Here is a 57,671-nt window from a genome sequence, read left to right as displayed (position 1 = left end):
GGTCGCGGCGGCCGTCGGCGGACTGGTCGTCGGCCGCCTCGGCGGGGCGCCGCTCCAGGTGAGCGGCCCGGCCGCCGGGCTGACCGTCGTCACGGCCGACCTGATCCAGCTGTACGGCTGGCGCACCACCTGCGCCATCACCGTCTGCGCCGGCCTCGCCCAACTCGGCCTCTCGGCGCTCCGGGTGGCCCGCTCGGCCCTCGCCGTCAGCCCGGCGATCGTGCACGGCATGCTCGCCGGCATCGGTGTCACGATCGCGCTCTCCCAGCTCCACATCGTGCTGGGCGGCTCGCCGCAGAGCTCCGCGGTCGCCAACGTCAAGGGACTTCCCGCCCAGTTGGCGGACCTCCATCCCGGTGCGGTGTCCGTCAGCGCGTTCACGATCGTGGTGCTGCTCGCCTGGCCACGGATTCCGGGGCGCGGCGGCCGGTTCGTACGGAAGGTCCCCGCCACGCTCGCCGCGGTGGCCCTGGCGACCTCGGTGGCCGCCGTGCTCGGGGTGGGCCTCCCGCGCGTCGACCTGCCCTCGTGGAGCAACCACGCCCTGCCGGAGCTGCCTCAGGGCCCGGTGCTCGGGCTGATCGCCGCCGTCCTCACCGTCACCCTGGTCGGCAGCGTCGAATCGCTCCTCTCCGCCGTCGCCGTGGACAAGCTGGTGTCCATGCGGAAGGAGCCCGCCGTCCGGATCCCGCGCGCCCGGCTCGACCGCGAGCTGTTCGGACAGGGCTCGGGCAACATCCTCTCCGGCGCGCTCGGCGGGCTGCCCATCACGGGCGTCGCCGTGCGCAGCTCCGCCAATGTCGCGGCCGGCGCGGTGAGCCGGAATTCGACGATGCTGCACGGCCTGTGGGTCGCGGTCGCGGCGCTGCTGCTGGTGCCGGTGCTCGACCTGATCCCGCTGGCGGCGCTGGCCGCGCTGGTGATGGTCGTGGGGATCCAGATGGTCAACCTCGTCCACCTGCGGAGCGTGAAGCGGAACCGCGAGATGCTGGTGTACGCGGTGACGCTGGCCGGGGTCGTGTTCACCGGCGTCCTGGAAGGGGTGGCGATCGGGATCGCCGTCGCGGTGGCGGTCGCGATGCACCGGCTCACCAGGACGCGGATCACGGTGGCCGAGCGGAACGGAGTCCACCGGATCCGGGTCCGGGGCCAGTTGACGTTCCTGGCGGTGCCGCGGCTCAGCCGGATCCTCCAGGAGGTGCCGCACCGCGCGGACAGTGTGGTCGAGCTGGACGGGTCCTTCATGGACCACGCGGCGTACGAGGCGCTGCACGACTGGCAGACCTCGCATCTCGCGCAAGGCGGGACGGCGGAGTTCACCGGGCGGGCCGGCGGGCGGATCGCGGAGCCGACGACGGAGCTCCAGTCCTGCTGCCGTCCGTGGACGCCGTGGCGTAACCACCACTGTGGTGAACACCCGGCGGCGGAACCGGCTGTCGCCGAGGTGTCGGGCGCGAGCCCGTCGGGCGCGGTCGCCTCCCACCCGGTCTCGTTCGGAACGGCATCATCCGGTACGGACCTTTCCGGTACCGATCTGTCCGGTACGGCTTCGTCCGGTACGGGTCCCTCCGACACGGCCCCGTCCAGTACAGATCCGTCCAGTACAGATCCGTCCGACACGATCACACCCGGACCCGCGACAGCACCCGGACCCGGACCCGACCCCGCCCCCTCACCCACGGCCCCCTCCGCACCACCCCGTAACAGCACGTCGGACCTCGGCACATCAGCAGCCCCCCGCGTCACCCAGCCGCACCTCGACGGCCGGCGGCACCCCGTGGGCGGTGGGGCGAGCAGTCGTCAACTCGCCAGCGGCATCAGTTCGTTCCAGCGCAACACGGCCCCCCACGTCCGGGACGAGCTGGCGCGGCTCGCCCGCGAGGGGCAGCGGCCGTCGCAGCTGTTCCTCACCTGCGCCGACTCCCGCCTGGTCACCAGCATGATCACGTCCAGCGGTCCGGGCGACCTCTTCACCGTACGGAACGTCGGCAACCTCGTGCCGCTGCCCGGCGCCGACGGCGCGCACGGTACGGACGACTCGGTGGCGGCGGCGATCGAGTACGCCGTGGATGTCCTCCGGGTCCAGTCCATCACCGTCTGCGGGCACTCCGGATGCGGCGCGATGCAGGCCCTGTTGAACACGCCGGACGTCAACGGCGAGCCCCGTACCCCCCTCCGGCGCTGGCTGCGGCACGGACAGCCGAGCCTGGATCGGATGAAGAGCAAGCACCATTCCTGGGCCAGGATCTCCGGACGGCTGCCGGCCGACGCGATCGAACAGCTCTGCCTCACCAACGTGGTCCAGCAGTTGGCGCATCTGCGCGCCCACGACGCGGTCGCGCGCGGACTCGCCGAGGGGAGGCTGGAGTTGCACGGCATGTACTTCCACGTCGGTGAGGCGCAGGCCTACCTGCTGGCCGACGGCAGTACGACGGGGAGTTCGGGGGGCGGCTCCGAAGAGGTGTTCAACCGCGTGTCCCCCACGGCCCTGGAGGAGTCGCGCGCCTGAACCGTCCGCGCCCGCCATCCGTGAGAGTGTGTGGCCGCTGCGGTCCCGGCCCCACACAGGTCTAAACCAATTACCGGAAGGGCCTTGTCACCCGGGCATCCGCCTGATGAGCTAGGCCAGGGACACACAGGACGCCCTGGGGACGCCCGGGAGAGGGAGATGTCGTGAGCAACGAAAGCCTGGCCAATCTGCTCAAGGAGGAGCGGCGGTTCGCGCCGCCGTCCGAGCTGGTCGCGCACGCCAATGTGACGGCGGAGGCCTATGAGCAGGCCGCGGCGGACCGGCTCGGCTTCTGGGCCGAGCAGGCGAGGCGGCTCACCTGGGTCACCGAGCCGACCGAGACGCTGGACTGGTCGAACCCGCCCTTCGCGAAGTGGTTCGCCGACGGTGAACTCAACGTCGCGTACAACTGCGTGGACCGTCACGTGGAAGCCGGCAACGGCGACCGGGTCGCGATCCACTTCGAGGGCGAGCCGGGCGACAGCCGCTCGATCACCTACACGGAGCTCCAGGACGAGGTCTCCCGCGCCGCCAACGCGCTGACGGAGCTCGGCGTCCAGGCCGGCGACCGGGTCGCGATCTACCTGCCGATGATCCCCGAGGCCGCGGTCGCGATGCTCGCCTGTGCCCGGATCGGAGCAGCGCACTCCGTCGTCTTCGGCGGCTTCTCCGCCGACGCGGTCGCCTCCCGCATCCAGGACGCGGACGCCAAGCTCGTCATCACCGCCGACGGTGGCTACCGCCGCGGCAAGCCGACCGCCCTCAAGCCCGCCATCGACGAGGCGGTCACCAAGTGCCCGCAGGTCGAGCACGTGCTGGTGGTCCGCCGTACGGGGCAGGACACCGCCTTCGACAGCACCCGTGACGTCTGGTGGCACGAGATCGTCGCCCGGCAGACCGCGCACCACACCCCGCAGGCGTTCGGCGCGGAGCACCCGCTCTTCATCCTCTACACCTCCGGCACGACGGGGAAGCCGAAGGGCATCCTCCACACGTCCGGCGGCTACCTCACCCAGGCGGCCTACACCCACCACGCCGTCTTCGACCTCAAGCCCGAGTCGGACGTCTACTGGTGCACGGCCGACATCGGCTGGGTGACCGGCCACTCGTACATCGTGTACGGGCCGCTCGCCAACGGCGCCACGCAGGTCATGTACGAGGGCACCCCCGACACCCCGCACCAGGGGCGGTTCTGGGAGATCGTCCAGAAGTACGGGGTGACGATCCTCTACACCGCGCCGACCGCGATCCGTACGTTCATGAAGTGGGGCGACGACATCCCCGCCAAGTTCGACCTGAGCAGTCTGCGGGTCCTGGGCTCGGTCGGTGAGCCGATCAACCCCGAGGCGTGGATCTGGTACCGCGAGCACATCGGCGCCGGCACCACCCCGATCGTGGACACCTGGTGGCAGACCGAGACCGGCGCGATGATGATCTCGCCGCTCCCCGGGGTCACCGAGACGAAGCCGGGCTCCGCCCAGCGCGCGCTGCCCGGCATCTCCGCCACCGTGGTGGACGACGAGGCCAACGAGGTCCCCGACGGGGGCGGCGGCTACCTGGTCCTGACGGAGCCGTGGCCGTCGATGCTCCGCACGATCTGGGGCGACGACCAGCGGTTCATCGACACGTACTGGTCCCGTTTCGAGGGCAAGTACTTCGCCGGTGACGGCGCGAAGAAGGACGACGACGGCGACATCTGGCTGCTGGGCCGCGTCGACGACGTGATGCTGATCTCGGGTCACAACATCTCCACCACCGAGGTCGAGTCCGCCCTGGTCTCGCACCCCAAGATCGCGGAAGCGGCGGTCGTGGGCGCGGCCGACGAGACCACCGGCCAGGCCATCGTCGCCTTTGTCATCCTGCGCGGCACCGCGAGCGTGGACGACGGCCTCGTCGCCGAGCTGCGCAACCACGTCGGTACGGCTCTGGGCCCGATCGCCAAGCCCAAGCGGATCCTCCCGGTGGCGGAGCTGCCGAAGACCCGCTCCGGCAAGATCATGCGGCGCCTGCTGCGCGACGTGGCCGAGAACCGGACGCTCGGAGACGTCACCACGCTCACCGACTCCTCGGTCATGGACCTCATCCAGACCCAGCTGCCGTCCGCGACCAGCGAGGACTGAGCACGACCCGCGCACAGGCGGGGGCACCCGGCGTCCACCGACCCGGGTGCCCCCGCCCGCGCCTGCGTAGAGTGTGCGCGACACCGACAAATGAACAGGAAAATCCAGGTGCGCCGGGAAGTCTGGTCGGCAACGTGATCCGCCATGTCCGCCGAACCGCCCCGGAGGTACGACCCCGTGCCAGCCCCCACGGCCACCGCCACCGCCCGTAAGTTCCTCGGCCGGCTGTCGCTGCCCGAGCGGAACTACGTCGCCGACGCGCTCCGTACCGAAACCGTGGGCGGACTGCTCCTCCTCGCCGCCGCCGTAGCGGCCCTGATCTGGGCGAACACCCCGGTCAGCGCGTCGTACACCACCGTGCGGGACTTCCACCTCGGCCCCTCCGCCCTCGGCCTCCACCTCTCCGTACAGCACTGGGCGGCCGACGGACTGCTCGCCGTCTTCTTCTTCGTCGCCGGGGTCGAACTGAAGCGCGAGCTGGTCGCCGGTGAGCTGCGCGATCCCCGCGCCGCCGCCCTGCCCGTCGTCGCCGCGCTCTGCGGGATGGCGACGCCCGCCCTCGTCTACCTGATGGTCAACGTCGTCGGCGGCGGTTCGCTGGACGGCTGGGCCGTCCCCACGGCCACCGACATCGCCTTCGCCCTCGCCGTCCTGGCCGTGCTCGGCACCTCGCTGCCCGCCGCGCTCCGCGCCTTCCTCCTCACCCTCGCCGTCGTCGACGACCTCTTCGCGATCCTGATCATCGCCGTCTTCTTCACGAGCGATCTGGACTTCGCGGCGCTCGGCGGCGCGTTCGCCGGCCTCGCCGTCTTCTGGCTGCTGCTGAGGAAGGGCGTACGGGGCTGGTACGTGTACGTCCCGCTCGCCCTCGTCAACTGGGCGCTCATGTACAACAGCGGCATCCACGCCACCATCGCGGGCGTGGCGATGGGCCTCATGCTCCGCTGCGTCAGGACCGGCGACGAGGAGCAGTCCCCGGGCGAGCGGGTCGAACACCTGGTGCGCCCCCTGTCGGCGGGGTTCGCCGTCCCCGTGTTCGCCCTCTTCTCCGCGGGCGTCCTGGTGACCGGCAGCGTCCTCGGCGACGTCTTCACCCGCCCCGAGACCCTGGGTGTGGTCCTGGGGCTGGTGGCGGGCAAGGCCGTCGGCATCTTCGGCGGTACGTGGCTGGCCGCCCGCTTCACCCGGGCGCGGCTCAACGAGGATCTGGCCTGGCCGGACGTCTTCGCGGTCGCCGTCCTCGCCGGGATCGGCTTCACCGTGTCGCTCCTCATCGGCGAGCTGGCGTTCTCCGGCGACGCGGCCCTCACCGACGAGGTGAAGGCCTCCGTCCTGCTGGGCTCCCTCATCGCGGCGGTGCTCGCCGGTGTCCTGCTCAAGCTCCGCGTACGGACCTATCGCGCGCTCTGCGCGGACGAGGAGCGCGACGAGGACCAGGACGGCGTACCGGACATCTATGAACAGGACGATCCCGGGTATCACCTGCGCATGGCCGCGATCTTCGAGGCGAAGGCCGCGGAACACCGCCGTCTGGCGGAACACGCGGGGGCAGCGCGCGATGACGCCGACGGTCCGGCATGATCTGACACACGCGAGAACCAGAGCGAGAAGAGGGAGTCACCGTGAGCGACCCCGGCAGGCAAGCCGCCGACGCAGTCCGGACCGGCGTCATTGTGGGACCCGTCAGCGCCGACCGCAGCCTCGGCCAGCTGGTCGCCGAGGCGACCACCGAACTGTCAGGACTGGTGCACGACGAGATCGCGCTCGCCAAGGCGGAGATCCGGCAGGACGTCAAGCGGGGTGCGATCGGCAGCGGGGCCATCGCCGTCGCGGGGATCCTCGCCCTGTTCTCCCTGCCGGTGTTCAGCTTCGCGGCCGCGTACGGCATCCACAACTGGGGACTCGGGCTCGCCTGGTCGTTCCTGATCGTCGGCGGGGCGTTCGTGGTGCTCGCGGGCCTGCTGGCCGGGTTCGCCGTACTCAAGTTCAAGAAGATCAAGCCGCCGGAGAAGAGCATCGCCTCGTCCAAGGAGTCGGCGTCCGTTCTCCAGAACGCGAAGCCTCACCCCCGGGAGGTCGGGCAGGAGACCAAGTCTGTGGCACGCTCGTCCGCATGACCGCCCCTGATTCCGCCTCCGCCTCCGCCGTCCGCCTCGATGGTCCGTGGGTCCACCGCGATGTGGCGGCCAACGGCGCGCGCTTCCACATCGCCGAGGTGGGCGACGGGCCGCTGGTGCTGCTGCTCCACGGCTTCCCGCAGTTCTGGTGGACCTGGCGGCATCAGCTGACGGCGCTCGCGGACGCCGGGTACCGCGCGGTGGCCATGGACCTGCGCGGGGTGGGCGGCAGCGACCGTACGCCGCGGGGGTACGACCCCGCCAACCTGGCCCTCGACATCACCGGCGTCGTGCGCTCCCTCGGCGAGCCCGACGCGGCGCTCGTGGGACACGACCTGGGCGGGTACCTCGCGTGGACCGCCGCCGTGATGCGGCCCAAGCTGGTGCGCAGGCTCGCGGTGTCCTCGATGCCGCACCCGCGCCGCTGGCGCTCCTCGATGCTCTCCGACCTGTCGCAGAGCCGGGCCGGCTCGTACATCTGGGGCTTCCAGCGGCCGTGGCTGCCGGAGCGTCAGCTGGTGGCGGACGACGCGGCGTTGGTGGGGCAGCTGATCCGGGACTGGTCGGGGCCGAGCCTGCCGGACGAGGAGGCGATCGACGTCTACCGGCGGGCCATGACCATTCCGTCCACGGCGCACTGCGCGATCGAGCCGTACCGCTGGATGGTGCGGTCGATGGCGCGCCCGGACGGCATCCAGTTCAACCGGCGCATGAAGCGGCCGGTACGGGTGCCCACCCTCCAGCTGCACGGGTCGCTGGACCCGGCGATGCGTACGCGCAGCACGGCGGGGTCCGCGGAGTACGTGGAGGCGCCCTACCGGTGGCGGCTCTTCGACGGGCTCGGGCACTTCCCGCACGAGGAGGACCCGGCGGCGTTCTCCTCGGAGCTGATCAACTGGCTCAAGGACCCGGAACCGGACCGCTGAGCACGCGATCCGACACCGCCGGAAACGGCGTCTCGAACACCACCACGAACACGCGTCCTAGGAAGGGCCACTTGCCGGGCGCATAGGCCAATTGGCCCTCCCCCGCGCGGTTATCGACCTTGGGGCACGGGCACACGTCCCCGTATGGGCTGGACGCACGACTACGGTGACGCACCACGCAAGCGCCGCTCGGCCACTGTGCCGATCACCCACGAGAGGGGCGGCCCGCACGATCAGGAGCATGATCCGAGGCTCGGGATCTCCCTCATTCTCCGCCGCAGGGCCCGCTGGGTCTCGGCCCGGCTGCGCCACCCGCGCACATAGGCGCGGGCCCCGCCGCTACAGCGCGCACCCCTGGCTGTCGACTTCCTGATTGGCCGTACGGCCCTTCTCGATGTCCTCGCGGATCTCGTCGACCGTCAGGGCGTACCCCGTGTTCGCGTCGTCGAGCGACCGCGCGAAGATCACGCCGTACACCTTGCCGTCCGGTGTGAGCAGCGGGCCGCCCGAATTGCCCTGGCGCACGGTCGTGAACAGCGAGTACACCCGGCGGCTGACCTCGCCGCGGTGGTAGATGTCGGGTCCGTTGGCGTTGATACGGCCCCGGACACGCGCGGAGCGCACGTCGTACGCGCCGTTCTCCGGGAAGCCGGCCACGATCGCGTTGGCGCCGCTGCGCGCCTCGTTCCCGGTGAAGCGGAGCGGGGTCGCGGGCAGGTCCGGCACGTCCAGGACCGCGATGTCGCGCTGCCAGTCGTAGAGGACGACCTTCGCGTCGTACAGCTTGCCCTCGCCGCCTATCTGGACCGTCGGCTGGTCCACCCCGCCGACCACGTGCGCGTTGGTCATCACCCGGCGGTCGGCGAAGACGAAGCCCGAGCCTTCGAGGACCTTGCCGCAGCTCTGGGCCGTACCGACGACCTTGACGATGGACCGCTGGGCGCGGGCCGCGACGGGACTGCCCGCGAGCGCGGGGTCGGGGGGCTGGACCTCGGTGATGGGCTCGTTGGCGAAGGGGCTGAAGACCTGCGGGAAGCCGTTCTGCGCGAGGACGGACGAGAAGTCCGAGAACCAGGTGGAGGCCTGGGTGGGCATCACCCGTGAGACGCCGAGGAGCACCTTGGAGCTGCGGACCTCCTTGCCGAGCGTGGGCAGCGTCGTCCCCGCGAGGGCGGAGCCGATCAGCCAGGCGACCAGCAGCATGGCGAACACATTGACCAGCGCCCCGCCGGAGGCGTCCAGGGCGCGCGCCGGCGACCACGTGATGTAGCGGCGCAGCTTGTTGCCGAGGTGGGTCGTGAAGGCCTGGCCGATGGAGGCGCAGACGATGACGATCACGACCGCGACCACGGCGGCCGTGGTGGAGACCTCGGCGTCCTCGGTGAGGTTGTCCCAGACCACCGGGAGCAGGTAGACGGCGACGAGGCCGCCCCCGAGGAAACCGATGACCGACAGGATGCCGACCACGAAGCCCTGGCGGTAGCCGACGATCGCGAACCACACAGCGGCGAGCAGCAGCAGGATGTCCAGCACGTTCACCGTCGTTAGCCTCGCAGATTCGTCAACGGCCTGGGCAGCGGGGTCGGGCGGGGACGGCAGGCGGGGGCCGGCGCGTCCCGGGCGGGAATCAGCCTGTCACGCGCGCCAGTCCAGCGGGACCTCCTTCGAGCGGTCCCAGGGGACCTCGAAACCGGCTAGATAGAGGATGCGGTCGATCAGTCCGGCGGTGAAACCCCAGACCAGGGTGGACGCGACCAGGAAGGCCGGGCCCCGGTGACCGCTCGGGTGGAAGGCGCTCACGCGGTGGGCGGGGTCCGTGAGCTCCGCCACGGGGACGGTGAAGACGCGGGCGGTCTCGGCGGGATCGACGGCGGCGACCGGGGTGGGCCGGCGCCACCAGCCGAGCACGGGTGTCACCACGAAGCCGCTCACGGGGATGTAGAGCGCGGGCAGTACGGCGAAGAGCTGGACGCCCGACGGATCGAGACCGGTCTCCTCCTCGGCCTCCCGCAGCGCCGCCCGCAGGGGCCCGGTGGTCGCCGGGTCACCGTCCTCGGGGTCGAGCGCGCCGCCGGGGAACGACGCCTGGCCCGGATGCGAACGCAGGCTCCCGGCCCGCTCCATGAGGAGCAGCTCGGGGCCGCGCTCGCCTTCCCCGAAGAGGATGAGCACGGCCGACTGCCGTCCGCCGCCGCTCTTGGGCGGCAGGAAACGGCTCAGCTGCTCCGGCGCCACGCCCACCGCGGCGCGCGCGACGGGCATGAGCCAGTCGGGCAGCCCGTCCGTGGTCACGTCGACCCCGGCCGTCGGGTCGTCGTACATGCGGTTGTGGTACGTCCTGTCAGCGCGCGTCATCTGCACCCCTGTCGCATAACGCCTGCCGTCGGCCGGATCGTTCCGCCCTCGTCCGGCTCCGCCCGTGTGTGTCGCCGTACGGCTGTGACGCGTCGCCGCACGGCGTTCGCGTCGTGCGGCTGTGACGTCATACGGCGCGGACCCTTCATGCGCTCAACGCGCGCCGTTCTTCCGCGTGGTCGGTATCAGCGGCGCCGGTATCTGCGGCGCCCGTATCTGCGGCGCCGGTATCCGGTACGGGGAAACTCGTCGGCTCCGGCTCATTCCGCATCCGCACCGGCGCCCGTGCCCGTGCCCGCACTCGCGCCCAGCGGAGGCGCCGGCCTGCCCGGGTAGTCGGCGGGCGGGCTCAGTCGCTGCCCCGGATAGCCGCCCTTCTCGTACTTGAGGAGCTTCTCCGCCTTCTCCGGGTCCGTCTCCCCCACTCCGTACGACGGACAGAGGTGCGCGATCGGGCAGGCGCCGCACGCGGGCTTGCGCGAGTGGCAGATCCGGCGGCCGTGGAAGATCACCCGGTGCGAGAGCATCGTCCACTCGCTCTTGGGGAAGATCGCCTCGATCTCCGCCTCGACCTTCTCCGGGTCCTCCTGCTCCGTCCACTTCCAGCGGCGCACCAGCCGGCCGAAGTGGGTGTCGACCGTCAGACCCGGGACCCCGAACGCGTTGCCCAACACCACGTTCGCCGTCTTGCGGCCGACACCGGGCAGCGTCACCAGATCGGCCAGGCGGCCCGGGACCTCACCGCCGAAGTTGTCCCGGAGCGCCGTCGACAGCCCGATGAGCGACCGCGCCTTGGCCCGGAAGAAGCCCGTCGGGCGGATGATCTGCTCCAGCTCCTCGGGCACGGCCGCCGCCATGTCCTCGGGCGTCGGGTAGGCGACGAAGAGCGCGGGGGTGGTCTGGTTCACCCGCAGGTCGGTCGTCTGGGCGGAGAGGACGGTCGCGATCAGCAGCTCGAACGGGTTCCGGAAGTCCAGCTCGGGGTGGGCGTACGGATAGACATCGGCCAACTCGCGGTTTATCCGCCGGGCCCGGCGGACCATGGCCAGTCTGGATTCCGGTTCGGCCGCTTCGGCCGCCGCCGTACGGATGGGCGTACCCGCCGCGGCCGTCTCCGTCCCGGCTCCGCCCGGGGCCGCGTTCCGGGCCGCGGCCTTGCTCACGCCTCGGCCCGCCCCCTTGCCCCGTGGGGCTTTCGCGGCTTTTTTCGGTTTCTCCGAGGGCTGTTCGCCCACAGCGGAATTACGGTCGGCCGCCACTTCTCCAGCCCCCTCTGCCTGCGCTGTCACCGGCTTTTTGGACACCCGGCCAGCCTAAAGCCCTCCGCTGACATCCGCCCCGGCCCTGGCCGATCACCACCCGAATCGGCCTCCCGGGCACGGTCCGGCGCCCCTGTACGTCAAGCTTGTGACCGATCACACGGTTTCGAACACGGGGTGGCCCGGCAGACGGCGAGAGGGCCGTGAGATACGGAGCCACCCGAGAACCGACAGCACGTACGGCATTATGGGGACCCTGGTTCCGCTCTGGTTCCCTGAGCAGGTCGACAAGGAGAGAACACGTGGACGACGTTCTGCGGCGTGCCCCGCTCTTCGCGGCGCTCGATGACGAGCAGGCCGGAGAGCTCCGCGCCTCCATGAGTGAAGCGACGCTGGCCCGCGGTGATGCTCTCTTCCACGAGGGCGACCCCGGCGACCGTCTCTATGTGGTCACCGAAGGCAAGGTCAAGCTGCACCGCACTTCCCCGGACGGCCGGGAGAACATGCTGGCCGTGCTCGGCCCCGGCGAGCTGATCGGCGAGCTGTCCCTCTTCGACCCCGGCCCGCGTACGGCCACGGCGAGCGCGCTCACCGAGGTCAAGCTCCTCGGCCTCGGTCACGGCGACCTCCAGCCCTGGCTCAACGCGCGGCCCGAGGTGGCCACGGCGCTGCTGCGTGCCGTCGCGCGCCGTCTCCGTAAGACCAACGACCAGATGTCCGACCTGGTCTTCTCCGACGTCCCCGGCCGTGTGGCCCGGGCGCTCCTCGACCTGTCGCGCCGCTTCGGCGTGCAGTCGGAGGAGGGCATCCACGTGGTCCACGACCTCACGCAGGAGGAGCTGGCCCAGTTGGTCGGCGCGTCCCGCGAGACGGTCAACAAGGCGCTCGCGGACTTCGCCCAGCGCGGCTGGCTGCGGCTGGAGGCACGTGCGGTGATCCTGCTGGACGTGGAGCGCCTCGCGAAGCGGTCGCGCTGACAGTTCGGCCACCGAACCCGCCGTATCCGTAGGACGGAAACCGTCCGGGCCGCCGTACAGGCGCCCGGACGGTGGCATGTCCGGACCGAACGATCAAACGGTCAGCTGATCAGACCGTGCTCGCGCAAGTACTCCAGCTGCGCCCGTACGGACAGCTCCGCCGCCGGCCAGAGCGACCTGTCCACGGCCGCGTAGACCTGCTCCACCACCTCCGACGGCGTACGGAAGCCGTTCTCGACCGCCGTCTCGACCTGGGCCAGCCGGCTCGCGCGGTGGGCGAGGTAGAACTCGACCGCGCCCTGGGCGTCGTCCAGTACGGGACCGTGGCCCGGCAGCACCGTACGGACCCCGTCGTCCACCGTCAGCGAGCGCAGGCGGCGCAGCGAGTCGAGGTAGTCGCCGAGCCGGCCGTCCGGATGCGCGACGACCGTGGTGCCCCGGCCGAGAATCGTGTCGCCCGTCAGCACGGCCCGGTCGGCGGGCAGGTGGAAGCAGAGCGAGTCGCCGGTGTGACCGGGGGTCGGGACGACCCGTAGCTCCAGACCGCCGGTGGTGATCACGTTGCCCGCCGCCAGTCCTTCGTCGCCGAGGCGCAGCGCGGGGTCGAGGGCTCTGACGTGGGTACGGGTCAGCTGGGCGAAGCGCGCCGCGCCTTCGGCGTGGTCCGGGTGGCCGTGGGTGAGCAGGGTCAGCGCGACCCGTTTGCCGGCCTGCTCGGCGATGTCGACGACCGCCTTGAGGTGGAGGTCGTCGAGGGGGCCGGGGTCGATGACCACCGCGAGGTCGGAGTCCGGTTCGGAGACGATCCAGGTGTTGGTGCCGTCGAGGGTCATGGCGGAGGCGTTCGGCGCGAGGACGTTGACGGCGCGGGCGGTCGCGGGTCCTGAGAGCGTCCCGCCGCGCGGCTGACCGGGCAGAGCGGCGGCGTCCGTCATCGTGTCCCTCCCTCGGCCGGATCCACGCGCTTGGTGAATTCGTCGTGCCCCGGCCAGCTGAGCACCAGTTCCCCGTCCACCAGCCGCGCGGTCGCCAGTACGGGCGTCAGATCGCGGTCGGCCGCCGTGTCGAGCGCCGCGGCGGCCGTGCCGTACGACGTGAGCGCCCGCAGGGTCGAGACGGTCGGGGGCATCATCAGCAGGTCGCCCTTGTCGTACGCCTCGATCGCCGCGCCCGGCCTGATCCACACCGTACGGTCGGCCTCCGTGGACGCGTTCCTGGTGCGCTGGCCGGTCGGCAGCGCGGCCACGAAGAACCAGGTGTCGTACCGGCGCGGCTCGAACTCCGGGGTGATCCAGCGCGCCCACGCGCCGAGCAGATCGCTGCGCAGCACCAGGCCGCGGCGGTCGAGCAGGTCCGCGAAGGACAGCTCGTGGCGGACGAGCGCGGCACGGTCGGCCTCCCAGTCGTCGCCCGTGGTGTCGCCGACGACGGTCTCCGGCGTCTCGCCCGCGAGCAGGACGCCCGCCTCTTCGAACGTCTCGCGGACCGCCGCGCAGACGATCGCCTGCGCGGAGGCCGCGTCGACGCCGAGGCGGTGGGCCCAGACGTCCCGGCCGGGGCCGGCCCAGCCGACCGGCCGGTCGTCGTCGCGGGGGTCCACGCCGCCGCCGGGGTAGACGTACGCACCGGCCGCGAAGGCCATCGACGCCTGCCGGCGCAACATGTGGACCTCGGGCCCGCCGCCGGGGCCCGCCCCGGCGGATCCGAGACCCGCCGTCGCCACGCTCGCCTCTGCCGAGCCGGCCATCGCCACGCTCGCCGTCGCCGCGCTCGCCTCGGCGGGGTCGTCACGCAGCAGCATCACGGTCGCCGCGCGCCGTGGCGTCACCGCCGTAATCTCACCGGCGGCGAGGGCACGGATCCGCTCGGGCCACTCGGGCGGGTACCACTGACCATTGGGCATGGCCGGATGCTATGCGCTGAGCGGACGATGTTCGAGAGGCGTAGGGCCCGGCGGTACGGACCGGGGCCTCGCGGGAGGGCCCGCCGGACCAGGCCGGGGGGCCGGTCCCCGCCGGCCCGCCCGCTCAGTCCTCCGTCAGCTCCACCAGGATCTCGACCTCGACCGGGGCGTCCAGCGGCAGGACCGCCACGCCCACCGCGCTGCGCGCGTGCACGCCCTTGTCGCCCAGTACCTGGCCCAGCAGCTCGCTGGCGCCGTTGACGACGGCCGGCTGCCCCGTGAAGTCCGCGGCCGAGGCCACGAACCCCGTCACCTTCACCACACGCGCGATGCGGTCCAGGTCGCCGGTGACCGACTTCACGGCGGCCAGGGCGTTCAGGGCGCACGTACGCGCGAGGTCCTTCGCCTCCTCCGGCGTGACCTCCGCCCCGACCTTGCCGGTGAGCGGAAGCTTGCCCTCCACCATCGGGAGCTGGCCCGACGTGTAGACGTACAGGCCCGTCCGTACCGCGGGCCGGTACGACGCCAGCGGGGCGACGACCTCGGGGAGGGTCAGGCCCAGTCCGGCGAGGGCGGCCTCCACCGTCCCGGCGGCGGCGCTGTCCGATCCGCTCATGCGGCCCGCTCCCGCTTCAGGTAGGCGACGAGCTGCTCGGGGTTGTTCGGCCCCGGGACGACCTGGACTAGCTCCCAGCCGTCCTCGCCCCAGGTGTCCAGGATCTGCTTGGTCGCGTGCACGAGAAGGGGCACGGTCGCGTATTCCCACTTGGTCATGGGGGCGACTGTATCCGTACGGCGGACGGCGCCGTATCCGTACCCACGGGCAGCCTCGTGCGTAGCCTGCGGCCTTACTGGTTAGGCTCGAATACGTGAGCAGGCTCCAGGTCGTCAGCGGCAAGGGCGGCACCGGTAAGACGACGGTCGCCGCCGCCCTCGCGCTCGCCCTCGCGACGGAGGGCAAGCGCACCCTCCTCGTCGAGGTCGAGGGCAGGCAGGGCATCGCACAGCTCTTCGAGACGGAGGCTCTTCCGTACGAGGAACGCAAGATCGCCGTCGCCTCGGGCGGCGGGGAGGTGTACGCGCTGGCGATCGACGCCGAGCGTGCCCTCCTGGACTATCTCCAGATGTTCTACAAGCTCGGCGGCGCCGGGCGGGCGCTGAAGAAGATCGGCGCGATCGACTTCGCGACGACCATCGCCCCCGGCGTCAGGGACGTCCTGCTGACCGGCAAGGCCTGCGAGGCGGTCCGGCGCAGGGACAGGCAGGGACGTTTCGCCTACGACTACGTGGTGATGGACGCGCCGCCCACCGGGCGCATCACGCGCTTCCTGAACGTGAACGACGAGGTGGCGGGGCTGGCGAAGATCGGCCCCATACACAATCAGGCGCAGGCGGTGATGCGGGTCCTCAAGTCGCCGGGGACGGCCGTGCATCTGGTGACGCTGCTGGAGGAGATGCCGGTCCAGGAGACCGTGGACGGCATCTCCGAGCTGCGGGCCGTGGACCTGCCGGTCGGCAAGGTGATCGTGAACCAGGTACGGCCCCACCTCCTCGACGAGGCCGCCGTCCGCGCCGCGTCCGGGGACCGCCGCAAGGAGGTCGCCAGGGCGCTCGGTACGGCGGGGGTCAGCGCCCCCACGAAGCTGGTGGGCCCCCTCCTCGACCAGGCGGCGGAGCACGCGCAGCGGGTGGAGCTGGAGCGCGAGCAGCGGGCCGCCCTGGCGAAGCTGGGCCTGCCCACGTACGAACTCCCCCTGATCGGTGAGGGGATGGACCTCGCCGGTCTCTACCGGCTGGCGGGGGAGCTACGGCAACTCGGGAAGGCCTTCGCATGACCCGGACCCAGCCCACCCCCCGGTCGTCGGCGACCTCCGCCCGCACCTCCGCGCTCGACGCGGCGGCCGCCCCCCTGGAGATCGATCCCCTGCTGGACGACCCGGACACCCGCATCATCGTGTGCTGCGGCTCCGGCGGGGTCGGCAAGACGACCACCGCCGCGGCCCTCGGCGTACGGGCGGCGGAGCGCGGCCGGAAGGTGGTCGTGCTCACGATCGACCCGGCCCGCCGGCTGGCCCAGTCCATGGGCATCGACTCGCTCGACAACACCCCGCGCCAGGTGAAGGGCGTCGAGGGTCCCGGCGAACTGCACGCCATGATGCTCGACATGAAGCGGACGTTCGACGAGATCGTCGAGGCGCACGCGGACCGCGACCGGGCGCGCGCCATCCTGGACAACCCCTTCTACCAGTCCCTGTCGGCCGGATTCGCGGGCACGCAGGAGTACATGGCGATGGAGAAGCTGGGGCAGTTGCGGGCGCGTGACTCCTGGGACCTGATCGTCGTCGACACCCCGCCCTCGCGCTCCGCGCTGGACTTCCTGGACGCGCCGAAGCGGCTCGGGTCCTTCCTGGACGGGAAGTTCATCCGGTTGCTGATGGCGCCGGCCAAGGTCGGCGGCCGGGCCGGGATGAAGTTCCTGAACGTCGGCATGTCGATGATGACCGGCACGATCGGGAAGGTGCTGGGCGGCCAGTTCCTCGGTGACGTACAGATGTTCGTCACCGCGATGGACTCGATGTTCGGCGGGCTGCGCACCCGGGCGGAGGCGACGTACCGGCTCCTCCAGGCGCCCGGCACGGCCTTCCTGGTGGTCGCGGCGCCGGAGCGGGACGCGCTGCGCGAGGCGGCGTACTTCGTCCAGAGGCTGGCCGCCGAGGAGATGCCGCTGGCGGGTCTCGTACTCAACCGGGTCCATGGCAGCGGCGCGGCGCGGCTCTCGGCCGAGCGGGCCCTGGCCGCCGCGGAAAATCTTGAAGAGGGCGGCATTGTGGATCAGGAGCCCGGGAATGCTCCTTCTCGTGGCGCCGAAGCCGCGGCGGGCTCTTCTCCCCGAGCCTCCGAGGCGGTGCCCGAGCCCGAGTCCCCCGCGTCCGACTCGTCCACAACTGCGCCCGCCCCAGAGGCGGATTCCGTCACACCTTCTGTCACAAGTGTCACAACTGTGGAACAGCTGACCGCTGGTTTGCTGCGTCTGCACGCGGAACGGATGCAGGTGCTCGCGCGCGAACGGCGTACGCGCGACCGCTTCACCGCTCTGCATCCGGAAGTCGCGGTGGCCGAGGTGGCCGCCCTGCCCGGCGACGTTCATGACCTCGCCGGGCTCAGGGCCATCGGTGATCACCTCGCGGCCGGTCGTAGTACGACCTGACCTGCGAGGACGCGCTCGGCGGCGCGGCTGATCGAGCCGCCACTACCGAGCCGTACGGCCGCGCACGTGCAGGCGCACACCAGGACCGTGCGGTGCCGGCCCGCGGGGCGTACCTCTTCTGCCTGGGTACCTGGCCCGCGGGTTGGTCGTACCGTCCGCGGCTAGCCCGCGGCCGCGTACGTCTCGTACGTCTCGTCGTCCTCCAAGCCCACGGGCAGGAGGCCCGCGCTGCGCTCGTACTCCGTACGCGCGGTTTCGAGCAATCTTCGCCACGACGTGACGGTGGGACGCCTGCGCAGCAGTGCGCGGCGCTCCCGCTCGGTCATCCCGCCCCACACGCCGAATTCGACGCGGTTGTCCAGCGCGTCAGCCAGGCACTCGGTCCGCACCGGGCATCCGGTGCACACCGCCTTGGCCCTGTTCTGCGCTGCACCCTGCACGAACAATTCATCCGGATCGGTAGTGCGGCATGCTGCCTGCGCACTCCAGTCGGTTACCCAGCCCATTCCGGCGCCGTCCTCTCCCGAATCGAGGCTCCCCCACGGCGGTAGCGGCATATTCACCGCTGCCAGTTGAGGACGTTACGGAAGGCGGGCACAGCGCAACACCCCCTTCGGGCCCAATCTTGAATGGTCCGAACGGACTATGCGTGCGTGACAGATCACCCAGGGGAGTGAGCGATGGACATCACTCATGAACCCGGCAAAGTGGGGCAAGAAGGGTGAGTCACAACGGACGTTCAGGGGCAGAAGCAGTCAATACAGGCGTGGCTCCCCGCGTTTCGGGTTCACGGGAAGTTCACATCGAGGGCTTGATGCGCAACCCCACTGCTGTGACAGTTGGGTACAGCTTAGGCCAGAGCCTTGACGCGTGTCCGGCGAATGAGAACGTAGGCTGCCCCCATGCCAAAAAAGCGCTCGGGCGGGGGTCTGACCGGGACCCAGCAGGCCGCCAAATTCCTCGGTGTCAGTGTGCTCGCGGGAGCGGTGCTGGCGGGAATCGCCTTGCCGGCGTTCGGCGCGCTGGGACTCGCCGCGAAGGGAACCGTCGAGGGATTCGACGAGATCCCCGCCAATCTCAAGACGCCGCCGCTGAGCCAGCGCACCGAGATCCTGGACGCCAAGGGCGGTCAGATCGCCACGGTCTACTCGCGTGACCGCACGGTCGTGCCGCTCAAGGACATCTCCCCCTTCATGCAGAAGGCGATCGTCGCGATCGAGGACTCGCGCTTCTACGAGCACGGGGCGATCGACCTCAAGGGCGTGCTCCGCGCGGCCAATCGCAACGCGCAGTCGGGCGGGGTGTCCGAGGGCGCCTCGACGCTGACGCAGCAGTACGTGAAGAACGTGTTCGTCGAGGAGGCCGGCGACGACGCGACGAAGTTCAAGCAGGCCACGCAGCAGACGCTGGGCCGCAAGATCCAGGAGCTGAAGTACGCGATCCAGGTCGAGGAGGAGCTGGGCAAGAAGAAGATCCTTGAGAACTATCTGAACATCACCTTCTTCGGTCAGCAGGCGTACGGCGTCGAGGCCGCGTCGCAGCGGTACTTCTCCACGTCGGCGAAGAACCTGACCCTCGGCCAGGCCGCGATGCTGGCGGGCATCGTCCAGTCGCCGACGCGCTACGACCCGGTCAACGACCCGGCGGAGGCGCAGAAACGCCGTAACACCGTTCTCCAGCGGATGGCCGACGTCGGCGCCGTCTCGCAGGCGGAGGCGGACAAGGCCGGCGCCGAGCCGATCAAGCTCAAGGTCAGCAAGCCCAAGAACGGCTGCATCACCGCCGTCGACGGCGCGGGCTTCTTCTGCGACTACGTCCGCGAGGTCTTCCTCACCGACCCGGTCTTCGGCAAGACGCGCGAGGAGCGGGCCAAGGTCTGGAACCAGGGCGGCCTGACGATCCGTACGACGCTGGACCCGCAGGCGCAGAAGTCGGCGCAGGCGTCGATCAAGGACCACGTCTACAAGAGCGACCCGGTCGCGACGGCCCTGTCGATCGTCGAGCCGGGCAGCGGCAAGATCCTGGCCATGGGCCAGTCGAGGCCGTACGGCTTCGGGAAGAACGAGACGCAGATCAACCTGTCCGTGAACCAGAACATGGGTGGCGGCGCCGGTTACCAGCCGGGGTCGACGTTCAAGCCGATCGTCGCGGCGGCGGCGCTGGAGCAGGGCATTCCGGCGACGCAGCAGTTCCCGTCGCCGTACCAGATGACGTACCCGACCCCGGTCCAGACCTGCGACGGCCTGTGGAGCGACAAGGACGTCCCGGTCGAGAACGAGAACGAGTCGGAGCACGGCCCGTACGGGATGAAGGAAGCGACCGCCAAGTCGGTCAACACCTACTACGTGGAGCTGATCAGCAAGATCGGCGTGTGCCCGGTGACGGACATGGCCACCAAGATGGGCGTCAAGCGGGCCGACGGCAACCGGATCCAGCAGGTGCCCTCGATCACCCTGGGCACGCAGGAGATGTCGCCGCTGACCATGGCGTCGGCGTACGCGACGTTCGCCAGCCGCGGCATGTACTGCACGCCGATCGCGATCGAGTCGATCACCGGGCCCGGCAAGAAGCAGCTGCCCGTGCCGAAGTCCACGTGCAACCGGGCGATGTCCGAGAAGACCGCCGACACCATAAACACACTGCTCAAGGGCGTGGTGGAGGACGGTACCGGTACGGAGGCGGGCCTCGGGCCGCAGCGTCCGAGCGCGGGCAAGACCGGTACGACGGACTTCCGCTACGCGGCCTGGTTCGTGGGCTACACGCCGAACATGTCGGGTGCGGTGTGGGTCGGTGACCCGCAGCACAAGCGGAAGATGGTGGACATCACCATCGGCGGGGCGTACCAGGCGAAGGTCTTCGGTGGCCAGGTGCCGGGGCCGATCTGGAAGGACGCCATGACCGGCGCGCTGGCCGGGCACGAGGCTCCCCCGTTCACCGAGGTCGACATCCCGGATCCGCCGAAGGAGAAGCCGGCGGGCGACGCGAAGCCCGGTGACACGGCGGGCCAGACGGACGGCGGGAACGGTGACAACGGGGGGAACGGCGACAACGGTGGCAACGGCGGAGACGGCGGGAACGGCGGGCGCGGTGGCGACAACCCCTTCCCGGACTTCTCGGTGCGGCCGGGGCTGCTGAGCGGCGGGAACGGGAACGGCGGGGAAGGGAACGGCCAGGACGGCGGGGGGAACGGCCCGTAAGGGCTTCCCGCGGTTGATACGACAGGGCGCCCGGTCCGGTGACGTACGACGTCAACGGTCCGGGCGCCCTGCTGCGTACGAGGGTCACCCCCACGCTCGCTTGTACGACTCGCCTCAGCCGGCGGCGAGGTGCTGCTTGACCAGGGCGGCGACCCGGCCGCCCTCGGCGCGGCCGGCGACCTTCGGGTTCACGATCTTCATGACGGCCCCCATCGCGCGCGGCCCCTCGGCACCCGCCGCACGGGCCTCGCCGACGGCCTGGGCGACGATCCCGCCGAGCTCGTCGTCGGACAGCTGCTGGGGCAGGTACGCGTCGAGGAGCACGCCCTCCGCCTTCTCCCGCTCGGCCTGCTCCGTACGCCCGCCCTGCGTGAACGCCTCGGCGGCCTCACGGCGCTTCTTCGCCTCCCTGGCGATCACCTTCTGCACCTCGTCGTCGGAGAGCTCGCGGGCGGTCGTACCCGAGACCTCCTCCTTGGTGATGGCGGTGAGGGTCAGCCGGAGCGTGGCGGAGCGCAGCTCGTCACGGGCCCGGATGGAGGCGGTGAGGTCTTCCTTGAGCTTGGACTTGAGGCTGGTCATGGGTACAAGTGTGACAGGTACGCCACGAAACCCGCCCGGGGATTACGGGCCTCCTCCCCGCCTCCTCCCCGGGTCTCCTCCCCGGGTCGTACAAACACCAATACAACGTCTGAGACGATGGGACCATGCGCGCACGTTACGGAGTACCCCTGGGAATCGCGGCAGTCGGCGCGGCCGGAATCGCCTACGCGGCAGGTATCGAAACCCGCTCGTTCCGGTTGCGGAGGGTCACCGTCCCGGTACTGCCGCGGGGCATGCGTGATCTTCGCTTCCTCCAGGTGTCCGACATCCACATGGTGAGCGGACAGCGCAAGAAACGGCACTGGCTCCAGGCGCTCGCGGGCCTGCGCCCGGACTTCGTCGTGAACACCGGCGACAACCTGTCGGACCCGGAGGGCGTACCGGAGCTGCTGGACGCGCTGGGCCCGCTGATGGAGTTCCCCGGCGTCTACGTCTTCGGCTCGAACGACTACTACGGCCCGAAGCTCCGCAACCCGGCCCGCTACCTCTTCGAGAAGGCCCAGGGCCGCCACGGCCTCAACGGCAACGCCCCGGCTCCGGCCGCGGTGCGCAACCCGTGGGAGCCGATGCGGGACGCCTTCGACGCGGCGGGCTGGGAGGGCCTCACCAACACCCGGGGCCGGCTCAAGATCGACGGCTACGAGATCGCGTTCACGGGCCTGGACGACCCCCACATCAAGCGGGACAGGTACGAACAGGTCGCCGGCGGCCCGGACCCGGACGCGGACCTCTCGATCGGCGTCGTCCACGCCCCGTACCTCCGCAGCCTGGACGCCTTCACGGCCGACGGCTACCCCCTGATCCTGGCGGGCCACACCCACGGCGGCCAGCTGTGCATCCCCTTCTACGGCGCCCTGGTCACCAACTGCGACCTGGACACGGACCGCGTGAAGGGCCTCTCGACCCACCGCTCGGGCGGCCACACCTCGTACCTCCACGTATCAGCGGGCTGCGGCACGAACCGCTACACCCCGGTCCGCTTCGCCTGCCCCCCGGAGGCCACCCTGGTCACCCTGACCCCCCACCCCTGACAGCTCCCCGCCTCCCCAAAACCGGATTTCGTCCTAGGCCAGCGGTGGGCTAAAGTAATCGATGTCGCCGCCACACGGACGACATCGGGGTGTAGCGCAGCTTGGCAGCGCGCTTCGTTCGGGACGAAGAGGTCGTGGGTTCAAATCCCGCCACCCCGACGGTGAAACACGCAGGTGAGGGGCGGCCTTCCGAATCGGAAGACCGCCCCTCACGGCGTTCCGGGGCGGCTTTGGGAGAAAATTGGGAGAAGATCTTGATCGGGGCCTCTCTTCTTCCGCCCTCTGGCCTGGTCTTTCCCTCGCTCTGAGGAGCGCGTCGAGCGCCGCGACTGGAGAGGCGGGGCTCATTGTGCGACGTACTTCCAGGGCCTCTTCCCACTGCTCGGTGAGTGCGTCCATGAGCCGAGCGCGCATGCGCGGGGTGACGTGGGAGTAGCGGGCCTGGACGGAGCCGTCCTCATGGCCGAGGCGCTCGTCCATGAGCTTGGGCGGGGTGCCGGCCTCCTCCATGATCGTCCGGTGGGTGTGCCGGAGGCCGTGGGGCGTCAGGCCGGGCGCGATCGGCACCCAGCAGACCTGGGCGCGCTGGGCTGCGCCCCTACCCCGAGCCGGGATGCCGGGCCAGGGCTCGGCGAGCAGGGGGACGGGGTGGGCGTCGTAGGGGGCGCGGGTCGGGTAGGAGCCGGTGGTGGCCGGATGGAAGAGCCACGAGGCGAAGCCACTGCGGCGCCAGTGGGGCGCGAGTTCCCCCGAGCTAGCGTTGCGGATGTACCCCAGCTCGGCGATGGCGGCCTCCACCCTGAGCCGCCTGTCCTCCGAAACGCTATCGGGCCGGTTGAGGACGTTGGAGACGGTCCCGGCGGAGACCCCGGCCTTGCGGGCCACATCGACGACCTTCGCACCCGGCCGACGAGCTGCGCCGTTGGCGGCGCTGTAGCCGTTGAAGGCGTACCGGAGCCCGTGGCAGGCGCACGGCTCGGGCCGCTTGGCGGCGACGTGCCGGGAGAGCAGCCCGGACAGGAAGTCCGGGGTGTCGATGGTCCGGTAGGAGTCGTCCTTGGGCGGGCACCGGTGGAACTCGCCCCCGTCCAGCTCGTAGAGCTGCCACTCGACGCGGAGAGTGCCGGGCCGTATGAACTGCGCCTCCAACCCCGTACGTCAGCCGGACGGCACCTTCGTCAGCCAGGCCCACGTGTACGACACCCCGCACACCGCATACGCGTCCGCCGCCCAGGTGGCGCCGGGTGCCGTATTCCCAGGCCCCGGTCGATTGGCCGCCGATGACCGTGGCGCCCACCCCGTAAAGGACCGTAGGAAAGAACCCACCCTCCCCGCCCAGCGGGTGGCCCCGGGCGGGCGGCGGGAGACTCCGCCCGCACCCCCGAGCCCGGCACTCGCCGAGGCGGCAGCGGTGCTCCACAGGGTGACCTCGGCGGAGCCCCGCCTACGCCTCGGCGCGGCAGAGGCGATGACGCTCGCACCTCTCGTAGCACTCTGGCTGGAGCGCGGCCTCGGCTCCCGCGACCTCTCGTTCGCACTGCTGGGCGGCCTGCCCGAACGCGTCCACAGCGCGTCGGCCTTCCTGCGCGACCGCCTGACCCGCAAGCTGCCCCCGGCTGTCGAACCGGCCGTCGCATCGCCGCGGCCCCGCCAGTACGAGTGCTCGGCATGTGCGCGCCCGACGCAGCACGAGGGCACCTGCCGAACCTGCGCAGGCGCGGACACCGCACCGCCGGACGCCGTCGACGAGCGCGCCCGTACCGCTACGCGAGGCCGCGCCCTGGTCCGCGCCACCCTCAGCGACCGCCAACCCGGCCCGCTGGCCGGCGCGAGAGCCTGACCTCGTCTTTCGCGGCTGCCGCCGCTCCGCACCCGTCCCGGTCCTGACGCGCGCCCCTCCCCCGACCCACCGGGTGATGCCGCCTGCCCGCGCTGACGCGCGCGCCGCGCCACCCACCCCCATGCCTGGAGCTTCGCATGCCCACGTCCACCCCGCCCCTGCCCGACCGCCCCGCGCCGATACCGGACCGGACGCGCCACCGGCCGCTCCCTTTCGACCGCCTCGTGATCCTCCTGCTCGGCACCTGCGGATGCGTGCTGTCCTTCGACTCACTGCGCCAAGTCGCCCTGGCCACCCACGTCCGCCCCGACCTGAGCTACCTCTTCCCCATCGTGATCGACGGCTTCATCGCGTACGGCGTCCGCGCGATCCTGCTGCTCCGCGACGCTCCCCGTAGCGCCCGCCTGTACGCCTGGACCCTCTTCGGCGCCGCCACCACCGCCAGCCTGTGGGCCAACTCCCTGCACTCAGTACGCCTCAACTCCCCGGGCACCCACGTCCTCGTCCTCGGCAACCACACCGTCGCCGTCCTCTCGACGATCGCCCCGATGGCCTTGGGCGGCGCCACCCACCTCCACATCCTGGTCACCCGCCACGGCCGCACGCAGCGGCCGGAATCGGCGACAGCCGGAACGCCGAGCGTGGCACCGCCCGCTCCGGACAGCATTACGGCCGCCGAACGGACAACTTCTCGCCCGGCCGTACCTCCGGCGGCCCCGGTCGCCGAAACCTCCGGCCGGAAAGCGCCCACAAGCCGTACCGGGCCTAGCCGTTCAGGCACGCGGACCAGCACCGGTCGCCCCGGCCGCCGAGCCGACGCTTCCATCGACGAACTGGCCGCCGTCATCGCCAGCGTCCACGGCCAATCTGGCCAGATAACCCGCGGCGCCGCCCGCGAGGCGATCCAGGCAGCCGGGCTGTCCGCCGGCGACGACCGCATCGCCCAAGCTCTCGCCCAGCTCGCCCAAGACCAAACTGCGTCACCCAAGGGCTGAGCCGACGAAGGCGGTGGGGGTACACGTAGATCCGGCGCAACCAGCCCCCGAGCGCCCCTACCGCCGACCCTCCCAACGCCCCGGAGCCGCCCACAGTCACGGAGTCCGCCATGTCGAACCCCGCCAGCAACCACAACCCGGCCACCTCCACGCACCCTGTCCCCGACGGCGCACGCACGTCCCCCGACAGCCGCAACAGCCCACCGTGCGGCGGAGCAAGTTGTCCCGGGATGAGTCATCCCGGGGTTCTGCCCGCCCCAGGGGTGGCGGGCAGCTCCGACGCCGTCGCCAGGGGGCGGTCAGCGACGGCCACTCTCGGCCCAGGGGTGCCGAGTGGGACGTACGACGACGCTGTCCGCACAGAATCCGACCTGCCCGACGCCCCGACCAGCACCGTCGCCCACGCAGTAGCGCAGCACCACCGACGACGTCTCGCCGTACCGCGCCGCCATCGCGACAACCCGTGCTTCAGCGACGCCGAATGGAGCGAGATCACCAAGGCCGCCGGGCAGTGCGGCCTCATGCCCGGCGGCTTCACGGCGGCTGCAACAGTCGCGTACTCCCGGACTGAGCGACGTACCAGCATCGGCGAGGAACGCCGACGCCTCGAAGACCTGATCAACGCCAACAACGCCCTCGCCGCCATCGGCAGCCGACTCAACGGCTTCGCCCACCACCTCAATTCCGGCGGCACGCCGAACGCCGAACCGGCCAGCCTCCTGCTGGAACACGTCTCCTACGCCGTACAGCGCGCCGATACGGCCGTGCTGGCCGTTCCCCACGCCGAATCCGCACCACCGAACCGCTCCCGCGCAGCAAATCCACCCCCGGCCGCCGAAATCACCCGCCACCACCGCCTACGGATGACCGCTCCCCGCCGGAACCGCACGCACCCCTGCTTCAGCGACGGCGAATGGGCCGACCTCATAGCCGCAGCGCGCGTCTGCCACCTGAAGCCAGGCGGATACGCCGCCGTCGCCGCGCTCCTCGCCGCGCGGACCGCCGATCCCAGGGCGGCCATCGCCGACACCCGCCGCCAGCTCGAGGAACTCATGGAGTCCAATCGCCAGTTCGCCGCCGTCGGCAACAACCTCAACCAGGTCCTGGCCCACCTCCGCCCCAGCGACGCTCTGTACGCCTTGGCCCAACGCACCCTGCGGCTCATCCACATGGCCTTGGACGACGTGGATACGGCCGCCCTCCACTGGCGGTAGCCGCCGTGATACCCAAGATCACCGCAGGCACCGGCGGCACGTACGGTCTGATCACGTACCTCTACGGACCCGGCAAGGCCAACGAACACACCGACCAGCACATGGTCGCCTCCTGGAACGACTTCGCCCCCGACCCCGGTCCTACGGCCAGCCGCGAGGCGATCACGAAACTCGCCCGCCAACTCGACCTCCCGGTCAAGTCCCTCCCCCGCGAGCAGCGCCCGAAGACGACGATCTGGCACTGCTCCGTCCGCACCGCCGCCGATGACCGTCCCCTGACCGACGACGAGTGGGCCGCCGTCGCCCGCCGCGTCGTGCACGCCGCCGGCATCGCTCCCGAAGGCGATCCGAAGGCCTGCCGGTGGGTCGCCGTACGCCATGCGCCCGACCACATCCACATCGCCGCCACCCTCGTCCGCGAGGACGGCCGCACCGCCCGCCGGAACTTCGACCGGAAGGCCGTCCAGGCCGAAGCCTGAGCCATCGAGAGGGACTTCGGCCTGCGTGAACTCCACCCGGGCGACGGCACAGCAGCGAAACGCGCCACCAGCGCCGAGCTTCGCAAAGCCGATCGCCGCGGCTTGGACCGCCCCGCCCGGGACCAACTCCGCGACGCCGTCCGCCGCGCCCTGGCGGGGGCGTCCACCGAGGAGCAGTTCTTCCGCCGTCTCACCGCACAGGGCGTCCGGATCACCAAGCGTGTGGCCCCCTCCGGCGACATCACCGGCTTCAGCGTCGCCCTGCCCGGCGACCGCAACCGCGACGGCAAGCCCATCTGGTTCTCCGGCTCGAAGCTCGCCCCCGACCTGTCCCTCCCCCGCATCCGGCAGCGCCTGGCCGCCGACGCCGCGCCGCCCTCCGAAGGAACCACCGAACCAGCCCGAGCCCGTCGCACCGCAACCACAGCCGCAGCGGACGCCCTCCGATCGCTGGCCCAGGACGACAACGAATCCGCAGCCGACCAGCTCGTCGGCGTGGGCGAAGTCCTCGACGCCCTCGCGCAGACCAGCCCAGCCAATACCCGCGCCGAACTCCAAGCGGCGGCGCGCGACTTCGAACGCGCTACCCGCTCCCACATTCAGGCCGGCAACTACCACAACCAAGCTTTCCGCAGGGCCGCCCGAGATCTCGTCCAGTCCGGCCCAGCCCTCGGTAAGGGCGAGGACGGCGCGGCGGCGGCCATGCTCCTGAGCATCCTGATCACAGCCGCCGTGATGGCAGCCCACTGGCACGCCGCCCGCGACCACGCCCAGCAGGCAGCCGCCTCCCGCCAGACCGCCACCCACCTCCGCGCGGCCTACCAGGCCGCCGCGAGCGCACCCCTCACCGCGATGCGCGCCACCGGCCAGTCCCTCCCCGCCCCGGCCCAGCACCACGCGGCGGAAGTGATCCGCGCTGTCCTCCCGACAGAGGCCGCCCGCATCCAGGCCGAACCCAACTGGCCGGCCCTGGCCGCCACCCTCAAGGAAGCGGCCCAGGCCGGCCACGACCCCGTCGCCCTCCTCCACAGGGCTGTAGACAACCGCGAACTCACCACGGCCGGCTCCCTGACCGACGTCCTCCTCTGGCGCCTCCGCCACAAGGCCCACCTCCCCGCAGCCCCGACCTACGCACCCCAGCAGCGTCGCCCTACGCCGACGCCCCGCTCAGCACCGCCGACCCCTCCGCTGCCTGCACAGGCTCCCAGCCGGAGGAGGTAAAACGTCCACCTCCAGCGCACCGGTGGGTACCTCGACCAGACGGCCGTGGAGTGCGGAGCTGCCGGTACGTGGGCCCACCGAGCTGAAGGCCCTGGTCATGCCCGGCATCGATGGCCTGTGCCTCTGGCCTCCCGGTACAAACCACAGTGCGCTCAGCCCACAAGCCGCCGACAATCCCCTCATGGACCCGATCGACGCCGCGCACTCCGTTGTCGAAGAACACCACCCCGACGCACGAGCCGCCTTCCTCGGCGGCAGCGTCATCACGGACCGCCGTACGGCGACCTCCGACCTGGACATCGTGGTCCTGCTGCACGGCGCTCCGGCGCCCTACCGGCTGAGCCTCCACGAAGACGACTGGCCGGTGGAACTGCTGGTGCACACCGAGGAGTCCTGGCACACCTTCGTCGAACGCGAGGTACGCAACCGTAGGTCCCCTCTCATGAGGATGTGCGCGAACGGCGTCCTGCTCTTCGACCGGGACGGAGTGGGCGCGCGCATCAGCGCCCAGGCGAAGTCGCTGGCCGCAGCCGGGCCGGCCCCGGTGTCCGTCAAGGAGATCGACGACGGCCGTTACGCCCTCACCGATCTCCTCGACGATCTCGCAGGCTGTACTGACCAGGGCGAACGCCTCTTCATCTGCATCGAACTCGCCCGCCGTACGGCCGAACTCTCCCTGGCTCTCAACTCCGCCTGGAACGGCGGCGGCAAGTGGCTGGCCCGCTGTCTCGACGCCGCAGCCCCCGGCATGAGCGCGCGTCTGCACAACGGCGTCCGGCAGGCCCTCGCGGGCCGAGCGTCGCCGCTGGTTGCTGCAGTGGACGAGGTGCTGGACCAAGCGGGAGGCCGATTGTGGGTGGGCTACCGACGCAGCGGTACCCCGTAAACGGCGAAGCGCCCGCTCACACCTGCGCTCCCAGGACCGCCTCCCCGATATACGTCGGCTCCCGGCCGAGCCACCACCAACGTCTCTGCGAACCGATTTTCAGTACGGAGAGCCGCCGTGTTTCGCCGACTGCACGCCCCGCAGACCGTAGTAGGCCCGCAGCGCGGCCTGGCTGCCGGAGCCGGTCGCGGCCATGATGCGCTGGAAGCGGGCGGAGCGCAGATCTCCGGCGGTGATGACGCGCGGGTGTTGGCGATCCGGCGGGCAGTAGCCGGACGTGTCGCGGATGAGGGCGCCAGGCGGTGGCACCGGGGCGCTGCCCAGGTTCATGTACACAGTGTCGACCGTCCAGGAACCGGGCTGGTCTTCTCGGTCGACCCACTCCACTGTTAACGCCGAACCGCCGTCCTCACTCACCGATAGGCGGGCGACCGGCAGCAGCGTGACCCGGGCATCACCGCGCACTTCGTCGACCTTGTAGTCGTCCTCCGGCGGATAGGCAACCAGGACAGTGGCGCCGAGTGCCGGGTGGGCGCGGAGGAACGTGCCGAGGGGGCGGTCGGCGCCGACCACGAGGAGGGAACCGACCACCTCTCCCGGGACCTTGGCGCCCCAGAGGGTCGGCGGGTCCGTGCCCGCTGCCACCGTGAGCCACGGGGCGACCGAGACTGGAACCGGGCCGACCCCGGTCGCGACGACCGCGTAAGAGCCGCTTATGGTGCGGCCGGTGTCCATCGTGACCGTCACGTGGTCGTCGTAGGCACGGACCTCGGTCACCCGCGCACCGAGGTCGACCTCGCACAACTCGGCGCGAGCGACGTCCTCCGCAATGGCAGCGGCGAGTTCCGGCCCGCTGGCACGGCCGCCCACGACGTTGTTGATGGCGGCGATGTGCTGGAGCTTGGCGCACAGGGCGTCCGGCTCGATCAGGACCGACCGCACGCCGACGCTGGCGGCCATCACCGCCGCAGCGCAGCCGGCCGGGCCTCCTCCGACGATGACCAGGTCCGTGATCGCTGTCATGGGGCTATTCCAGCACCGGGACTTCGAGCCTCGGGGCGAGTTGAGCCAACAGGTCCTCGGTGGTGATCAGTTGGCGTGGTCCGATGAGGCGGCGGGCGACCGTGAGGCCGGCATCGTGGACAGTGGGCCCCGCGTCGCTGGCGGAGGCGTCGGTGAGGACCCAAGGCGTGTAGCCCCGCTCGAAGGCATCTACCGCGGACTTCAGAACGCAGCTCTCGGTCGCGATGCCGCAGAAGACGAGATCGGTCCAGCCCGCGTCGCCAAGCAGGGCGACCGCCTCGTCGGTGAACAGGGTGTAGCCGACCTTGTCGAGCACGGCACAAGCGGACGCAGCCTGGTCCGCCAGCTCCGGAACGATGTCCGTCTCCGGTGGGCTCTGCAACCGGCTCCAGCCGAAGAACCGCTCGAAGGAGCTCTCGGGATAGTTTCGATAGCGGGTGAAGACGACGGGACGGCTGGCGGTGGACCATCGTGAAACGAGGCTGGAGATCACAGGAACGACGTGTCGGCTGTTGTGGTTGGTGAAGCCGTTCTGCACGTCGACAACGATCAGGGCCGCGCTGTCGATGTCCACCGCGGCATCCGTAACCTCCATGGCGTTGTTCTCCCGTCGTCAGCCCACACTGTCCCGGAGAGCGTCCTGCGCGGCACGCAGTCGTTCCGCGAGTCCGCTCGTCTTCGCATCCTGACGCAGGAGCCACCTTCCTCGACGGAGGCGTCATCACGGATCGCCACGCGACAACCTCTGGCCTGGATGTCGTGGTCCTCCTGCACCACACTCTGGCGACCTACTGGGCGAGCGTTTACAAGCAAGGCTGGCCAGTGAAGCGGCGGGTGCACACCATGAAGCAGGCCGGAGGCCGACTGCGGATCAGCTAACGCCACGTCGGCATCCAAAGGATGACCAAACACCCTCACAGCCTCGCCCTCAGCAGCCCGATCAGCCACCCCGAGTGCGACGGTGTCTGGCACCGTGGCGCTTCCCCGGAGGGCTCGTGACCGGCGCTCGTCCATCCGGATCATCGGCGGCAAGAATCGCTTGCCATACCCGCTCCTGCAGTTCCCGGATGCAAGGTCCGCACGCGTACATCGGAGCTTGCGCTCCTGCCACCATGGCAGGGCCTATCCACAGCACTCGGGTCCGCTGCTGGCCGCAGAACAGCCAGCAACAACCGTCGGTCCACTGGTTGCCGTCGTCGGTGGTCGCCGGTTCTGGCGGCCCGCCTCGCGCGAACGCCGCTATCCCGGGTATCGCGACATGAGGCAGCGGGACGTCCGTCACCGATTCCTCACCTCCAACTTCACTGTCCTGACGTATCCGCAGCGAGCACCGCTCCATCGTTGCCGTCGGCGAAGAGAAGGGTGGGCTCGGCGAGGATGTCCCGTCCTGCCTTGCTCTTGTAGATCCCGTCGACGCTGCCGAACCGGGCTTCGCTGTAGTCGAGGCCCAGAAAGCCGGCGGCCTCCCGGACGGGCTGCTCGTCGGGGCCCTCGATCTCCAGGATGGTGGGCAGGCCGGCCCAGGTGTCGAAGTCGAAGGCGATGCCGCCAAGTTGCCATTCCTCGCGGAAGTTCTCCTGGTAGCGGACCTCGCGCAGGCCGAGGCTGCTAAGGATCTCTGCCATCGCCTGGAGGTCGCCGACCTCGGTCTCGATCTCGATCGTGCCATGGATGGACGTGGCGTCGGTGACCTGCTTGAGGGTGAGCGTGGTGCGCGTTCCTTCATCGCGCAGCCGCACCCACTGCGTGTCGTCGAGAACGTCGCTCTCGAAGATCTTCCATGTGAGCAACGTCGGCGGGAGCACCTGGATGGCGCCCAGGTCCGCAAGCTTGGTCTGGAGTCCGATCACGTCGACGGACAGGAACTTCGCCTCGTACTCGTGCTTCATTACCGCCTTCTTGCCGGGTGGACGAAAAAGGGCGCCGACAGTTTGGACGTTGCCATTGAGTCAACCGACGAGTTCCCGGCCCAAGGCGGCCGAGAGGGCGCGTTGGTGGACCAGGCCGACGCGCACCAGACGAGCCTCCGGCGTCACGCAGTCGACGATGGCGAGGTGGTTGGCAACCGGGCAGACGCCGCCGTCCAGGACGACGGACACCGGGACGTCGGTGAGCTTGAGGAAGTCCTGGACCTCGTCGATGGTGATCGACGGTCCCGGCGCGTCCACGTGTGCGTCTCCGGAGACGTTGACCGTGGTCGCGGCGACGGGGACGGCGGCGGCGGCTGCGAGCCTTCCCAGGGCGTCGGAAGACCGGGTGACGAGGGCCGGGGCGCCGACCGCCGTGTACCGAGCGCTGGTCTGCTCGTCACGCCACGGCAGGAGGAGTGCGAGGTCGCCGGGCCAGAATGCCTCCATGAGCTTTCGGGCTTCGTGGTGGACGACGAAGTGCCGCTCGCAGTGTTCTGCGGAGGGGGACACGAGGACCAGGGACTTCGTGAGAGGACGCTGTTTCGCGTCGAAGATACTGCGGCAGGCCGCTTCGTTGGTGGCGTCCGCGCAGATCATGTACCAGCGTCGGGTGGGCACGATGACCAGCCCACCCTCTTCGACGGCGCGGGCGGCTTCGTTGAGTTGGTCTAAGGAGATCGATCGCACGGGACTTCCGTTTCTGACGTCGGAGTGTGAGGTCGGCCCGGACCTGTCTGGCCCTTCCGGGGCATGGCTCCCGTGCCGAGGCAGGAGCCATCGCCGACGACGGTCGGCGGGCGGGTGATGCGGCTATGCCGTCCGCTGCTACAGCAGTGCCGACAGGGGCGGGTAGTCGAGCCACGGGTTCTGCAGGGCTTGGATCCTGCGCTCGGCGTGGTGGATGTGCGAGACGCGGAAGTAGGCCATGACGCGGGGCTCGGTCCCGGTGTTGCGGCCCACGGCGTGCGGCACGAGGTGGTGCATCAGCAGCAGGTCCCCGGGGTGGCCCAGCAACGGGGTTCCGCCCTGGGCGTCGATCACCGGCGGAACCTGGTCCGTGATGCCGGAGGTCCACTCGTCGCGGAACCACCGCGACATCTCCAGGTGAGCGCCGGGCTGGACGTGCAGCGCACCGCCTCGGGGGTCCGCGACGTCAGACAGCACCACGCCCACGAGCAGGGAGAACGTCCGGAGTTCCTCCGGATCCAGGTGGGGGCAGGCGACGCCGTCGACGTGCATCGGTTTGACCGGTTGGGCCGCCGGGAGAAGCTGCTCCGGAAGGCGGATCTGGACCTGGACCGTGGTGACCGGCTGGATGTCTCCGCAGAGTCCAGCGGCGATCTGCGCCGCTCCTGAGCCGGTGAAGAGGGCGAGCAGGTCGGGATGGCTGCCCAGCTCGGGAGCGAAGGTGCGCTGGGTGTACTGGTCGATGAGGGCCTCGTCCATCGCCTCCCGACACCATTCATCGATGAGCGCTCGGGCGCGGGTGACGAGTGCGGGGTCCACGGCGTCGCGCTTGATGATCAGGCCGTCGCGCAGGAAGTCGTGTTTGTCGTCGACGGTGAGGGCCATGGGCAAACTCCTAAAAGGCTCGGCCCTCTACGGGCGGTAGGTGGTGAGCTGTTCGAGCACATCAGCTGCGGCATCAAGGGCTCCGGCCAGAACGGACCGGCCGTGGTGGGCGGAGGCAGAACGCGGGTCGCCGCCGATCACACCGTGGGCGGCGACAGTGGCGTCGCCCGAGGACCACGGCCAGGTCAACCCGCGATCGAACACGATCCGCCGGGTTGTTTCCGGGCCTTGGGAGCCGAGGGAACCGTCAGTCGGTAGGCGGTCGAGGTGGACGTCCTCCGGTGCCAGAGCCAGCATCAGCGAGGTCTCGCGCACCCCCGCGTGAACTTCCGGGACCCGCCCTTCCGTGCGGACGGGCGACAGAGCGCTCGGGTGGATCACGCACACCTCCACCCCGTACGCGAGGCGCAGCTCGTGCACTGCGGCCTCCAGAATTCCGCGGTTGCCACCGTGGCCGTTGACGATCACGAGATGCCCCGCGGCGGTGGCCCGCGTGTACTCGCGGACCACCTCGTCCAGCAGGTACAGGAACGTCGCCGCCCGGAGCGTCATCGTGCCGGGCGCCCAGGCGTGCTCCGGTGAGAGCCCGTACGGCATGACGGGCAGAGCCCAGAGGTCGTGGCGTTCGCCGTAGCGCTCGACGAGGAGCTCGGTGAACGCCTCGGCTATCACCGTGTCCGTGTTGAGCGGCAGATGCGGTCCGTGCTGTTCGCACGAGCCGATCGGCAGGCACAGCACCGACGTCTTCGTGAGCGCGCTGGTGACATCCGGAGCTGCCAGCCGACCGTAGCGCCGACGGCTGGCGGCAGTGGGGATGGCGGTCACTCCTGGGGCCTCCGGCCGATGCGGATGAGGAACTCATTGTCCTCGGGGAAGGTGTCGTCGCCGCTGTGCTCGGCAAGGGCCGCCTTCACCGAGGTCTCGAACTCCCCGAGGCGGTCGCCGAAGAGGTGCGGTGCCGCGAACGTCGTGGAGTACAGGTAGCCGAGCACGCTGTCGGCGGTCCAGGTGCGGTGGACCGGTACCCGGATCTCCTCGACCTCGCAGAACGGCGACTCGGCCATGATCTCGCTGTACGGGCGGTCGTGGTGATTGAAGGTACCGGCGCCCGCCCTGCGCTCCTCGCCCAAAAACTCCTGGACTACGGCACGTACATCCCGCTTCCAGGAGCTGTCCGCGGCCCAGAAGCTGTTGTCTCCGAAGATGGCCACGGCTCCGTGCGGGGTGACCTGTTGGTCGAGGAGTCGGAGGACGGCGGCCTGGTCGAGCCAATGGAAGGCCCGGCAGATCGTGACGAGGTCGGCCCGCCATCCCGCTGGGGGAACGAAGTCCTCGGCTGTCGTCTCGATCAGCGTGAGCTCGCTTCCGGACGGCAGGGCGGGGCGGAGCGCGGACTCTGCCGCGGCGAGCATCTCCGCGTCGTTGTCGATGGCGATGATGTCGTCGAACCGGCCGAGCAGGGACTCGGCAACAAGCCCCGTACCGGTGCCGACATCGAGCAGCCGGCGCGGACGGGCCTGCGGGGCAGCCTGGTCGAGGACGACTGCGACCTCCTCGGGGATACCCGGGCGGTACTGGCGGTAGAAGCCGACGGTGCCGGTGAACAAGGTCATGAATCGCTCCGTGTGAGGTGGTGCCGGACGTGGGTAACGGCGTCAACAAGATCGTGGGCGACCCGTACGCGCTGTTCAACGAGGAGGCGCGGGTCGGGAATGGTCCGGCCGTGGGAGATCCAGACCGCCCTCGCCCCTGCGGTTGTGGCTCCCTGGATGTCGCATTCCCAGTCGTCTCCGACGTGGACGATGCGCGACAACTCCACCCCGCACTCCTCGGCGACCGTCTGGAACGCACGGTCGTCGGGCTTGGCGTAGCCGGTACGGCAGGAGGGGAAGTGCGCGCCCACCCACGGCGAGAGCAGATCGAGGAGGCGCTCCGGATCGGCTTCGGTGCACGTCACGTTCGACAGTGTCACGACGGACGCCATGTCGCTCAGCGCCTGCAGGGCCTCGACCGTCCCGGGGAACAGCACCAGAGGGGCAACAGGCAGGTCGCGGGGGAAGTCGGACGGCTCGATGCGGAGCGCCAGGCAGACCCTGTCGACCACGGCCTCGGTGATCTCGGGCACGGTGTGGAGGACGTCGCGCATGACCCTGCGGGCTTCCTTGGGACCGAGGGGCGAGGCAGCCGCCAGCCGGGCCGCGAGCCCGGGTCCTTGCGCGCTTCCGAGCGTGCCCCCGATGTCCAGGCTGATCAACGCTTGCGCCCTTGTCATCACGCCGCCTCGGGGTGGTAAGACGGCAGGGCGGAGACGATGGCCTCGATGCGCGCTGCCCGGATGGCGTCGGTTGTGGCTTCACCGAGGAACGTCAGCGCATAGCGCAGTTCGGCCGGGTCGAGCGCCGCCACGTCGCGTGCGCGTTCTTGGGCCGCGTCGGTGAGGTCGACGGGAATTCTGCGTTGGCGTGCCCCGTGCGGCAGGTGCAGGACACCGGTCCAACGCGAGGCCAAGGCGGAGACCGCTTCCGTGGGGCGCAGGACGGTGACGTCGTCCAAGCTGATGATCCGCACGGGGACGGACTTGGAGCCGAGTTCGAGTCGGCCGGTGAGGAAGGTGTCGTGTCCTTCGACGTGCTGTTCCAGGACGAGCAGCAGGCCATGCTCGTCCTGGCGGGTTGTTCCGGTGACGGGGAGCGTTTCGTTGGTGGAAGTCACTGCGGTCTCCGGGGCTCGGTGCCTAGGCCGGCGGATGCGGGTGAGGGGAAAGCGCCGTGTGCGGGCGTCCAGGGCTCCTTGTAGAGCTGCTGGCGGCGTGGCTCCCACTGGCGCCGGTACTCAACCGCCGGGACTACGTCCGGGAACGCCGCCGCGAGGTGAATGCCGGGTACCAGGGAACGGCCGTGTGGGTAGAGGGAAATGCTTGCCTCCCGCGCCGCAGAAACGATTTCGACAGCACGGGTAAGCCCGCCGCAGCCCACGACGTCGATCGTGAGGGCAGCAGGCCGGATCTCGCCGAGGAGACGCGGCAGGTCCTCCTCGGGCATGAGCCTCTCCCCGACCGCCAGGGGAAGGCCGGTGGCGGCGAGACGTCTGTAGACCGGCAGATCGTGCTCAGGCAACGGGTCCTCCAGCCAGAAGAGCGCTGAGGCGTCCACCTGGGCAGCGAACGCGGTGCTCAGTTCGGGGTTCCATGTGCCGACCGCGTCGACGGCGAAGCCAGTGCCGAGATGCTGGGCGGCCCGCTGTACGGCGCCCACGAGGTCACGGGCTTCAGAGGCGATGGTCGGTCCCGGCCGCCGGCGCAGGCCCCACTTGGTGAACGCCCAGCCTTCCTCAGCCACTTGCACGAGCGCATCAGGCGTTTCCGAACTGGTGAGGTCCGCCCGGAGCCATGAAGCGTAGGCCGGGACCTGGGTGCGAGCGCGCGGCTGTGCCAGCAGTTCAGCCACCGGTTTACCCAGCAGGCGTCCGTGCAGATCCCAAAACGCGCAGTCCACGGCGCCTACGGCCCATTGTTCGGGCCACCCGCGACGGTCACCGCCGACCGCCCTGCACAGCCGCCGTACAAGGCCCCGGTGATCGGTGACGGGGGTACCGGCCACGGCTGCGGCGATGGCCTCGACGGTCCGACCCACCTCCGTGCTGACAGGGCCGTACCAGCCGACGTCGCCGCCGCCCCGCGCTGCCACGAAGACGGTGTCGTCACCAGGGCAGGTTGCTTCTGCCGTCTGGACAACCTCGATCTTGACCAGGGCGGGCTCCGTCATCACGCCACCTCCCGCTTCCGGTCCACCAACCGGCGGGCCGCGCACATCAGGCCAGCCGGGTCGAGACCGAGCGCATGGGCCAGCGCCGCTTGCGGCGCTGGCTGGGGTGGCTCACGCCAGCCGACGACCTCGATGGGACGCCCGAGCCTTCCGCCCAGCAGCCCCCACACCGCGGCCGGGTGGCCGAGGGTGACCACGAGCACGGGTGCGTGCCGGCCGAGGTAGCGGTCGAGTTCGGACTCGGCCAGCCCACGCGGCCAGACGGCCGGATCACCGAGGACCGTGAGATCGAGGACGCTCACGACGCGGACCCGGCACCCGAGCTTCTCCCGGATGACGGGCACCGAAGCGGTGGCGACCTCGGCGGGGAGATCCCCGGCGACCACGACCGTCAGGCCGGGCTCTCCACCGTCGCTGAGGTGCGGCCAGATGGCCAGGCCGCGCCTCTGCTCCTCGCTGATCGTGGCGGTGGGGTGGTTCACGGTGGCGTGCTTCCCGGCGATCAGGACGTTGACGCGTCCGACGGAACCCAGCGATTCGTCCGACGCGACGGCTGCCCGTCGCGGATCCGCCGGCGTCAGTATGCGCACCGCTGGGTCGCCAGTGGCGAGGAGCATCGTGGCCAGGGAGGGATCGCCGTGGGTGTACACGTTGTGCCAGCCGTACGAGGTGAGCAGCAGGTTGAGGCTGGGGGACGGCTTGCCCACGGCGAGGCGCCGGTGCTTGAGATGCCCGACGATGCCTGCGGCGAGGAGGGGCGAGAACGCCTCGTACGAGATCAGAACGCCTCGCCGGCCGCTGGCCGTCCATCCGGACAGCCAGCCCAGGAGAACTTCTTCGGCCAGCACTTCGGACACCCAGGGTTCGTCCTGCAGCTCCGCAAGATGGTTCGAGGCGAGTTCGTCGGGGCTGAAGACCCGGAGGTCTCCGACTGCGGCGTGGCCACGCAGAACCTTGGCGATGGCGTGCCCGAACCGGTCGCTGTCGGGATTCCTTGTGTGGAACGGACTGGGCCAGGGCGTCTTTGCAGGCCGAGCAGCCAAGTGCCATCTGGCCGCGCCCAGCGCATCGGCGACGTCGCCTACGGGTTGCCCGCTGCCGTCGAACAGCTCGGCAGGCCGGTAGGCGGCCAGCCACTCCTCCAGCTGCTTCCGCTGGAATTCGTCGTACCGGGCGCCGCTCAACGGTGTCTTGTGGGCGTGCGCTGTGCCCAGCACACGTTGGCCCCCCACGATCTCCGGACCGCTCCACCCCTTCACGCATCGGAGGAACACTGCTGCCCGGTCGCCGCCAGCGGACTCCTCTAGCGCCTCCGCAAGCGCCGTACGGAAGGCGCGGTGTTCGTCGTCCGAAGCTGCCCCGACATCGACCACGCGGCCACGCCAGCCCAGCCCAGCCGCGTACGCGCGGAGCTGCGCGTCGTCCATAGCGCCGAGCAGCGATCGGTCACCCATCCTGAAGCCGTTGACGTGCACGATGGGCACCACAGCGCTGTTCCGCAGCGCGCGGGCCGCGAGCCAGGAAGCAGCAGTCGTAGGGGTCTCGCATTCGCCGTCGCCGATGACGGGAACCACGACCCGGCCCGGAACGTCGGCGGCCAAGCCGTGGCTGAACGCCATTACGCCGCCGAGACAACCGCCCGGAGCAGCGCCCGCCGCCAGGAGCGGATGGACCTCGGAGCCGAGTCCGTCGGTCTCGGGGAAGTCTCGCGCGAGCCGAGCAAGCCCCTGAGCGTCACGGGAGTACTGGGTACGAAGCATGGCAAGCTCGCCGGTCAGCCACGCAAACGCCAGCTGGACGACGCCCGCGTGGCCCGCGCCCAATACAGGTACGACCGCGCGACCGGGCGGTGCTTCCCCTGCCGCAAGCACGGTGTGCGCGAGGGCCCACGTGGTGCCGGGAACGGTGCCCCAATGGCCCGACGGCCGCGACTTGACGTGCCCGGCCTCAAGCGGCTCGGCCAGCAGGACGTTGTCGTTCAGGTGGAGAAGCACCACCGAGACGTAGGTGGCGGCCCGCCACAGCGCGTTGGCCTGACTCGTCACGGGGCCACCAGGCTCTCGTCGCCGAAGGTGAAGTACCAGAGAGGCCGGTAGCACTCCCACGCCTTCGGACGCAGGCCGGTGGGCCCGGCGATCTGCTCGATCTCCTGCCTGGCTCGCAGGTAGTAGTCCAGGGTGTCCGAACCGTCCGCCCGGAGCCCGGCCATGATCGCGTTGTGGGCCTGGTACACCTGGAAGTTCGGGAACTCCGTGGTGAAGGGCATCAGTTCACTGACGCCCCTACGCAGCTCTTCCAGAGTGTCGAGACCGACGACGTAGGTGAACGAGGTCCCGTGGCCCGCCTGCATTGCCCGCTGGAGAACGCGCGGCATTTCGTCGGCGGTCAGGATCGCTTTGCTGGCCTTCAGCAGCAGATCCCGTCGGCTGAAGCACTCCGCTGTGAGCCGCAGCACGAACGGCGCCACGTGCTCGGCCAACTCCTCGAACGCCTGCCTGCTGCTGATCACCGAGGTGAGGAACCCGATCCGGGCACCCACTCCGTGCACATCGAGCACCTCGCGGAGGCCGAGCAGGTGGTCGACAGCTGCACGCTCCCGCTCGAAGCAACCGGTCGATACGGTGACCTCGACGAGCTCGCGCAGGTTGCGACGAGGGTGCTGTTCGGTCATCGCGGCCAGCAGCTCGCTGAGCTGGCGCTCCTCCGCCAGTCGGGGATCAGCCGCGGCCTCCAGCGTGTTGGGGCAGAACGCGCAACCGACACAGCGGCTGCGGGCGTTGGGATTGAGGGTCGCCGCACGCCCGTCGTCCCGGAAGTACCCGCCGACCGCCTCGTCGGCGGCCACTCGCTCGACGGTGCCGATCGGGATGCCGGCCAGAGACAGCTCGTCGCCCCGTAACGAAAAGGGGGATGTCTGCGCGTTCAGCGGAACGATCACCATCCATGGAACGTGCGGACGGGAGGCGAGGCGTATGGACACGCGTGCCCTGTGCCTGCCGTGCGCGGAAGCGATCCCGAACAGGTTGATCGCGATGAGCAGGGCGTCCTCCACGGGGACGTAGTGCTCGTCTGCCAATTGCCGAACCGTGGAAAGTGTGAGCGGCGCCGACGTCTTGCTCAAGGATGTGGTCATGGACCCTCCGAGGGGGCTTGAATCGGGGTCTGCCAAGTCCGACGGTGTGCCCGTCCCGTAACTGGCTGTTGGGACTGCCCGTCTCACGACGTACTCGTCACAAGCTCGGCCCAGACGGTCTTGCCTCCTGGCGTCTCTCGCTCGACGCCCCACCGCCCGCAGAGCGCCTCGACCAGGAGCAGCCCGCGGCCCGTCTCCGTCGAGGAACCCGGCGCCTTCTGGCGGGGGAGGGAGGAGCCGGTGTCCGCGACTTCGATCCTGAGCCGCTGGTATCCCGGCTTGAGGCGCACGTCGAAGCAGTCGCAGGCGTCGGCCTGAGAGTGCAGCACGGCGTTGGCAGTGAGCTCGGACGCAACAAGCTCGGCGTCATCGATGAACTGCATCTCGTATCCCCATACGTCGGCGACTCTCCGCACCAGGGCGCGGATGGCGGGTACGGAGCTGGGCGAGTTCAGGAACGTCATCTGCAGGACCACGCAGCCGCCGTCAACGTCGAGTAACCCGTTCTCGGGAACACCCCGCTCCCCTGCCGGGCTGTCCCGCTCCGACCCGTAGAGAGGCACGCGCGGACCGTCCACGGCAGCGGGAACGGCGGGAGGAACGCGCCTCATCTGCTGTCTTGATCGGTCCATCAACCACGCCTCCCTCGTCTGGAACAGCCTGTGCCGACGACTGCTTGATGCCACGTCAGAACGCTAGGAGGATGAACCGCGAGGAACCCGGAAAATTCTTCCGGGGTCCATGAACCGGGCGACGCCAGGCTGGAAGCATGCAGGAGATGACCCACAGTTTGAGCATCGGCGAACGTGTCGCCTGGTACCGGCGGCGGCGAGGCATGCCGCAGGAGGTGCTCGCCGGATTGGCCGGTCGGACTGCCGACTGGCTCAGCAAGGTGGAGAACAACCGCATCGATCTCGACCGGCTGTCGGTGATCAAGGTTCTGGCGGACGCTCTCGACGTGCAACTCGGCGATCTCCTCGCTGAGCCGTCGCTGTTGGACTGGGCCGGCAACAGCCAGGCCGGCACGGTGCCTCGCTTACGCGAAGCCCTCATGGACTACAAGCGCATGTCGCCCCTGCTTGCGGTCGACAAGCCACATGACCTCCCTGACCTTGAGATCCTGCGTGCCGAGGTCGGGTCAGCATGGTCGGCCTACCAGGATGCCAAGTACACCCGGGCTACCCGGCTGATCCCGGACATCCTGGCCGACGCGCAACGGGCAGTGCGTGGATATGAGGGAGACGCCAAGCTACAAGCGAAAGCGCTGCTGGCGATGGCGTACCAGGGCGCGGCAATGGTGCTGACGAAGATCGGCGAGGCGGATCTGGCCTGGATGGCAGCCGATCGAGGCTTGGGGGCGGCGCAGGAGTCGGGGAACCCCGATGTCACCGGCTCGCTCTTCCGGTCCGTCGCCCACTGCCTCCTCTCCAACGGTCGGCTCGCTGCTGCCCGCGACCTCGTCACCGACTCCGCCGGCTACCTGGAGGGAGGACTCTCCGACGCCTCCCCAACCTACGTGTCGGTCTACGGCACCCTCTTCCTCGTCGGGGCCGTGGCCGCGGCCCGCCTCGACGACCGGGCCACCGTCCGCGCGTTTCTTGCCGAGGCCGACAGCGCGGCGCAGCGCCTCGGCCAGGACGCCAACCACATGTGGACGGCCTTCGGCCCCACCAATGTGGCCATCCACCGTATCTCCACCGCGATGGAACTCGGCGACGTCCAGGTCGCCGCCGACCAGGGGCCCCGGGTGGACTCCTCCACCCTTCCCCTGGAGCGTCGCGTCCGCCACACCCTCGAAGTCGCCCGAGCCTACAGCACCGACGAGGCCCTGGCCCTCGTCCTGGACGCCGAGGAACTCGCCCCCGAGCAAGTCCGCTACCACTTCATCTCCCGCCACCTGGTGACCGCCTGGGTCCGACAGCAGAAGGGCAAGCCGAGCCACCAACTCGCGGGCGTCGCCCAGCGGCTCCGCATCGTGGGGTGACGGGCGCAGCGACTACAGTCGTCGTCATGAGCGAGCCCCAGGCCCAAGAGGAAGTAGCCCAGCCCCGCACCGCTGCCGGCGTGCTCATCTTCGACGAGGCGGGTCGCGTCCTCCTGGTCAATCCGACCTACAAGCACGGCTGGGAGATCCCGGGCGGCTACCTCCACCCCGGGGAGACCCCCAGCGAGGGAGCCGCCCGCGAGCTCAAGGAGGAGCTGGGCCTCACCACCCCCATCGGCCGCCTCCTCGTCGCCGACTGGGCACCCCACCCGAGCGAGGGCGACAAACTCCTCTTTGTTTTTGACGGCGGCCTCATCACCGATGCAGATCGAGACCAGATCACCGCGGATGGCGTGGAGATCGGCGAGCATGCCTTCCACGACGAGGACCAGATCGACACCATCCTGATCCCCCGCCTCGCCCGTCGAGTCCATGCAGCCTTCGCAGCGAAAGCGGACGGAAAGACCGTCTACCTCGAGCACGGCAGCATCAGCGGATCATGACGTTCGCTGCTCTGCAATCGAGCGAGCTCAAGCCCTCCCCCGGTCCGGGTGCCATGATCGTCGAAACTCGGCACCAGGACACGTTCGTATCGATGTTCAGCCAGCGTCCTTGATCACTGCGGCGCCGAGCCTATGCCGCGAGGGTGATGGGCTTGGCCGTCTGCTCCAGGTCCTTGAAGATGACCTTGAGGCGTTCGAGCTCGTCACCCGTGAACAGGTCGTCCGGACCGCCGGGCGCAAGGTCAGCGAACGAGTCGTCGTAGAGGTCTCCCAAGCTGAGGATTCCGCGCCGCACAACCGTGTCGATTATCAGCGTCAGGAAGTCGATCTGGCGGGAGCCGAGCTGCTTGCCAGCGCAGAAGGTCTCGAACGCCTTCTGTGCGGCCTGCCGGTCCAGCCCGCATAGCCCGCGCACGAACAGACCGAGACCTCCGGAGGAGCGCACGTCGTCCAGGTCTTCGGGCGAGGCGACAGCCTCCGCGAGGAAAACCTCCTCCAGACTTGCAAGATCGAGCTCGGTGATCTGCTCGTTGAGGCGCAGTTTGCGCACCACCGGCTGATCTTCGTGGCGAAGGAGATAGGCCCGCGCCTTCTGCTTGAAGCGCTGCTCGTCCGTACCTTGAGGCATGCCCTGGATCTCCGCCTCACTGATGTCGCCAAACTCGTCGACGAAGTCGGTGTAGACGATGTTTCGCTTGACCGCGGGGTCGGTGAGCCGAGCGAGCTGGCGCAAACGGCACCGCATATCCTCCAGCATCGGGAGCGTCACGTCGTTCCACCACTCCTCGCCGGACACCGCTTCCAGAAGTTCCGCCTGCTCGCCGACCGCCGGGATGTTGGTCTTGGTGACCAGGTTGGACGCGATGTCCTGGATCTTCGCGCGCAGTTTGGCGAACTCCTTACCGCCTTCCAGCGCGGCGAGCTGGAGGCCGTACGCCATCAGGTCGAACCGCTTGGCCTCCTCGCCCGTCTCTTCGTCGGGACGGAACTCGCTGGGGAGACCAAGCAGGTGGTCACGGATCTCGGTGTCCGCAGCATCGTCCACCCGGTGCCAGCTGCCGAACTCACCGAAGACCTCGATCTCCCTACGGTGCGGGCGTACCAGGAAGTTGTCCAGGTTCATACCGGTGACAGTCCGATGCAGCCGGTGAGCCAGCGCCCAGCGGATCTCGGCCTCGGTACTGATCGCATCGGGACCAGCATCGCGTGCAGGATCGGGCTGCTGCCGCTTGTCCAGGACCCGGACCAGGTCAAGCTGGCGCCGCAGGAGCTGCTCGGTGAGGGTGGCGGCCCTGCGCCCCTCTGACCGGTCGAGTTGGCTGTTGAAGAAGTCGATGTTGCCGCAGAAGTCGAAGACGTAGAAGTTCTGCTTGTTGTGCGCGGGGTTGGTGGTATCGGGACCATAGAGGGCCGGACGCAGGCGGGTACCGCGACCGATCATCTGCCAGAATTTGGTCCTGGAGAAGACCGGCTTGGCGAAGACCAGGTTGACCACCTCGGGCACGTCGATACCGGTGTCGAGCATGTCGACGGAGATGGCAATGTCGGGAGCGTTCGGCGGGTTCTTCGGGTTGGAGAAGCTGTCAATGAGGGACTGTGCGTAGGTCTCCTTGTACGTGATCACGCGCGCTGTATGGCCGGCGCCCTTCGGGTAATTGGCGTTGTACCGGGCCTCGATGTAGCGGGCGTGTTCGGTGTTTTTGGCGAAGATGATCGTCTTGCCGAGCCGGTCGCCGCCCTCGACACGGTGACCACGCGTCATGAGCGTCTCCAGCATCTTGTCCACGGTGTTGTCGTTGAAGAGGTACGTGTTCATCTCGTCACGGCTCACCGCGTCCGGGATGTCACCGTCCTCGGTCCACTCCATGGCGTCCCACTCGGCCTTCTCCTCGTCCGAGAGGTCGGCGTAACGAATGCCGTGCTCCATGAACTTCAGCGGCACCTTCACCGCCTTGGGCAGGACGAGATAGTGCTCGGCGGCCGCTTCCTGGAGGTCGTACGAGTCGGTCGGGACCCCGTCCTCCATGGCGAACAGCTTGTACGTGTTGTGGTCGATCTCGTCCTTGGGCGTGGCGGTCAGGCCGAGCAGCAGCGAGTCGAAGTAGCGGAACAGCTCGCCGTACTTCGCGTACACGGAGCGGTGTGCCTCGTCGATCACGATCAGGTCGAAGTAGCCGGGACCGAAGCGGCGACGGCCCGCGCCCTCGATGACATCAATCTGCTTCATCATCGTCTGGTACGTGGAGAGGTAGACACGGGCCGCCGCACCCTTGTCGTCGAGGAGGCTGGCTACCGGGGTGTTCGGCAGGTTCTCCTTGAACGCCTTCATCGCCTGGGTGACCAGTGCCTGCCGGTCGGCGAGGAACAGCACCCGCTGCGCCCACCCCGCCTTCATCAACTGGTCCACGAGGGCCACGGTGGTACGGGTCTTGCCGGTGCCGGTCGCCATGACGAGCAGCGCTTGCCGCCCCCGGTCCCGCTCGAAGGTCTCGCCCACACGCTTGATCGCACGAAGCTGGTAGGGACGGCCAGCGATCTTCTCGTTCACCGGTGTGGTCATCAGGGAGAGACGCCCGGCACGCTGCCGGATGTGCCAGTGCAGCTCGTCCCTCGTGAAGAACCCCTGCACCTGGTGGGGCGGGTAGCCAAGCCCGTCGTCCCAGAGGTAGGTCTCGTATCCGTTGGTGTAGAAGATCACCGGGCGGCGGTTGAACTGGCTTTCGAGCGCGTCTGCATACAGCTTCGCCTGCTGCTGCCCGTCCCGGGCGTCACGCCGGGTCCGCTTGGCCTCGATCACGGCGAGAGGCTTGCCGTCGTCGCCCCAAAGCACGTAGTCGACATAGCCCCTGCCGCTCTTGGTGGGCATACCGGAGGCGATCGCGTACTCCGTGTCCTTACCGGGCGTGAGGAGATCCCAGCCCGCTTCTTTGAGGAGCAGGTCTATGAACGCGTCGCGGGTCGCCTGCTCGTCGTAGTCGTGGGTGTCCTGCACAGCCTGGTTGGCGGCCTTCGCGGCGGCGATCTGTGCCCTGAGCTCTTCGAGTTGGCGAGCCAGGTCCGCGTTCTGAGCGCGCTCGGCCGCGAGCTGCTCGGCCTGCTGCTTGAAGCGGGCCTCGTCCTGCGCGTCCTTGGCCTTAAGCTCGGCTTGCCTTAGAGCGCGCGCCTGAGGGGAGAGCGGACGCGGCACGACGCTGGTGTCGAATTCCAGGCCGGCGGGGGGCAGTGCGGCGGGCCGGAGAGTATAGGTCCGGGCGAACCAGTAGAGGGAGTGGAACAGCTCCCTGACGCTTGCCTCAGCGATGGATTTCGGGACGGGGGCGGCCTTGTGCACGGCATTGTTCCCATGCCGACGGATGAGGTCCATCTTGGCGTTGACCCTCGGCCCCACGAGCTGCCGAAAGGTCGGCTCGTGGAGCATCGCCGCGAGGTCCTTCTTGTAGGGCTGACTGAGGCTGCTGTCCTTGTCGTACATCCAGCGGGCCGCGATCTCGATGGCGCGGCGGGAGTAGAAGCAGGCGGCTCGGGGGTCGTGGTGGATCAGCCGCTCAGCGCGCGTCGCTTCGTCGCAGAGGGCGGGCCATTCGGCACGGAGGAAGGCGAAGTTGCCGCCTGCGGCACCGGCGATGCTGCCGGAGGCGGCGCGATCACGGGCGTGCTTGTTCTGCTCGGCTTGCCCCTGATCATCGCTGTGCTGCTCGTTACCCATGCCGATGTCCCTCCCCTGTTGCGCCGGCCTGTCATACGTTCCCTGGACGTCCCAGCCCGTACGAGGCCAACGCATCTTGCCCGTCTCCTACGGCAGAACCCCCTGGGCCGAGCCCCCCTGCCCGGCTGTGGCGGTGGCGTGGTGCAGTCGGTGCTGAGCACCAGGTACGGCGGGGGCTGCTTACGCCGCGTCGCCGGTCGCTTCATGATTCCAGAGCATACCGGTGAAGGCACGCTGTTCCAGAGAGGTGAAGAGTTCGTCAAGGGCTGCTAGGTGGGTGCGGTTGGCGCCCTTGGACGCTTCAATAGCCTTTACGCGTTCCGAAAATACTCGGATCAGATCCTCGCCCGGGTAAGGAATTTCCAGACCGCGAAGGACGGCAAGATTGATATTTTTCTGCGCAGACTCAGAGGCGGAAGCCTCCAGCGTCTCCTGAAGGAACGACAGCCAGGCTCGAATGTATTCAACTTTCGCCGGACTTGCGGTAAATCCAACCACACTGTCAGGAAAACATGCATCAAATGTGAGAATGCCCGCCTTGGCAATATTTGCCGCAATAGTGATGCACAAGGTTCCTGCGGGCCAAATCCTGCTTTGATTCAGACCGATGTCAGAATAGGTGGAGGTAAAACTGGTGATATATCCACCGGAACCGGCAACGTCTCCTGTCTGAATCAGAGGGAACTCTCCACCCAGCAAGGCTGGATCATTCCGAGGGCGATGCTTGGAGACGCCTCGATCAAGGGTTCCCATTTTCCCCAGTTTCCGCCGCGGCCAGCCTCTCGAATTAACGATAGGATCACCGAACATGTCAACGAAGACGGACTGGGCGAGGTCGTCGAGGAGGGCAATGGCCTCGCGAAGCATGGCACGGAGCGCGTCCAGATGGTCAAGGGCAGCGGCGATGCGCTTCTGCTCCGCAAGCGGCGGCAACGGGACCATGAGGCGTCGCAAGTAGGCTTCAGGAACCCGCCTCTGACCGCCGCTGCCAGTCATCCGAAGCTCACCCTCGATACGGATCCAATGTTGTCGAAGGAATCTCAGCAAGTATCGCGCGTCCGCGTCTTGTTTAGGTCGAACAACATGGAATTCCGTAGAACCTGCACCGATTTCGTGCTCAAGCTGCGCCTGCGCGATCTTGCCGTTCTGGAAACATGGCGCGATTTTCGCGACAAGAACATCGCCGGCATAGAAAGGCGTGTAACCGTTGCGCACTTCACCGTACCGCCGCGTTACACCAGGAGTCGTAGTTCCGAGCTCAGAAACATCTGCCATACCCAGAAACGACACCTCAGTTTCAGGATCGATGGCCTTTTTATATGAAGGATTAATCTCAGCAATCTCACCCAACGGCAGGGATGTGAAACTCATGCGAACATCCCTTTCAGCTCCGCCGTGCCCTTGGCGATTTCTTCGTTGAGTTGCTCCAAATCAGCCAGGATCTCCGCCGGCGTCCGCGTCACGATCTCTTCGTGGACAATCTCCTTGTAGCAGTTCAGGGAGAGGTCGTAGCCCTGGACTGCGATGTCCGCCTTGGGTACGCAGAAGCTCTGCTCGGTCCGCGCCCGGTTTCTCTCCGTGCCGGCCCGTTCCTGCCAGCGGGCCAGGATGTCGGGGAGGTTGTTCTTCAGGAGCTCGTCCATCGCCAGCGGGTCGCCCTGCGGGCGGACACCCAAGCGCGCCTCCGGAAGCAGCGGGTTACGCTTGTCGTCCAAGCTCAGGCCGTCCGCCTGCACGTCGTAGAACCAAACGTGGTCAGTGCCACCCGAATCTGTCTTTGTGAAGAACAGGATCGCAGTCGAGACACCGGCGTACGGTTTGAACACTCCGCTCGGTAGCTTGACTACGGCCTGGACTTGCTGCTCCTCCACCAGAATACGGCGCAACTCCTTGTGCGCCTTCGTCGAGCCGAAGAGCACGCCATCGGGGACGATGACAGCGGCCCGACCACCGGGCTTCAGGAGCCGCAAAAACAATGCCAGGAACAGCAGTTCCGTCTTCTTGGCCTTGACGATGCGCAGGAGGTCTACGGCCGTGGACTCGTAGTCCAGGCTTCCCGCGAAGGGCGGATTCGCGAGGATCAGGGAGTAACGCTCAGCCTCGCCCGCTGCACTCTCCGCGAGCGAGTCGCGATGCCGGATGTCAGGGTTCTCAATGCCATGCAGCAGCATGTTCATCGAACCGATGCGCAGCATCGTGTTGTCGAAGTCGAAGCCGTGGAACATCGACTCGTTGAAGTGCTTGCGCTGCTCAACCCCCAGCAGCGCGTCGCGATGCACCCGCTGCACGTATGACGCCGCCTGCACCAGGAATCCGGCCGTGCCGCACGCCGGATCGCAGATCTCGTCGCGAGGTCCAGGCTGGGTCATCTCGACCATCAGGTCGATGATATGCCGCGGCGTGCGGAACTGGCCGTTTTGCCCCGACGTGGCGATCTTCGCGAGCAGGTACTCGTAGATGTCGCCCTTGGTGTCGCTGGTGTCCATCGAGATGCCGTCGAGGAGGTCGACGACCTTCGCCAGCAGGTTCGGCCCGGGAATCGTGAACCGGGCGTCCTTCATGTGGTGGGAGTACGTCGATTCGTCACCGCCCATGCGGCGCAGGTACGGGAAGACGCCATCGGCGACAAGCCCGTACATGATCTCGGGGTCCCTGACCTTGAAGTTCTGCCAGCGTAGGTCCTGCTGGTCATCCGAGAAGAAGGGGTCCGGGTCAGGCTTGCCCGTTGCTGTCGCCTTGCGGTCCTTACGGGTCTGGATCTCGTCCAACCGCTTGACGAAGAGCAGGTACGTGATCTGCTCCATCACCTCCAACGGGTTGGAGATGCCGCCGGACCAGAACGCGTCCCAGACACGCCCCACCTTACTCTTCAGTTCGCCGGTAATCACACCGTGGATCCTACGACCATGGAGCCCCCCAGAAGGCCACGTTGCGGTCTCCGATACGGCCCCGGCCGTTCAGACACCGACGTCCGCGCGCCCCATCGCGCCCGGACCGCCGCGCAGACGCGTCACCACCGCAAAGCCAGCCAGGGCTGATGCCAAGAACAGGCCGCACGGCCGGACTCCGCTCCAGCTCGGGCGGCAGCGAGGATGACTTTGGGGGCATGCCGCCGTCCCAGGTGTCCGTCATTTCCGCCTGCACGGGCACTACGGCCGGTCGAGCCACGGGCACAGTTCAAGATCTTCCGCGGACCGGCCGGGCGCACGCCCAGGTCTCGGTGCGCTTGGACGACGTTCTCGGCTTCGATGCCGGGGCTGGCTGAAACCCTCCCGCCGGTCAACCGAGTGTGACGCCCGTCTTGACCACTCGTCGCTGCCTTGGCAGGATCCCATTCAGCAAGCAAAACATCGCGCATATGGCTGCGCAGACCCTGTGGCCGTCCCTTCGGGGGCGGCCACAGACGTGTTTACGGAGGTTCGGTGCATCTTTGCTACATCGACGAGGCGGGCAACGGGCAAACACTTGATCCTGTGCGGCCGGACGCCCCTCCAGTCCTCGTCGTCGGCGGATTCACCGTGCCTCGGAACCACATCAGGTCCCTCACCTGGGCCTTCCTCGACGTCAAGAAGCATTACCGGCCGCAGCTACGGAACGCGGACCAGCTCTCGGACGTGATCCAGCACGAGATCAAGGGCGCGGACGTTCGCAAGAACCTCCGCGCCGGCAACCACGGCTGGCGGCGTGCGGCCATGGAGTTGATCGCTTCACTCCTCGACATGCTGGAGGCTCACGAAGCGCGCATCCTCGCTCGTGTGTGGATCAAGGAAGAGGGGCTGGCGTTCGACGAGTCCGGGGTCTACCCGGCCTCCGTCGCCGCGCTGAACGAGACCTTCCAGGCTCAGCTCGCCCATGAGCACTCGCGCGGCATGATGGTGCTCGACAGCCGTACAAAGGTGAAGAACGCCCCCAACGTCCACTGCGTGACCACCCGCAAGTACCGCACGGGTGGGGACAGCCTGCGCGGGGTCATCGAGTCCCCGGTCTTCGGGCACAGCGACACTCACACGCTTCTCCAAGTCGCTGATTTGCTGGTGTCCTCCCTCCTGTTTCCGATCGCGTGTCATGCATACCTGAGCGACGTGACGTGGAACGTGCACTGCGACGACGCTTATCGGCCGCTGCGAGAGCAGTTCGGTCAACGGCTGAAGAAGCTGCAGTTCCGTTACCAGGACGCCGGAGGGAAGTGGCGGGGTGGGATCGTGGTGTCCGACCGACGGACGCAGCAGCCGTCGAATCTGATGTTCGGCCCTCGCAAGACCTCCGCCCTTTCTTCGGCCTCCATCCCCGGCCAGCAGGGCATGCGGTACGACGACACGCTGCCGGGAGCAGGAGCAACCGACGGTCTGCCGTCGTCGACCTGACCGAGGCGAGTGAAAGAAGACAAGGAGACGGGGTGGCAGCCGCATCAGCTGCCACCCCTGCGAGGCAAGCGCAGCATTGCTGCAGGAAGAGCCCACTTCTCTGGGAGAATATTGGGAGACGATCATGGAAAAAACCGCCTCCCAAGACCCGCTCAGACCAACCCCCACCCACCCCCTGACCTGCGACTTCCCAAATCCCACAGGCCAACGGGCGGGCAGGGCCTCATTCGGGACGAAGAGGTCGTGGGTTCAAATCCCGCCACCCCGACAGCTGGGTAGCAGATCAGGGCCACCGACTCACGTGAGTCGGTGGCCCTGATTCGTTGTGCGTGACTATCTGCGTGACTACCGCTCCAGACGAGGCCCCACGCCGAAGATCCCGTCCATAGCCACGGCCCCAGTCTGGATCACCGGGCGAATCTGCTTCCGGTAGACCTCCTCCGTCACGGCAGTACTGGAGTGGCCGACCACGCGGGAAATCTCTTCGAACGGGATCTCTCGATCCGACAAGATCAAGATGAAGGAGGTCCGCGTCTCTCTCGTGGTTGACTCGTGCGGCTTGAGTTCTTCGGCGCCCGGCAACTGTGCGGCCCGCGTGTGAGGGGGGTGGGTGCGGAGCCACTCGGGATCCTGGGACGTAGTCGTCCGGGAACCCCTGTCCGGCTAACAGTCACCACTGACAACGCCCATCCTGCTGAGTGCCCGTTGAGTGTCCCACTGGGTCGTACAACCGCGAACAACCCTGGGCGCTGCCAGCCGCAAGGACCATCCAAGTGAGGCCATCAGGTCGGATGTTGTGGCGGGCCCTGCGCGTGAGCGCAGGTGCTCGGATGCGTTCATGGGCTTCGGTCGGCTTGGGGCGCAGTGGTGTTTGATCGGCCGCCTCGGGCACCGGGAAGTACCGTTGTGAAACCCTGAAGACAGGTGCTGCCCGTGCCCGCGAGAATTCGGGCATGTCCACGGACGTCAGCGGAATGATCGAGTGCAGGCCTGGAGTCCTGCTCTAGGGCGAGGACGATGAAGATACGGTCTGGGTGGGCGCCATCGATCTGTTCGTCCTCAGCGTCGGCAACGCCTACGACGCGCTCGCCTGTCTCTTCGGCGTGCGCAACACCTTCGGGTTCCGGCCGCTGGCCGCGGATCGTGGTCTGCCGGAGGACACGTCCGACGGGGTGCGTGCCGACTTCTCCGCGTACGGCGGAGCCGCGTACGTCCATGGCACCACCTGGATCTCCTGGGCCGAGTTGAGCGCCGCCGACTGGGACGCGACCGATGGCTCTGGCGTACATAGCCGTCGTGCGGTCGCCAGCGACATCACCCACTGGGGACCCGTCTGGGAGGTCATGCGGACACTGAGTGGGCTGCACGGCGCGGAGAACGTACGGCTCGTCGTCTGGTCGGATGACCCTGGTGGGAGTGGAGTGGGGAGGAGGTCGGTGGTCAGGAGGAGTTGGTGAGCAGATGGTTCCGTAGCTACTGGGACGAAGAGGACACGTGGTTCTACTTCGAGGTCGGTGACGACGGGTGGGTGAGCCGGCAAGTTGAACTCGAAGGGCCTGCGCGGCGGCCTGTCGCGGCGGCGTCCGCCGGGGATGTTGACGCCCGGTACGGCTTCACCGCCGAACTGCCCGTCACCGACTGGGAAGGGCACATCGAGATGCCCATGACCTTCCAGGAATTCGAAGAGGTGTGGCGCGCGGCCCGGCACCGTCTCATGGATCTCGAAGTCTGAGAAGCGGCAGGTCAGGCGGCCTTCACAGCTTGCCGAAGATTATTCCGGAGACCCATGTGGTCAACCTATGAGGGGCCGATTCGCGGGGCAAGATCCACCGCCTCGGTGCCCTCTTCACCGGTGTGGAGGGTGAGGGTCCCTGCCGGTGGTCGGCAGGTGGCGTTGTCAGATTTGGATTTCACGATCTGTTGCATGACCGAGCATGCGGAGCTGGTGTGCCAGGTGGATGGGTCACCCGTATCAAGGGGTGCGTTCAGCCGGTCTCAGGGGGTGGTTGTGGCCTGTTGGGCGGGGAGCGGTCGAGTGGGGGTTGTGGCGTATTGGGCTGCTTGGAGTTCGTAGAGGGAGCGGAAGAGTTTGGGGCCCTTGTTGTCGTTGGCGATCAGGGCGGGGAACGTGCCGCTTTCTGCTACTCGGCCCTGGTCCAGGACGTGAATCAGGTCTGCCGCGCGGACCGAGCCCAGGCGGTGGGTGATGAGGATGACCGTTTGGCCCGCGTCGGCGAGGGTGCGGATTTGTTCGAAGAGGCGTTGTTCCGCCTTGGCGTCGAGGGCCGAGGTCGGTTCGTCGACGATGAGGATCTGGCCGGCGCGGTAGTGGGCGCGGCCGAGGCCGAGGCGTTGCCATTCGCCGCCTGAGAGTTGGTGACCTCCCTTGTAGCCGCGGGCCAGCAACGTCTGCCAGCCTCGGGGGAGTTCGGCGATCAGGGAGTCCGCGCCCGCGTAGCGGGCCGCCTCGTCGAGGCGTTGGGAAGTGGATGGTACGTCGGCTCTGCCGATGCTGATGTTCACCGCCGCCGTGAACGGCCAGCGGTAGAAGTCCTGTCCCACCACCGCCACCCGCGAGACCAGTTCCTGGCGGTCGGCCTTCGACGCGTCCACGCCGTCCCACAGGATGCGGCCCGAGTCCGGTTGGTAGAGGCCGCAGAGCAGCTTGATCAGGGTGCTCTTGCCGCTGCCGTTCTCGCCCACCAGCGCGACGATCTTCCCCGTCGGGATAGTGAGGCTGACGCCGTCCAGCGCCCGCTTGTTGTCCTTGCCCCGGTAGGTGAACTCCACGTTCTCGAAGGTGATCTCGGAGGGGTCGGGGGGTAGCGGGAGGCCTCCCGTCGGGATGGACCGGGTGACCGCCTCCTCGCAGAGCCGGTGCAGGTCTCCAACGAACAGGCTTTCCTCGTGCAGGTAGTTGACCTGGAGGACGAGGTTCTCCAGGCTCGCCGAGCCGCTCCTGATCGCCAACACCGCCGTACCGCCCACCGCCAGAGCCATCGACCCCGTCCACAGCAGTCCGCCGAGGGTCGCGTACGCGGCGACCGCGGCGAGCCCCGTCCAGCCCGCCGCGATCAGTCCCGTACGGGCGGCGAGCCTGGCCAGCCGGCGCTGTTCCGCCTCCTGCGACTGCGCCATCGCCCGGAAGTGGTGCAGGAGGAAGGGGCCGACGTCGTGGACGCGGATCTCGGGTGCCGCGTCCGTGGAGATCAGCATCTGGCTGATGAGGTGGCCGGCCCGGGAGTGCTGCACCCAGACCTGGAAGGAGACGTAACGGCGCCTGGCCACCGTCAGGGCGGCCCACGCGCTGGGCAGTGTCATCGCGACGAGCAGGGGCAGCAGCACCGGATGCAGTACGGCCAGGACGCCGGCGGCCGCGACGAGGGACATCAGGGCGTTGAGGACGTTCTGGCAGTACTGCACCATCCGGCGCGCCGAACTCGCCCCGTACTGGGCGCTGTCGAGGAGTTTGTGGAACTCGTCGTCCTCGACCGCCTCCAACTCCACGCGGGCCGTGTGCGACAAGTACCGCTCGGTGGCGACCCGTTCGACCTTCGGTTCCAGTTGGCCCGTGCCCGCCGTGGCCAGGGCCCGCAGCACCGCGCCCACCAGCGCCGTACTTCCCGCGAGCACCAACGCGCCGCCCGCGTCGGTGAGTCGTTCGGCCGTGGTGCCTTCGCCGAGGAGGTGGGAGAGGACGCGGTTGACGGCGATCAGGCCGACCGCCTGGCTGATCCCCCTCCCGGCCTCGGCGAACGCGACCAGCCTCAGGGCGCTTCGGTCCGCCTCCCACGCCAACTGCCCTGTCGTACGCAGCAGTCGTGGCAGGCGCGTGACCATGGATCGTAGGTTCAGCTGGAGGAATGCGTCCTCGTGCTTGTTCCAGCCCATGTCGTACCGCAGGGCTCCGCCGAAGAGCAGTTCCTCGGACTCTGTTGTGTTGCTTTCGCCGGTGGGGGTTTTCCGCCTCGCCATACGCACTCCCGCTCGTGTCGTGCGTGGGTGTGGGTGACCGTCCGCGCTCCCCGGCATTCAATAGCCCCGCACCCCTCGCCGGAGAGGGCGCACAGTGCATCGGCGGCGGCGCGCGCGGGGCACGTCCGGCGCGAGGGCGGTGGTACGAGCCACGAGGGCGCTGATACGAGCCGCCGTACCCCCCCATCCAGGCCCCCGGCCCCGCGTCCCGTACGAAGCCGTCAGCGCGTCGCGCCCAGGGACTTCTTGGTGCTGCGGTAGCGGGTCAGGAGCAGCGGGCGCAGTCGGCGCAGAGGGGCGGGGAAGTTCGCGGCCATCGCCTCGTAGCCCGGCACCCGGACCGGGTCCTCCATCAGGCCGAACACCAGGTACGGGCTGTGGCGCGGCGCCCCGTGGACGATCGCCTTGCGGACCCGGATGATGTCGGCGTCCGGGACCTGGGGGAAGAGGTCGTGCAGGACCGGTTCCTCCCGGTCCAGGTGTGTCGCCAGGAGGTCCTGGACCTTCTGCGCCGACGGCAGGCCGGCGAGGGCCGCCTGGCCGACGACCGCCAGGGTCCTCGCGCGCTCCCCCGTGACGTCCGGGTCGGCGATGCCGTCCACCGCCCTGGCCAGGGTGTGCAGCTCCGTGTCCAGTGCTCCGTGTTCGACGGTCAGGCCGTCCAGTACGGCGATCGAGGACGGGAAGAGGCCGCGGAGGACCGGCCAGAGGAGTTCGTCCTCGCTCGCGTGGTGGTGATGCACGAATTCGATCAGCCAGCGGGACGTCCTGACCAGCGTCCTGACGTCGACCGCCTCCCCGGCGGTCAGCCGTGCGAACGACGCGGTGACGAGAGCGGCGCCCCGGCGCATGATCATGTGTACGGCGAGCAGCTCGTCGTACATCGTGGAGCCTTCGGCCCCGGCCTGGGGTGAAGCAGCCATCGTCTGGTCCTCGGCTTCGATTCCGTGACGCGTCCGCCCCCCACAGTGCCCCCGGCGGCAGGGCAGCGCATCTCGGACCTGGCCGGGAGAGTTATCCACAGGCAGTTGTCCACAGGCTGGGCGGTACGCCGACCGAATGTCCTGGCCCGGGCGCAGAATGGGGTCATGACTCAGATCACCGGTTCGATGCCGGATTGGGAGAAGCGCTTCCGGGCGCCGCGGGTTTCGCTGCCCGACTGGGCGGAGGACGCTCCGCAGCGGGCGCTGTTCGTGTCGAACGCGACGGGGACGTTCGAGCTGTACACGTGGGACAGGACCACGGGCGAGCAGCGGCAGGCGACGGACCGGCCGAACGGGACCACGGACGGGGTGCTGTCTCCCGACGGCGAGTGGATCTGGTGGTTCTCCGACACCGACGGGGACGAGTTCGGGGTCTGGATGCGTCAGCCCTTCGTGACCTCCCCGTCCGGGACCGGGGCGGGTGCGGGGGCCGGGGACGAGCCCGCGACACCGGGGCTCGCTCCCTCCTATCCGGGCGGGCTGGCGCTCGGTCGGGACGGCACCTCCGTCGTGGGGCGGTCCACCGACGAGGACGGGTCGACCCTCCATGTCGTACGGCCCGGGCAGCCGCCCGTCGAGATCTACCGTCACCGGGAGTCCGCCGGGGTCGGGGACCTGTCGTACGACGGCGATCTGCTCGCGATCGAGCACACCGAGCACGGGGACGCGATGCACTCGGCGGTACGGGTGCTGCGGCTGGACGGTTCGGTGGTCGCCGAGCTCGACGACACCGCGGGCGGGACGCGCGAGCTGGGTCTTGAGGTGCTGGGGTTCGCGCCGGTGGCCGGGGACAGCCGGCTGCTCGTCGGGCATCAGCGGCGGGGGCGCTGGGAGCCGGTCATCTGGGACCCGCTGACCGGCGAGGAGACCGATCTCGCCATCGAGCTGCCCGGGGACGTCAATGCCGAGTGGTATCCGGACGGGTCGGGGCTGCTGGTCACGCACAGCTTCGAGGCGCGCGACGAGCTGTGGCGGTACGACTTCGTCCGGCGCGCGCTGATCCAGGTGGACACCCCGCCCGGGACGGTGGTGGGGGCGACGGCCCGGCCGGACGGGAGCGTCGAGTACCTGTGGTCGTCGGCCGAGCTGCCGCCGGAGGTACGGTCCACGGCGGGCGGGGTCGTGCTCGATCCCCCCGGTCCCGCCGCGCCCGCGTCGGTGCCGGTGGAGGACGCGTGGGTGGCGGGTCCCGGCGGGCGGGTGCACGCGCTGGTGCAGCGGCCGGCGGGTGAGGGGCCGTTCCCGACGGTCTTCGAGATCCACGGCGGGCCGACGTGGCACGACAGCGACGCGTTCGCGGCCGGTCCCGCCGCGTGGGTGGACCACGGGTTCGCGGTGGTACGGGTCAACTACCGCGGGTCGACGGGGTACGGGCGCGACTGGACGGACGCGCTCAAGCACCGGGTCGGGCTGATCGAGCTGGAGGACATCGCGGCGGTCCGGGAGTGGGCGGTGGCCTCCGGTCTCGCGGACCCGGCGAAGCTGGTCCTGTCGGGGGGATCGTGGGGCGGCTACCTGACGCTGCTCGGCCTCGGCACGCAGCCCGACGTGTGGGCGGTGGGGCTGGCGGCCGTGCCGGTCGCGGACTACGTGACGGCGTACGACGACGAGATGGAGGCCCTCAAGGCGATGGACCGCACGCTCCTGGGCGGCACGCCGGAGGAGGTGCCGGAGCGGTTCGAGGCGTCGTCGCCGATCACGTACGTCGACGCCGTGCGGGCGCCGGTCTACATCTCTGCCGGTGTCAACGATCCGCGCTGCCCGATCCAGCAGGTGGAGAACTACGTCGACCGCCTGGCGGCCCGGGGCGCGCCGCACGAGGTGTACCGGTACGACGCGGGCCACGGCTCGCTGGTGGTGGAGGAGCGGATCAAGCAGGTCCGGATGGAGCTGGACTTCGCGGCGAGGCATCTG

Annotated in this window: 50 protein-coding genes, 1 tRNA gene and 1 pseudogene (1 of these 52 running past the window's edge); 24 read left to right on the top strand and 28 right to left on the bottom strand. The window is 69.2% G+C overall.

The genetic code is table 11. The features are described 5' to 3' along the window. The 6 genes from GT042_RS07560 to GT042_RS38805 form a co-directional block, all read left to right on the top strand. Positions 1–2,509, top strand: partial view of a SulP family inorganic anion transporter gene (locus tag GT042_RS07560; protein WP_161307931.1) — the 3' portion only. The gene continues 212 nt to the left of window position 1, outside the view; the window shows 2,509 of its 2,721 coding nt (coding positions 213–2,721); its start codon lies off the left edge, out of view; the stop codon is at positions 2,507–2,509. 164 nt (positions 2,510–2,673) lie between these two features. Further along, entirely contained in the window at positions 2,674–4,629 is a 1,956-nt protein-coding gene (gene acs, locus GT042_RS07555) for an acetate--CoA ligase (protein ID WP_161307930.1), read from the top strand. Between the two features lie 177 nt (positions 4,630–4,806). Then, complete coding sequence (gene nhaA, locus GT042_RS07550) at positions 4,807–6,210, top strand: Na+/H+ antiporter NhaA (RefSeq protein ID WP_345943706.1); 1,404 nt, start codon at positions 4,807–4,809, stop codon at positions 6,208–6,210. Between the two features lie 89 nt (positions 6,211–6,299). Beyond that, complete coding sequence (locus GT042_RS07545) at positions 6,300–6,746, top strand: phage holin family protein (RefSeq protein WP_345943708.1); 447 nt, start codon at positions 6,300–6,302, stop codon at positions 6,744–6,746. Next, positions 6,743–7,672 (top strand): alpha/beta hydrolase, encoded by a 930-nt coding sequence (locus GT042_RS07540; protein WP_161307927.1) that lies wholly within the window; start codon positions 6,743–6,745, stop codon positions 7,670–7,672. The genes GT042_RS07545 and GT042_RS07540 overlap by 4 nt, the downstream gene beginning before the upstream one ends. Before the next feature lie 144 nt (positions 7,673–7,816). Further along, positions 7,817–7,996, top strand: a complete 180-nt coding sequence (locus GT042_RS38805) for a hypothetical protein (protein ID WP_161307926.1) — start codon at positions 7,817–7,819, stop codon at positions 7,994–7,996. Positions 7,997–8,011: 15 nt separating this feature from the next. Here GT042_RS38805 and GT042_RS07530 read toward each other — a convergent pair whose 3' ends face one another. The 3 genes from GT042_RS07530 to nth form a co-directional block, all read right to left on the bottom strand. Further along, a complete protein-coding gene (locus tag GT042_RS07530; protein ID WP_161307925.1) occupies positions 8,012–9,211 on the bottom strand; it encodes a MarP family serine protease in 1,200 nt (399 codons plus the stop codon). 96 nt (positions 9,212–9,307) lie between these two features. Then, on the bottom strand, positions 9,308–10,027 hold the full coding sequence (locus GT042_RS07525) for a CoA pyrophosphatase (RefSeq protein WP_161307924.1): 720 nt from the start codon (positions 10,025–10,027) through the stop codon (positions 9,308–9,310). Positions 10,028–10,287: 260 nt separating this feature from the next. After that, positions 10,288–11,118: an endonuclease III gene (gene nth, locus GT042_RS07520; RefSeq protein WP_345943707.1), complete on the bottom strand. Its 831-nt coding sequence runs from the start codon at positions 11,116–11,118 to the stop codon at positions 10,288–10,290. A 470-nt stretch (positions 11,119–11,588) separates the two neighbouring features. Here nth and GT042_RS07515 point away from each other — a divergent pair, with 470 nt between their 5' ends. Then, positions 11,589–12,263 carry a Crp/Fnr family transcriptional regulator gene (locus tag GT042_RS07515; RefSeq protein WP_161307922.1) on the top strand — a complete coding sequence of 225 codons (675 nt, stop codon included), beginning with the start codon at positions 11,589–11,591 and terminating at the stop codon, positions 12,261–12,263. A gap of 101 nt (positions 12,264–12,364) precedes the next feature. Here GT042_RS07515 and GT042_RS07510 read toward each other — a convergent pair whose 3' ends face one another. From GT042_RS07510 to GT042_RS07495, 4 genes are all read right to left on the bottom strand, one after another. Further along, on the bottom strand, positions 12,365–13,198 hold the full coding sequence (locus tag GT042_RS07510; protein ID WP_161307921.1) for an MBL fold metallo-hydrolase: 834 nt from the start codon (positions 13,196–13,198) through the stop codon (positions 12,365–12,367). Further along, positions 13,195–14,166, bottom strand: coding sequence for an NUDIX hydrolase (locus GT042_RS07505; RefSeq protein ID WP_161307920.1), 972 nt, complete (start codon positions 14,164–14,166; stop codon positions 13,195–13,197). Before GT042_RS07505 ends, GT042_RS07510 begins: the two co-directional genes overlap by 4 nt. Before the next feature lie 124 nt (positions 14,167–14,290). Beyond that, positions 14,291–14,782: a RidA family protein gene (locus GT042_RS07500; protein WP_161307919.1), complete on the bottom strand. Its 492-nt coding sequence runs from the start codon at positions 14,780–14,782 to the stop codon at positions 14,291–14,293. Then, positions 14,779–14,940, bottom strand: coding sequence for a DUF4177 domain-containing protein (locus tag GT042_RS07495; RefSeq protein ID WP_107018142.1), 162 nt, complete (start codon positions 14,938–14,940; stop codon positions 14,779–14,781). Before GT042_RS07495 ends, GT042_RS07500 begins: the two co-directional genes overlap by 4 nt. A 95-nt stretch (positions 14,941–15,035) precedes the next feature. Here GT042_RS07495 and GT042_RS07490 point away from each other — a divergent pair, with 95 nt between their 5' ends. Then, on the top strand, positions 15,036–16,001 hold the full coding sequence (locus GT042_RS07490) for an ArsA-related P-loop ATPase (protein WP_161307918.1): 966 nt from the start codon (positions 15,036–15,038) through the stop codon (positions 15,999–16,001). Continuing rightward, a complete protein-coding gene (locus GT042_RS07485) occupies positions 15,998–17,374 on the top strand; it encodes an ArsA family ATPase (RefSeq protein ID WP_161307917.1) in 1,377 nt (458 codons plus the stop codon). Before GT042_RS07490 ends, GT042_RS07485 begins: the two co-directional genes overlap by 4 nt. 161 nt (positions 17,375–17,535) lie before the next feature. Here the strand turns inward: GT042_RS07485 and GT042_RS07480 are convergent, their stop codons facing one another. Beyond that, the gene (locus tag GT042_RS07480) at positions 17,536–17,880 is read right to left on the bottom strand and encodes a WhiB family transcriptional regulator (protein ID WP_202532472.1); all 345 of its coding nucleotides are present in this window, start codon (positions 17,878–17,880) and stop codon (positions 17,536–17,538) included. Between the two features lie 396 nt (positions 17,881–18,276). On the opposite strand from GT042_RS07480, the gene GT042_RS07470 reads away from it, so the two are divergent. Next, positions 18,277–20,571 (top strand): transglycosylase domain-containing protein, encoded by a 2,295-nt coding sequence (locus GT042_RS07470; RefSeq protein WP_161307916.1) that lies wholly within the window; start codon positions 18,277–18,279, stop codon positions 20,569–20,571. 114 nt (positions 20,572–20,685) lie between these two features. Here GT042_RS07470 and GT042_RS07465 read toward each other — a convergent pair whose 3' ends face one another. Then, positions 20,686–21,153 carry a GatB/YqeY domain-containing protein gene (locus GT042_RS07465; protein WP_161307915.1) on the bottom strand — a complete coding sequence of 156 codons (468 nt, stop codon included), beginning with the start codon at positions 21,151–21,153 and terminating at the stop codon, positions 20,686–20,688. Positions 21,154–21,278: 125 nt separating this feature from the next. Here GT042_RS07465 and GT042_RS07460 point away from each other — a divergent pair, with 125 nt between their 5' ends. The 8 genes from GT042_RS07460 (at position 21,279) to GT042_RS07420 (ending at position 28,840) form a co-directional block, all read left to right on the top strand. Beyond that, positions 21,279–22,205 (top strand): metallophosphoesterase, encoded by a 927-nt coding sequence (locus GT042_RS07460; protein ID WP_161307914.1) that lies wholly within the window; start codon positions 21,279–21,281, stop codon positions 22,203–22,205. 85 nt (positions 22,206–22,290) lie between these two features. Beyond that, a tRNA-Pro gene (locus GT042_RS07455) sits at positions 22,291–22,364 on the top strand. A gap of 1,309 nt (positions 22,365–23,673) precedes the next feature. Continuing rightward, positions 23,674–24,045, top strand: a complete 372-nt coding sequence (locus GT042_RS07440; protein ID WP_161307913.1) for a hypothetical protein — start codon at positions 23,674–23,676, stop codon at positions 24,043–24,045. 137 nt (positions 24,046–24,182) lie between these two features. After that, positions 24,183–25,040 (top strand): DUF2637 domain-containing protein, encoded by an 858-nt coding sequence (locus tag GT042_RS07435; RefSeq protein ID WP_161307912.1) that lies wholly within the window; start codon positions 24,183–24,185, stop codon positions 25,038–25,040. 326 nt (positions 25,041–25,366) lie between these two features. After that, a complete protein-coding gene (locus GT042_RS07430) occupies positions 25,367–26,254 on the top strand; it encodes a hypothetical protein (protein WP_161307911.1) in 888 nt (295 codons plus the stop codon). 5 nt (positions 26,255–26,259) lie between these two features. After that, the gene (locus GT042_RS38800) at positions 26,260–26,733 is read left to right on the top strand and encodes a hypothetical protein (RefSeq protein WP_237530550.1); all 474 of its coding nucleotides are present in this window, start codon (positions 26,260–26,262) and stop codon (positions 26,731–26,733) included. A gap of 102 nt (positions 26,734–26,835) precedes the next feature. Further along, positions 26,836–27,954 (top strand): hypothetical protein, encoded by a 1,119-nt coding sequence (locus GT042_RS07425; protein WP_237530549.1) that lies wholly within the window; start codon positions 26,836–26,838, stop codon positions 27,952–27,954. A gap of 181 nt (positions 27,955–28,135) precedes the next feature. Next, a complete protein-coding gene (locus GT042_RS07420) occupies positions 28,136–28,840 on the top strand; it encodes a nucleotidyltransferase domain-containing protein (protein WP_161307910.1) in 705 nt (234 codons plus the stop codon). A gap of 99 nt (positions 28,841–28,939) precedes the next feature. Here GT042_RS07420 and GT042_RS07415 read toward each other — a convergent pair whose 3' ends face one another. From GT042_RS07415 to GT042_RS07350, 13 genes are all read right to left on the bottom strand, one after another. Next, positions 28,940–29,863 carry an FAD-dependent oxidoreductase gene (locus tag GT042_RS07415; protein WP_161307909.1) on the bottom strand — a complete coding sequence of 308 codons (924 nt, stop codon included), beginning with the start codon at positions 29,861–29,863 and terminating at the stop codon, positions 28,940–28,942. A 4-nt stretch (positions 29,864–29,867) separates the two neighbouring features. Continuing rightward, a complete protein-coding gene (locus GT042_RS07410; RefSeq protein ID WP_161307908.1) occupies positions 29,868–30,437 on the bottom strand; it encodes a cysteine hydrolase in 570 nt (189 codons plus the stop codon). Between the two features lie 727 nt (positions 30,438–31,164). Next, positions 31,165–31,752 (bottom strand): CYTH domain-containing protein, encoded by a 588-nt coding sequence (locus GT042_RS07400; protein ID WP_161307906.1) that lies wholly within the window; start codon positions 31,750–31,752, stop codon positions 31,165–31,167. Between the two features lie 60 nt (positions 31,753–31,812). Continuing rightward, a complete protein-coding gene (locus tag GT042_RS07395) occupies positions 31,813–32,460 on the bottom strand; it encodes a Sua5/YciO/YrdC/YwlC family protein (protein ID WP_161307905.1) in 648 nt (215 codons plus the stop codon). Positions 32,461–32,598: 138 nt separating this feature from the next. Then, positions 32,599–33,345 (bottom strand): phytanoyl-CoA dioxygenase family protein, encoded by a 747-nt coding sequence (locus GT042_RS07390; protein WP_202532469.1) that lies wholly within the window; start codon positions 33,343–33,345, stop codon positions 32,599–32,601. 27 nt (positions 33,346–33,372) lie between these two features. Further along, positions 33,373–34,170 (bottom strand): creatininase family protein, encoded by a 798-nt coding sequence (locus GT042_RS07385; protein WP_161307903.1) that lies wholly within the window; start codon positions 34,168–34,170, stop codon positions 33,373–33,375. Further along, the gene (locus tag GT042_RS07380; RefSeq protein ID WP_161307902.1) at positions 34,167–34,958 is read right to left on the bottom strand and encodes a class I SAM-dependent methyltransferase; all 792 of its coding nucleotides are present in this window, start codon (positions 34,956–34,958) and stop codon (positions 34,167–34,169) included. Before GT042_RS07380 ends, GT042_RS07385 begins: the two co-directional genes overlap by 4 nt. Further along, complete coding sequence (locus GT042_RS07375) at positions 34,955–35,617, bottom strand: HAD family hydrolase (protein ID WP_161307901.1); 663 nt, start codon at positions 35,615–35,617, stop codon at positions 34,955–34,957. The genes GT042_RS07380 and GT042_RS07375 overlap by 4 nt, the downstream gene beginning before the upstream one ends. Continuing rightward, positions 35,617–36,057, bottom strand: coding sequence for a hypothetical protein (locus tag GT042_RS07370; protein ID WP_161307900.1), 441 nt, complete (start codon positions 36,055–36,057; stop codon positions 35,617–35,619). Before GT042_RS07370 ends, GT042_RS07375 begins: the two co-directional genes overlap by 1 nt. Beyond that, positions 36,054–37,109, bottom strand: a complete 1,056-nt coding sequence (locus GT042_RS07365) for an enolase C-terminal domain-like protein (protein ID WP_161307899.1) — start codon at positions 37,107–37,109, stop codon at positions 36,054–36,056. Before GT042_RS07365 ends, GT042_RS07370 begins: the two co-directional genes overlap by 4 nt. Next, positions 37,109–39,154, bottom strand: a complete 2,046-nt coding sequence (locus GT042_RS07360) for a hypothetical protein (protein ID WP_161307898.1) — start codon at positions 39,152–39,154, stop codon at positions 37,109–37,111. Before GT042_RS07360 ends, GT042_RS07365 begins: the two co-directional genes overlap by 1 nt. After that, positions 39,151–40,230 (bottom strand): hypothetical protein, encoded by a 1,080-nt coding sequence (locus GT042_RS07355; protein ID WP_237530548.1) that lies wholly within the window; start codon positions 40,228–40,230, stop codon positions 39,151–39,153. The genes GT042_RS07360 and GT042_RS07355 overlap by 4 nt, the downstream gene beginning before the upstream one ends. A gap of 95 nt (positions 40,231–40,325) precedes the next feature. Next, positions 40,326–40,805, bottom strand: a complete 480-nt coding sequence (locus tag GT042_RS07350; RefSeq protein ID WP_161307896.1) for an ATP-binding protein — start codon at positions 40,803–40,805, stop codon at positions 40,326–40,328. A gap of 206 nt (positions 40,806–41,011) precedes the next feature. On the opposite strand from GT042_RS07350, the gene GT042_RS07345 reads away from it, so the two are divergent. Next, the gene (locus tag GT042_RS07345; RefSeq protein WP_237530547.1) at positions 41,012–42,226 is read left to right on the top strand and encodes a helix-turn-helix transcriptional regulator; all 1,215 of its coding nucleotides are present in this window, start codon (positions 41,012–41,014) and stop codon (positions 42,224–42,226) included. Positions 42,227–42,252: 26 nt separating this feature from the next. Beyond that, positions 42,253–42,729 carry an NUDIX hydrolase gene (locus GT042_RS07340; RefSeq protein WP_161307895.1) on the top strand — a complete coding sequence of 159 codons (477 nt, stop codon included), beginning with the start codon at positions 42,253–42,255 and terminating at the stop codon, positions 42,727–42,729. A 130-nt stretch (positions 42,730–42,859) separates the two neighbouring features. On the opposite strand, the gene GT042_RS07335 is transcribed toward GT042_RS07340, so the two are convergent. The 3 genes from GT042_RS07335 to GT042_RS07325 all read right to left on the bottom strand — a co-directional run bounded on the left by GT042_RS07335 (position 42,860) and on the right by GT042_RS07325 (position 49,323). Next, complete coding sequence (locus GT042_RS07335; protein WP_161307894.1) at positions 42,860–46,435, bottom strand: DEAD/DEAH box helicase family protein; 3,576 nt, start codon at positions 46,433–46,435, stop codon at positions 42,860–42,862. A gap of 180 nt (positions 46,436–46,615) precedes the next feature. Beyond that, positions 46,616–47,806, bottom strand: a complete 1,191-nt coding sequence (locus GT042_RS38065; protein ID WP_202532468.1) for a restriction endonuclease subunit S — start codon at positions 47,804–47,806, stop codon at positions 46,616–46,618. After that, positions 47,803–49,323 (bottom strand): class I SAM-dependent DNA methyltransferase, encoded by a 1,521-nt coding sequence (locus GT042_RS07325; protein WP_161307893.1) that lies wholly within the window; start codon positions 49,321–49,323, stop codon positions 47,803–47,805. The genes GT042_RS38065 and GT042_RS07325 overlap by 4 nt, the downstream gene beginning before the upstream one ends. Before the next feature lie 534 nt (positions 49,324–49,857). Here GT042_RS07325 and GT042_RS07320 point away from each other — a divergent pair. Then, on the top strand, positions 49,858–50,799 hold the full coding sequence (locus tag GT042_RS07320; RefSeq protein ID WP_161307892.1) for a DUF3800 domain-containing protein: 942 nt from the start codon (positions 49,858–49,860) through the stop codon (positions 50,797–50,799). Between the two features lie 345 nt (positions 50,800–51,144). Here GT042_RS07320 and GT042_RS38795 read toward each other — a convergent pair. Beyond that, positions 51,145–51,381 (bottom strand): annotated as a pseudogene (locus GT042_RS38795) (site-specific integrase); the annotation flags it as partial. Positions 51,382–51,833: 452 nt separating this feature from the next. Here GT042_RS38795 and GT042_RS07310 point away from each other — a divergent pair. Next, positions 51,834–52,256 (top strand): hypothetical protein, encoded by a 423-nt coding sequence (locus tag GT042_RS07310; RefSeq protein WP_345943705.1) that lies wholly within the window; start codon positions 51,834–51,836, stop codon positions 52,254–52,256. Beyond that, entirely contained in the window at positions 52,253–52,531 is a 279-nt protein-coding gene (locus tag GT042_RS07305; RefSeq protein WP_161307891.1) for a hypothetical protein, read from the top strand. The genes GT042_RS07310 and GT042_RS07305 overlap by 4 nt, the downstream gene beginning before the upstream one ends. Before the next feature lie 263 nt (positions 52,532–52,794). Here GT042_RS07305 and GT042_RS07300 read toward each other — a convergent pair whose 3' ends face one another. Together GT042_RS07300 and GT042_RS07295 are read right to left on the bottom strand one after the other, a co-directional pair. Further along, positions 52,795–54,774 carry an ABC transporter ATP-binding protein gene (locus GT042_RS07300; RefSeq protein WP_161307890.1) on the bottom strand — a complete coding sequence of 660 codons (1,980 nt, stop codon included), beginning with the start codon at positions 54,772–54,774 and terminating at the stop codon, positions 52,795–52,797. Positions 54,775–54,995: 221 nt separating this feature from the next. Then, entirely contained in the window at positions 54,996–55,697 is a 702-nt protein-coding gene (locus GT042_RS07295; RefSeq protein WP_161307889.1) for a hemerythrin domain-containing protein, read from the bottom strand. A gap of 165 nt (positions 55,698–55,862) precedes the next feature. Between GT042_RS07295 and GT042_RS07290 the strand changes: the two genes are divergently transcribed. Further along, a partial coding sequence (locus tag GT042_RS07290) for a prolyl oligopeptidase family serine peptidase (RefSeq protein ID WP_161307888.1) occupies positions 55,863–57,671 on the top strand: 1,809 nt, incomplete at its 3' end.

Source organism: Streptomyces sp. SID3212 (genome assembly GCF_009865405.1).
Lineage (GTDB): Bacteria > Actinomycetota > Actinomycetes > Streptomycetales > Streptomycetaceae > Streptomyces.
Note: the sequence above shows the minus strand (reverse complement) of the source record. Positions and strands in the feature narration are given on the sequence as shown.

Bases quoted from the DNA above. Each gene is read 5' to 3' on its own strand.
- GT042_RS07540 (WP_161307927.1), top strand. From the start codon at position 6,743: ATGACCGCCCCTGATTCCGCCTCCGCCTCCGCCGTCCGCCTCGATGGT.
- GT042_RS38805 (WP_161307926.1), top strand. From the start codon at position 7,817: ATGGGCTGGACGCACGACTACGGTGACGCACCACGCAAGCGCCGCTCG.
- GT042_RS07525 (WP_161307924.1), bottom strand. From the start codon at position 10,027: ATGACGCGCGCTGACAGGACGTACCACAACCGCATGTACGACGACCCG.
- GT042_RS07510 (WP_161307921.1), bottom strand. From the start codon at position 13,198: ATGACGGACGCCGCCGCTCTGCCCGGTCAGCCGCGCGGCGGGACGCTC.
- GT042_RS07505 (WP_161307920.1), bottom strand. From the start codon at position 14,166: ATGCCCAATGGTCAGTGGTACCCGCCCGAGTGGCCCGAGCGGATCCGT.
- GT042_RS07500 (WP_161307919.1), bottom strand. From the start codon at position 14,782: ATGAGCGGATCGGACAGCGCCGCCGCCGGGACGGTGGAGGCCGCCCTC.
- GT042_RS07495 (WP_107018142.1), bottom strand. From the start codon at position 14,940: ATGACCAAGTGGGAATACGCGACCGTGCCCCTTCTCGTGCACGCGACC.
- GT042_RS07485 (WP_161307917.1), top strand. From the start codon at position 15,998: ATGACCCGGACCCAGCCCACCCCCCGGTCGTCGGCGACCTCCGCCCGC.
- GT042_RS07480 (WP_202532472.1), bottom strand. From the start codon at position 17,880: ATGGGCTGGGTAACCGACTGGAGTGCGCAGGCAGCATGCCGCACTACC.
- GT042_RS07470 (WP_161307916.1), top strand. From the start codon at position 18,277: ATGCCAAAAAAGCGCTCGGGCGGGGGTCTGACCGGGACCCAGCAGGCC.
- GT042_RS07465 (WP_161307915.1), bottom strand. From the start codon at position 21,153: ATGACCAGCCTCAAGTCCAAGCTCAAGGAAGACCTCACCGCCTCCATC.
- GT042_RS07460 (WP_161307914.1), top strand. From the start codon at position 21,279: ATGCGCGCACGTTACGGAGTACCCCTGGGAATCGCGGCAGTCGGCGCG.
- GT042_RS07440 (WP_161307913.1), top strand. From the start codon at position 23,674: ATGACGCTCGCACCTCTCGTAGCACTCTGGCTGGAGCGCGGCCTCGGC.
- GT042_RS07435 (WP_161307912.1), top strand. From the start codon at position 24,183: ATGCCCACGTCCACCCCGCCCCTGCCCGACCGCCCCGCGCCGATACCG.
- GT042_RS07420 (WP_161307910.1), top strand. From the start codon at position 28,136: ATGGACCCGATCGACGCCGCGCACTCCGTTGTCGAAGAACACCACCCC.
- GT042_RS07415 (WP_161307909.1), bottom strand. From the start codon at position 29,863: ATGACAGCGATCACGGACCTGGTCATCGTCGGAGGAGGCCCGGCCGGC.
- GT042_RS07400 (WP_161307906.1), bottom strand. From the start codon at position 31,752: ATGAAGCACGAGTACGAGGCGAAGTTCCTGTCCGTCGACGTGATCGGA.
- GT042_RS07390 (WP_202532469.1), bottom strand. From the start codon at position 33,345: ATGGCCCTCACCGTCGACGACAAACACGACTTCCTGCGCGACGGCCTG.
- GT042_RS07380 (WP_161307902.1), bottom strand. From the start codon at position 34,958: ATGACCTTGTTCACCGGCACCGTCGGCTTCTACCGCCAGTACCGCCCG.
- GT042_RS07375 (WP_161307901.1), bottom strand. From the start codon at position 35,617: ATGACAAGGGCGCAAGCGTTGATCAGCCTGGACATCGGGGGCACGCTC.
- GT042_RS07365 (WP_161307899.1), bottom strand. From the start codon at position 37,109: ATGACGGAGCCCGCCCTGGTCAAGATCGAGGTTGTCCAGACGGCAGAA.
- GT042_RS07345 (WP_237530547.1), top strand. From the start codon at position 41,012: ATGCAGGAGATGACCCACAGTTTGAGCATCGGCGAACGTGTCGCCTGG.
- GT042_RS07340 (WP_161307895.1), top strand. From the start codon at position 42,253: ATGAGCGAGCCCCAGGCCCAAGAGGAAGTAGCCCAGCCCCGCACCGCT.
- GT042_RS07335 (WP_161307894.1), bottom strand. From the start codon at position 46,435: ATGGGTAACGAGCAGCACAGCGATGATCAGGGGCAAGCCGAGCAGAAC.
- GT042_RS38065 (WP_202532468.1), bottom strand. From the start codon at position 47,806: ATGAGTTTCACATCCCTGCCGTTGGGTGAGATTGCTGAGATTAATCCT.
- GT042_RS07300 (WP_161307890.1), bottom strand. From the start codon at position 54,774: ATGGCGAGGCGGAAAACCCCCACCGGCGAAAGCAACACAACAGAGTCC.
- GT042_RS07295 (WP_161307889.1), bottom strand. From the start codon at position 55,697: ATGGCTGCTTCACCCCAGGCCGGGGCCGAAGGCTCCACGATGTACGAC.